Raw genomic sequence first — 57358 nt, forward strand, 5'->3', positions numbered from 1 at the left:
GGATCGACCGGCGGGTGCTGTCGGGAGACCCAGTCCGGCGTCGCATCAAAGGAACGTTTGATGCGACAAGGGTTTATGGCTGGTGCAGTTCACTTTGGGCGTCCGTGCCGCTAGCTCCTGAATCTAGGACGTGCTTTCACCATGGGCTACGAGGCCCGGAGATGGCGCGTGTGTCTACCGGGGCAGCGCTTCGCAGAGGCATGCGCGATTGCCGCTGTTCATGGACGGACCCGGAGAGAATGCAGGCGGGGTTCGGACGCTACACGTTGCCAGGGGTGGAGGGATCGTGCTCGAGGGCTGCGGCGATGGCGGCCGGTGAGGGAAGCGCCGACTGCTCTTCGGCCGGCAGCGCCTCGTAGGTGTAGGACGCCACGGCCAGGGGCTGGGCCGAGCCGTCCAGGGCGTAGCGCACGGTGCGTTCGTTCCTGGAGCCGCAGACGAGGATCCCAACGGTGGCGGCCTGTCTGGGTAGCCGGAGCATGTCGTCGACGGCCGCGACGTAGAAGTTCAGCTGGCCTAGGTGCTCGGGCTTGAATTTGCCGGCTTTCAGTTCGACCACGACGTAGCGGTCCGAGGGGACGTGGTAGAGCAGCAGGTCGATGAAGAAGTCATCGCCGTCGACGTCGAGGGGGTATTGCCGGCCGACGAAGGCGAAGCCGGGTCCGAACTCGGCCAGGGTTTGGGACATGCGCAGCGTCATGGCCTCCTCGATGGCGTGCTCCTGTGCCTCTTCGGTCAGCCCGAGGAAGTCCAGGACCAGCGGGTCCTTGGCGATAGCCCGGGCCAGATCGGTGCCCTCACCGGGCAGTCTGGCCTCGAGGTTGTTCGGGGCAGCGCCGCTGCGGGTGTGAAGGCCGGTAAGGATTTGGTGTTCGAGCACGGACACCGACCAGCCATGTTGGACGGCCCTGGAGGCATACCAGACCCTCAGCCGGTGGTCGCCGAGCTTGTTCAGCAGGGCGACGTTGTGGCTCCAGCTCAATTGTCCAGACGGTGTCTGGACAATTGGCTCCGGGCCACTCCAGGCCTGGGCGAAGGCCCGCATGTTGTACAGATTGGTCCGGGAGAAACCCTTCATGTGCGGGAACTCGTTCCGCAGGTCCCGTGCCAGCCGGTCCAGGACCTTGCTGCCCCACGGCTCGCTACTTTGACGCTCGGCGATGGTGCGCCCGATGTTCCAGTAGAGCTCGATCATGGCGGTGTTCACTGCGCGCTGCGCCTGGTGCTGGGCGTTACCCACGAGATCCTTTAGAACCGTGAGGGTGGCGGCGTAATCGCCGGGGAGGTCCGGCTCCAATGAGGTCATGCCTCCACCCTAGGGGTGGGCCAGCGGACTCAATTGTCCAGACGCCGTCTGGACAATTGAGTCGCCTGGACCGCTTGGAGTCTGTCGCGGGTGTGACAACGCCAGATGTCGTATGCCCCGTTATCGGCGTCTCAAGTTTTGGGGGTTGCGGGCCCTGGACCTCGGAGGACGTCGGTAGGTCGTCTTCGACTCTCAGATCCACAGGCCCCGCCTCTGATCAACTCTGATCAACTCTGGGCAGGCCGTGCCCCAGAGTGCCCGCGTCTTGGATAACTCCCGGGCCGCGCTCTACCGGTTCATCCTCGAGCCCCGGCCGACGCTGATCCCGAACCCTGCCCGAACCAGACTTCTGTGGTGTGACTCGTCGGATAGCCTCGGGGTCAAACACAGTCTGACGAGTAGGGATCCGATGGCACGCATGAGTTTCAAGGTCGCCCCGGGGGTGCGCATCAGCGCGTCCAGCCGGGGAATCCGGACGAGTGTGGGTAACTCGAAGGCCCGAGTGTCGTTCGGGGGTGATGGTACCTATGCATCGGTCGGGGGCGGGGGAGTGCGCGTGAGCCAGCGACTCTCTGGTCCGAGCGCAACCGGGCGATCGAATCCTGGCCGTTCCTCCAGTGCTCGCCCCAGTCTGGCCCAGCTCGAGCGAGCCCAGCGGGCTGCGGAGAAGGAGGCTGCCATTGCCGAGCTGCAGGACCTGGAGAACTCTCTCGTCAGCCTCCACCATGAGGCTTTCGCACCGGCGGCTCCCTATGAAGTGCCCCCGCCCGCTCCAGCGGACGTCGAGGTGCTGCGCGCCCAGATTGAACAACACGAGCTATCCCAGGTCGGTCGGTTCAAACTCTCGGAGCGCAAGGCCGCCAAGGCCAGGGCACGCGAGTTGGCCGAAGCCGAGGCTTCTCGGATCGATAGGCAGAACGCTGAGAAGTATCGGGACCTGTGCGCAGGAAGCACCGAGCTCTGGAAGCTGTTGAATGAGCACGACACCGGCTTGGTCATGGAGACTCTGGAGAGCGCCTTCGCGGACAACGCCTCGGACGCCACCGCCGTGGACGTGGGCACCGAAGACGGTGTGCGGTACGCGACCGTGCTGATTGTGTTCGGTGCCGTGGATTTGATCCCTGAGCGGATGCCCTCACTGACGGCCGCGGGCAAGCCCACCACCAAGAAGCGCACCAAGTCGGAGCGCAATGCCCTTTACGTTGCTGCTCTGGGGTCCACGGTGTTGGCCACCGTGAAGGAGGGACGCGCGGTCGCCCCGTCGGTGGATGAGTTCCGCGTGGTGGTCCTGCGGAAGGATTTGAACGCTGCCACCCCGGCCGAGTTCGTGGCCCCGATCTATGCGGCACGATTCTCCCGTCAGATGATGCAGGGGCTGAACTGGCGAACGGTGAATCCGACCGAAGCCTTGCTCTCTGCCACCGACGCCCAGTTTCAGCGCAAGGGCGCTGCCGGTGATGTCGTTCCGTTGAACCTGTCTGGCAATGAGGACTTGGCACAACTCGTTGAGACCTTCAAGCCGGCCATTCTCGGTTGAACCGTGTCCAGCACCCCCTGGCCTGAAAGGGTTGTACGGGCTGCCTCTATCGGCCACGGGGGCGGAGCTGGCCGCAGTCCACGTGAACACTGACCCGGTTCAATCGTCCAGGCGTATTACGGCTAACTCCAGAGGTCTACGGACGGATAAAAGACCCGCCCCCACCGCCTCGGGATGAGGCCGTGGGGGCGGGGTTCGTGTACGCGGATGGTGGCTATTCGCAGCCGATGCCGTCGCCGTCGCGGTCGAGGTGGCTGCCGTAACCGGGATCGCCGACCCGGACTGGGGCAGCCCCGGCGGCGCGGGCGGCGGAGCAGTTCTTGTAGTACGCGGCGGGAGCCTTGGTTGGCGGAGGCGTGTACGTGGGCTGGGGTTTCGGGGTGTAGGTCGGCGTGGGTTTCGGAGTGTAGGTGGGCTTGGGCGTGGCCTTCGGTGCTGGCGTGTAGGTCGGCTGGGCTGGTGCCTTCGGTGCAGGCGTGGTCTTGGCCGGGGTCGGGGTCTGAGTGGGCTTCTCGGCCTCGCGGGCCTGACCGCTGCTGACGTTCAGGTTCTTTCCGGCGGCGGGCACCTTCTGCGTGTCGCAGGTGGCCAGCACCTTGGCCATGGCGTCGTGCTCGGGCTGGGTGATCCACAGTTCGTACTTGGCCTTCACCGCGATCTGACGGGCGACGTAGTCACAGCGGTAGGGACGGTTCGGGGGCAGCCAGGTCGCGGCGTCCGCGTCGCCCTTCTTGGCGTTGGTGGGCCCGTCGACGGCCAGCAGGTTCAGCGGGTCGTTGGCGAAGGCCACCCGCTGTGCTGCGGTGATCTGCTGGGCGCCCTTCTGCCAGGCATCGGACAGGGCCACCACGTGGTCGATCTGCACGTCATCGGAGGTGTCCTGGCCGCGCTGGAAGTCGATGGTGGTGGCCGTGTAGGGGTCCTCGAGGGTGCCGGTGAGCACGACGCAGTTGTCGGTTCCGGGCTTGTGGGACTCGACGTCGAGGTCCCGGTTGAGGATGTCATTGCGGGTGTCGCAGCCGTTGCGGTCAACGTCTGCCCAAGGCTGACCGAACAGGTCGCGGTCATACCCGGTCTTTGGGGCGCGCCCCTTAATAGGCAGGTCCGCCAGCACGGCGACGGCGGTCTGCGTGTCGCTGTCGTCCGGGACGGCACCGTTGGCCGGCGCCTCCGCGGCGGAGGCGGTCGGCGTGGGTGAGGTGGATTCGGACGGGGTGGCAGTAACAGTGACCGTTTGGGGCGCGGGTTGACTGGAAGAGGCGGAGTCAGGTCCGCAACCGGTAGTGACAAGGACGGCCAGGACCGCGGCAGCGGCGCCCAACCGCTTAAGCCGGGTGGCGTGGTGGGATGCAAGTGAGGTGCTCATGATGGCGCTGAGGATATCGGTTGCCATGATCAAAAAGACGAATGTTCGTGAACGATATGACATTGTGACGGCAAATGGCATTCATAAACCCCAGGTCAAGTGCCACTCTTGATCCGCATGACGGTCACGCGCGGTCCGCATCGGTGCCCCAGGTCGAACTTTTCTCATCACTCATGGCGCAGCTACAGGGCGACACTCTGACCGTTCAGGCACAGAAGCGCAGCTACGGCTGTAGATGGGGTAGTGAATCAGCTCGGCGGTCACTTTTGGTAGGTACCGACTTAGTCGTGTTGATGCTCCTCGGCGGCGAGGTGCTGGCCAGGATCTCTTCCTTGCGCAGGTCGTCGATCTACCGATCCAGGTCCTGTTTCATGGTCGGGATGCGCACGTACCTAATCTCCATGGGCACCCTGTATCAAAAGTCGGTTTTGTACGAGTCAGCTGAGACGTCGTTTTGGGCTTAGTTCTGGAACGCGAATGCATGGCGTGTCGTCGTCTTCGGTCCATCCCTGAGGGAGTGTCCCAGTTCCAAGGAATTGGGACGGCATGACAAGTACTCCCGGTGGCGTGCTGACAGGCTGAGAGGGCGCTCAGCAGTGGGGTGTCCGGCCGCGATGGCAGGATGAGCCCCAGGAGGCAGCGATGGACTTTCCCGAGACCGACACCGATGGGGCGCCCCGCATCACCGCGGAGCAGGTGATCCGTGGGGATGTCTGCCGTTACCTGGAGGTCTGCGACGACGGCACGGTGCACACCAGCAAGGACCTCACCGCGCACCGCAAGGACCAAGGTGACTGGTGGGACCGGCACCTGAACCCGATCACCGACCAGGTCAGTGGCCGGGTGGCCACCTACCTGGTGCGCCCACGCCGGCAGGAGCCGCCGACCGCCCCGCTGGTGTTCGCCCTGGACGTGGCCGGCACCCGCTACACCGGGCACGGCAGGGGCTGGCTGCTGGCCGAGCTCGAACCTGGACGGTACTCGGCCGTGGGGGAGCCTCCGGTCCGGGGCCGTGCCGAGTACCCGGCGTCGGAGATCTTCGCCTGGGACGAGGCCGAAGCCGTCACCAAGCGCGACCAGCATTAGTCCGTCTCGCATCGCTCCTCGTCGACGGTGTGTCCCGCCACCAATCAGAGCTGCCCTGACGAAAGTGTCGAAGGGCCGGTTTGAGGCCCGCCCTGACAGAACACTGTCGTGGTCATCCACAGTGTTCAAAATGGCACACCTCATCTGCATTGACACTCTTCTGATGCCCTTTCGCGCTCCAGGCCTCTCCAGGGGACCGCGAGTCGAGGGCGAGGAGAATCCGTGACAGCCGGGATGGATTGGCTGGAGGTGGGTGCCGGCCGCCCCGGTCCCTGCGCAGTGTCATCAAACCGTGAGTTGTCCGTAGGAGTTGCTCAAAGTTGGACCCGGAGGCTGGAGACACACCGCGGTCCCGTGTTGTAACGAATCCAGGAGAAGCCCCATGACCCCCACCACGCGCCCGCCTCGAATCGGAGCGGGACCCACGAAGGAACTGCACCTTGAGTCGATTCTCGAGCTGGGAGTCGTGGTTCGACGTCTCTATGGTTTCTTCGGGTATCTCCGCGCAGACGTTGAGTCTGTCGCTAAAGGCCGTATGCCGCTCGACGTTGTTGAGGGTCAGCCGGACGTGTTGCTTGTGAGTTCGGGGTCCGGCCGGTTCGGTTTCGGCGCTTGGGCTGTAGAGGTGTACCTCATCACCTGCAATGGAGGGACCTCGATCACGCTCCGGGCCATCGGCGATGACGCAACAGTCCGCGCTCTCAACGGACGGCGCTCCACGCTGTCCCTGGCTAGTGGCGTCAAGAAGATGGAAATTCTTGCTCGATTGCTTCGGGCCATGGACGAGGAGGCTCAAATGATCAGATCGGATCGTCCATAAAGACCCCTCCCCGTCTTACCGGGGTTCAATACATCGACATAGCCACAGACGCCGGAGTGGCCGGCTGGCCGAGGCAGCGTAGAACCCGGTGCCGGAGTGCCAAACCGCCAGTGTCCAAGCGGGTGACCACGTAGAGATCGTTCTCTACGGCCCACCATGTTGGTGAACCCCTCTGGGGGATGGGTATACCGGGTCGGACACTGTGCAGATGTCGATATCCCTAGTCAGGCGTTCGCGGTGGGCCGGGGGTGGCTTGGGCAGCCGGTCGGAGTAGACCCAGGCCTCACCGAGACGGGGCTGCCGGTCGGTGCGCGTACTTCCGCGGCTGCCGGCCGCTGCGGACTGTCATCAAAGCGTGAGGTGTCCGTAGGAGTTCCGCCACGTCGGGTCTCGAGACTGGAAACACACCGCGGGCCCGTGGTGCACAGGACCAAGGAGAACCCCATGGCACCGACCCTTCGCGCGCACGGACCCTTGATGAACAGTGCTCGGGACACTGCAGAACGGGGCGACCCCGTTCTCGTGGCAGCGGCCGGCACCGGTGCCTACCCGCCCGGTCTGGGGGCCGTGCTGCTATTCCGCAGGCACCGCGCCACTGACCAGGGAGTGCGTACCGTGTCGCACCGCACGCTCACGACAACGCAGGGTCGTGTGCGGGCCGTGCTGGCTTGGGTCTGCCTGATGGTCCTGCTCACCGGGTGTTCCCTCGACGTCGACACGCTCCGGGAGAACATCGAGACCCACTGGTCGGGGGTCGAGAAGACCACCCCGACCCAGCCCACCCCTGTGTCGTCCACGCCGGCCACGTCTGGCCCGACCCCGTCCACCCTTGTGTCGTCCACGCCGGCCACGTCTGGCCCGGCTGTCGTGGAGCTTCCTGCCGCCTCGGGATCCGCGAAGGACTGATCGAGCGGGTGGTCCTGCCCGCGGGGCGGGGGTTCGTGCCGCTTTCGATAGCTGTCTGCTCGGGCGTGAGGCGATCAGGGTAGGGCATCCGGGATGAGGCACCTTCGCGCCGTTCCCTGCCGGGTCCTCGGGGATCGAGTCCTGACTGCCCGACCACGACCAGTCGGATCTGCCGGGGCGCAGCGCACCGGGCCTGCTGGTTGGGCGCTCCGGTCGGAGCCGTGGGATGCGGCCGGGCAACAACCGCCCGTGCACCCCGGGCCCATGTCGCCGCCGCGGCCCGCCGGGGTGATGCCCTCGCCGTGAACTCCTGCGGCCGGTCGTGGGGCAGGGGACGATTCGGTGCGGTTCCTGATCCCGGCCTTAGGAGGCACGTCGTGGTTGCCGTGGCCCGCGCAGGAGCATTTCCAGCGGCCCGGCGCTGAACCGCCGGGTCCAGAGCCAGGCGAAGAGGATTGACCCGATGCACAGCACCACGGTGGTGAAGATCCCGGTGGCCAGGGAGCCCGGGCCGGGGCGGACAAACGCGGCCAGGGCGAGCAGGTGTCCGACGTAGATGGTCAGTGACAGCCGCCCCGTGGCGGCCAGTACGGGAAGGCTGCCAGATGCCAGGCGACCGGCCAGCAGGCACAGCCCGAGCACGAACAGTGCGGCACCGGAGCTGGCGATGAGCCACAGGGGCATGTGGGAGTGGGCGGTCGCGGAGACGAGGCGGTCCCAGCCGACGGTCCGCTCCGGGGTGCCGAAGACCAGGATGAGGACTTGTGAGAGTAGGTGCCCGCCGGCGGCGCACACCGCACCCCACAGCACCAACCGGCGCTGGAGTACCGCACTTCGCAGGTCGAGCCGTCCGAGCAGCATCCCGGCCAGGAAGGGCGCCGCCCAGACCACCGCGGGATAGGCCCCCGTGAACAGGATGCCGCTGAGGATCTCTCCGGGCGGGTCCAGCAGCGTCGGTTCCGTGCGCCGGGACACGGGAGCCCACGTGGTTCGGGCGGCCACCCAGGCCAGGGGGCCCACGAGTACGAACGTCCCGGTCAGTGCGCCCAGCACCCAGGTTGGCGCCCTGAGTAGGGGCAGACAGGCGATGAACAGCAGCCCGTAGAGGGGCAGGATCACGCTGGCCTCATGGTCCGGGATCTGCAGCGCCAGGCCGCCCAGGAGCAGTAACACCGCCCGCCACAGGACCATCCGCCACGGTACGGGCGTTCCACCGGTCCCGCGGACGGAGCGGGTCATCAGGGAGATCCCCACCCCGGCCAGGAGCATGAACAGCAGGGAAGCTCGCCCCAGGGGCAGGTCGTACAGTGCCCCGAGGAACCCCTCGGCGCCCCGGGGGCCGACGTTCACCGCGATCATCCCGATGATCGCCACTGCCCGCGCCACGTCCAGGCCCACGACACGGCCGTGGGGCCCAGAGCCACCACCGCCGATTCGACCGGGGGCCGGCAGGTCACCGCCCGGGGAGGCGGAGGACGAAGGTGCGGTTCCCACGACGCTCATTCCGACCCTGTGGGAGCCTCGGCGCCGGGGGCATCCGCGATGGAGACGTCGGCCTCTCTGCGGGGGTCCTTCGCGCCGGTGATCTGCCCGGTGTCGTAGTCGATCGCCAGGGCCTGCACGGACCCGAAGATCGCTTGTTCCCGTTCGGTGCGCTGCAGCTCCCAGTCCCGTGCCCGGATCAGCTCGGCCAGTTCGGTCGAGGGTTCCTGTTCCACCGCCAGCACCCCGTCCTGTAGGTGGAACCGGGGTGCGTCCACCGCCTCCTGGAGCGATGCGCCCTGTAACCCCCAGGCCACCAGCACGCCGGTGAGGATGTTGGGGATCTGATGCCCGCCGGGACTGCCCAGGGCCAACACCGGCCGGCCCTGGCCATCGAGCACCATGGTCGGGGCGGACCAGCTGACGGACTTACGTCCCGGTCCGGGTTGGTTGGCGTCCGAGGCCTCGGTGTCGAACCGGGAGAGCTGGTTGTTCAGGAAGAACCCACCTACGTATGCCGACGCGCTGCCGCCCCAGAAGCTGGTCAGGGTGTTGGTCATGGACACCGTGAACCCGTCCGCGTCCACCACGCTCAGGTGCGTGGTGTTCCCCGCCGTCACGGGCCCGGCGGTGGCCCGCACGCCGGCCGCCGACACGGCCGCATCTTCCGTTCCGGCGGTTCCGTCCAGAGGGTCGATGCTGGCCCCGCCGGCCAGGAGGGACACCTTCTCGGCGATCTGCGCGTTCGCGACCGGGTCGGTGAGGCGGTCGAGCGGGACCTCCACGACGTCGGGGTCGCCAAAGAAGTGCGTCACCGAGCCCTCGGCGGCGATCCACGCCGCGGAGAGCCGGTCCACGTACCCGGCGGTCCCGGGGGTGTGGTCCTGAATGTCCAGGGCCTGGGTGAGTTGCAGTTGCTGGATCAGGGCCGCGCCCGGCAGTGGCGGTGCGGCCGAGAGCACCTGGTAGTCCCCGAAGGGCCCACTGACCGGGGCCATCTGCTCGGGTGCATAGGCGGCCAGCGAGACCGCGTCCAGGCCCTCCACCGTGGTCAGGTCCTGGGCCAGGGTCCCGGTGTAGAACGCCTCGGGCCCGCCCTGGGCCAGCGTGGTCATGGTCCGGGCCAGGTCCTGCTGGATTAGCGTCTGGCCAGCGGCCAGCGGTTCCCCGGAGGCGTCATGGAAGTGCCCCAGCCCCTCCAGGGATGCCGGACCGAAGTCGGCGCGCATCCGCTGGTCTAAGAACTCCGAGACCGGGAACCCCGTCTCCGCCAGTTCGATGGCCGGGTCGAGCACCTCGGCCCAGTCCAGAGCGCCGTGCGCGGCGTGGATCTCGGCCAGTCCGGCCACGAAGCCGGGGATGCCGGTGCCGGAGGCTGGGATCCGGCCGTCCTGGGCCACGACCTCGCGGTAGTCGTAGGCGATCGGAGTCTGTCCGGGCCCGGCCAGGATCGCCGAGCCTCCGCCGCCGATACCGGAGGCATAGGGCTCGACGACGGCGACGGCGAAGGCCGTGGCCACGGCCGCATCAGCAGCATTGCCTCCTGCGGCCAGAATCTGCATCCCGGCCTCGACGGCCGCCGGGTGCGCGGCAGCCACGGCGTATTGCCCGAGCTCCACGGCCGGGCCCGGTTCGATGCTCGGCCGCACGGCAGGCGTCTTGAGGGATTCGTGACCGGTCGATGGCGGCGCCGCGGTAGAGGTCGGCGCCGCGCTTGGTGTCGGCGCGGGGGCACTACAGGAGGTCAGTAGCAGTGCTGCGGCCAAACCGGGAATGGCCCAGCGGGCGAAGCGTGTCATGAATTCCTTCTCGCTAGCTCATCCGAAGTATCCGTTCGTTCCCGGCCCGCGTGGCTTCGTACGTCCCCGCCGCGGTCCCGCCCAGACCCGGCCGGTCTGCGACAAACCGAGTCGACGGGGGTGGGAATGGTCCCCGGGCGTGCCGGCGCGACCACGGTCCAGACCCCCAGCGGGGCCCCGGTCAGGGTCGCGGGTGCTGAGCCCGGGGGCCACCCCCGGCGGGGCAGCCGATTCACTCCAGGGCACCGGTGTCCTGGGCCAGGGTGGTGGCGGCATGGGTGATCGCCTCGGTCATCAGGGCCAAGGCCTCGCGGTCGATGTTGTCCAGGTCGTCACCGGGCTGGTGGTAGTTCGGATCGCGTGGTGCCTCGGCCCGGCCGCCGAAGTCGGTGGCCTCGGCCTCGGTCTTGGTTTCCTTGCTGCCGGTGAACAATCCGCCCACCGGCACCCCGGCCTCCACGAATGCCACCTGATCGGAGGCGAAGTTCCATGAGGTCGGCACCCAGGGCTGGCCCTGTGCGGAGAAGTAGTCGGTGAACACCTCCATGACCTGCTCCGAGCCGTCCGGCACCGGGGGCCCGGAACCGTACTCCCACTCCTCATCGGGCTCACGGGCGTCGTAGACCCCGACGACATGGTTGGGTGAGGCGACCATGTCGACGTTCAGGTACGCGGCGATGGAGCCGAGTTCACCGTCCTCTGTCAGTTCCTCGACGTAATGAGTGGATCCGGGATAGCCGCGGATCTCCTCGGCGCCCCACCAGGCGAAGCGCACCTTGTTGGTCACGCTGTCCTGCTGGGCCAGCCGTTGGGCGGTCTCGAGCAGGGCCGCGGTACCGGAGGCGTTGTCATTGATCGCCGGGCTGCCGGGGACCCCGTCCAGGTGCGCGCCGAGCATGATGACGTTGTCCTCGTCACCGCCGGTGGTCTCGGCGATGATGCTGAAGGACTCGTACTCCTGGTCCCAGGTCTCCACGGTGAAGTACTGCCGGGTCGTCTCGTACCCGGCGCGGGCCAGTTCCCGTTCCACGTACTGGGCCGCGGCCTCGTACCCGGGGCTGCCGGCGGCCCGGTCCCCGTGCTCGTCGGCGAGCACCTGGAACTGTTCCAGGTGCTCATAGGCGGTGGGGATGTGTGACTGCCAGGCCACGGCCGCGGCGGCACCGGCGGCGAGAGTGAGCCGGCCCAGGGCCTTCAGGTCACCCAGTGCTTTCCAGGGCCCGTTCAGCGTCATTTAGTCCTTCTCATCGATGCGGTTGATTTGAGGATAGAGGTGCAGACCCCACCGGGCCTGCGCCTCCGCGGAGAGCTGTCCCTGTCCTAACGGGCAACCGGATCCGTTCCGGAGCCCCGCGTGATGTCTCGGGAGACACTGTCGGGTGTCGTGTTGTCTGTCCCGCCGGGGTAGGTCCCGGGGGCCCCGTCGGTCACCATGGTCCGGGTGCCCTTCACGGCGCGGCCCACGACTGTCTCGAGGGGGCCCTTGTCGTGGTGGCGGGTCCAGAACCAGGCGGCGACGGCGGCGACGCCCAGGTGCAGGGCAAACCACAGTTCCGGGTCGTCGTAGTGGACCTCGGGGGCCAGGGCGATCAGGTGGGCGGTGTACAGGGTCAGGGTCATGGCGCCCATGGCCGCCAACGGGGCCAGCCACCGCCCGGCCCGGGCCCCCAGCAACAGGAACACGCCCAGCACCAGCAGGCCGATGCCCAGGCTGGAGGCGATGGCCAGCGGGGCGTTGGTGTGTCCGGTGGCGATGGTCAGCCACCACCCGGAGGTGTCCGGCAGCTCGCCGGTGCTGTAGGTCAGGGCCTCGTCCAGTTCCTCCGGGGACAGGCCGTCGCTGGCTAGCAGTGCCTGGTAGCCGCCGGCGACGCGCAGCAACACGGTCGAGAGCAGTTGGGCGCTCAGGGCCAGGAGCGCACCGGTGCCGGCGATGATCGCCTGGGTGCGGGTACTCCGTAGGTCCAGTCGGCCTAGGCCCAGCCCGACCAGGAGGTAGGTCATGTAGGGCAGGGCCGGGTACACCCCGGTGAGCAGCAGTTCGGCGGCGGTGCCGGCCGGTTCGGTGAAGAGGGTCACCAGGGTGTGGTTGGAGGCCGAAGTGGACGGCAGCACCGGTTCTAGTTTCTGCATCAGCACCGGCGCGACGATCCCGAAGACGGCCGCGGTGCCGAACAGTACCCTGGGCGACAGGTGCAGGAAGGGGATGGTCAGCAGGAAGAACACCGCGTAGTAGACCAGGATGCTGTAGGCCGGCGGGTCCTCGGGCGAGATGGCCGCCACGACCAGGCCGATGAATCCGATTAGCGCGGCGCGCACGGCCAGTCCGGCCCGGTCCCCGCGCATCCGTCGGCCCTGGTGCGGGGTGGACCCGCCGGTGGACAGGGCCAGCCCGACCCCGGCCAGCAACGCGAACAGCGCCGCCGAGTTGCCGTTGACGATGGAGAACACCAGGGTCGGTGCGTGGGTCACCTCATTGGTCTCGGGAAGGATGTGGACGGCCATCAGCCCGATCAGGGCCAGCCCGCGGGCCGCGTCGATGCCGACCAGTCGCTTCCGCTGTTTGTTCTTCGTTGTCGTTGCCGCGGGGGGATCCACGGCGGTCCCTGGCGGGACCTGTTCCGAGTTCATCGCTCGTCCTTGTCTGATTGTCCATGTTCTGGTGCCCAGCGGCGCCGCGTCCTGCGGTGCCGCCTCCCCCGGCTCGGCGGTGCACACCCGCGGGCCAAGGTATTTCCAGCTTTGGGGCTGGACATGGAGGAACCTGTGCGGGAGTCTCACGGTTTGATGACATTCCCTGGCGGTCGGTGGCTTCAGGACCCGGCGCGCAGAGGAGTCCTTCGGCCCCTGCTGGACCACCCCAGTCGCACCTGGACGGCGGGCCTGGGCTGAGGGCCGTGGTGGCGAGCGGCGCCGACCGGGTGCACCGGGGCCGCGGTGGCTGGCCGGAAGATCTGAGGGCGGTCGACGGCCGGCAGTGTGCCGGTCAGTCACAATGACTGCAGGAAGACCGTGGTGTTCAGGCGGGGTGTTCGCCGGTGCCGCGGCGGCGCCGGGTGTGAAGGAGTGCTGATGTCAGTTGGTCGAGCTGGTCGGGTCCTGGTGGTCGAGGATGAGCCCACGTTGGTGCGGATGATCGAGAGGTACCTGGACAAGGCCGGGCTGGAGGTGGCGGTGTGTCAGGACGGGGTCGAGGCGGTGCAGGCGGTGCGGGACTTCGCCCCGGATGTGCTGGTGCTGGATCTGGGCCTGCCGGGACTGGACGGTCTGGAGGTATGTCGGCAGGTGCGCGCGTTCTCGACCTGCCACGTGCTGATGCTCACCGCACGCGATGATGAGATGGACAAGGTCGTGGGCCTGTCGGTGGGGGCCGATGACTATATGACCAAGCCGTTCAGCGCCCGGGAACTGGTGGCCCGCGTGCAGGCTCGGTTGCGCCGCCTGCATCACCTGGACCCGGCCCCCGCACCGCCCGCGTCCTCGGACACCGCCGTGGTGCAGGTCGGGGCCCTGGTGGTGGACCGTCCCGGGCGTCGGGTCTGCGTGGATGGGGAGCCGGTGGAGGTGACGCGGATCGAGTTCGACCTGCTGCTGGCCCTGTTGGAGCATCCCGGGCAGGTCCTTTCTCGCCGGCAACTGGTGCAGCTGATCTGGAACACCCAGTGGGTCGGGGAAGAGCACGTCGTGGACGTGCACGTGGCCCGGTTGCGCAAGAAGCTTCGGGACCGGGCCGGCGCGCCCCGGTTCATCCACACGGTCCGGGGGATCGGCTACCGAATGGGAGAGTATCGATGAGCATCACCGTCCCGAGACCGGTGGGGTCCTGGCAGCCGTTGACGATGCGGCTGATGCTGGCTCAGACCTTAGTGCTGGTCGTGGGACTGGCGTTGGTGCTGTGGGCGGTCGTGGGGCTGGGCCCGAAGTTGTTCCACGACTTGCTGGTGGCCAACCATCACGCCCACGAGGCCGAGATGGTCGGCCAGAGGCACATGCAGGAAGCCTTCCGGGTGGCCGGCCTGAGCGGGTTGGTTCTCGGCGGGCTGCCGGCCCTGGGCATCGCCGTGGTGCTCAGCCTCTACCTGTACCGCACGATCGGCCGGTCCCTGACCGGGTTTTCCACCGCGGCCCATCAAGTGGCCGCAGGGGACTACCGGGTGCACCTGGTGCCGCCGCGGTTGGGCCCGGAGTTCGATGCCCTGGCCTCCTCGTTCAACGACATGGCCGCCCGGCTGGAGGCGGTGGACACCACCCGACGACAGATGCTCGCCGACCTGGCCCACGAGATGCGCACCCCGTTGTCCAGCATCAAGGTCCACATCGAGGGCGTCGAGGACGGAGTGGTGGACTTCGATCAGGAGACCACCACCGTGCTGTACTCCCAGATCAGCCGGCTCGAGCGCCTGGCCGAGGACATCCGCCAGCTGACCCAGGCCGAGGAAGGACTGACTCGCCTGCACCTGGCAGCCCAGCACCCGGCCACGGTCATCGCTGAGGCCCTCGCCGCCATCCAGCAGGAGGCCACCGCCCGGGACATCACCCTGGTCACGACCACCTCCGGCCCCGCTCCCGGGCCGGTGTCCATGGACCGCGGGCGGATCGGCCAGGTGCTGGCCAACCTGCTAGCCAATGCCCTGCGCCACACCCCGGCCGGGGGCACGATCACGGTGCACACCCACTACACCCCCCAGGCGGTGACGATCGCCGTGACCGACACCGGGGAAGGCATCACCGCCGAGAACCTGCCCCACGTCTTCAACCGGTTCTACCGGGCCCGCACCGGCCGGGAGGCTGGCCCCGGTTCCGGGTTGGGCCTGGCGATCAGCCGAGCCCTGGCCCAGGCCCACGGCGGCACCCTGCGCGCCCGCAGCCCCGGCCCGGGCCACGGGGCGACCTTCGAACTGCACCTGCCGCGCACCTGAGCGCCCCGAGCCCAGCGGTCCGGTTCTACCCGACCGGCAACTGCCGCTCAGGACGTGGGCTGCTGGCCGGCGCTGGTCCGCCGCGGCGCCCGCGGACCAGTGACCGTGGCGCGGTAGCTGTGCGGGTCCGCCCCGGTGGCGTCGCCGCTCAGGTGCTCGGCATGGGACAACGCTTCGGCCAGCAACCGGTGCACATGCGCATCGGTAGCCGAGTAGTACGCGAAGGTCCCCTCGCGCCGGTTCTCCACCAGCCCGGCCAGGCGCAACTTGGACAGGTGCTGGCTCACCACCGTCGGGGCCGCCCCCACGAGTTCGGCCAGCACGTTCACACTGCATTCGCCCTGGAACAACGCCCACAGGATCTTTACCCGCGTCGGATCGGCCAGCATCCGGAAGGTCTCGGCCGCGATGCGGGCATGCTGATCATCCGGAGAGGCGTGTATGGGCGCTTCATGCACGCCCCCAGCCTATCGGGCATGCTGATGCCTACGCAGTTGCGCAGTCGCGCCACCAACCCTCCGGGGTGAGGCCGGCACCAGAGAGTTAAAGCCCCTCAGCGCTGTGGGGTTGCCACGTCCACGGCGTGCCGGCCCACCCCGCATCACCCACGGCGCCGGACCTCGAAAGGTTGTGTCAGGACAGGCTCACCGGCCCGATCGGGCGTACCGGGTCGGACCCGGACGGCCTCGCGGCGCTCAGCGGGCGCGGCGGGCCTCCAGGCCCGCGAGGCTTCCGATGCGGGGCCACAGGATGAACGCTGCGACCGTGGCTACCGCCGCGATGCCGGCCAACACGGCCGCCGCGGCCGCCAACCCGGAGGCGCCCAACCAGCCGGCCAGCGGGTAGGTGATCAGCCAGCAGGCATGGGACAGGGAGAACTGGGCAGCGAAGGCCGCCGGATGATCGTGGGCGGCGACCTGGTCGCGGATGATGCCCCCCACCGGGGTTTCCACTGAGGCCCACCCCCAGCCGATGAGCACCCAGAGGGCGTCGACCCCCACGGCCCCGGTCAGTCCCGGGGAGACCAGAGCCAGGGGGATGAGCGCCGTGGCGGCCGTCAGGAGCACCGCACCGGTCAGCATGACCCGGCGGTGGGGGGCGCGCCGCAGAATCCAGGGAAGCAGGGAGGCCGCGGCCATCGACCCCGCGCCATTGAAGGCCAGGAACAGAGCCACCATGTCATCGCCGAACCCAAAGCCCGACTTCACGATCACCACGGTCTGCACCAGGACGAAAGCCCCGGCGCAGGCCACCACGAGATTCAGCGCGAGAATGGGGCGCAGCGCCGGGATGCGGACGAAGAGCGTGGCACCGCGCCGGACGCGCACCAGGAACGGGGCCTCGTCCTCGCCGGGTCCGGTGATCCCGGTCAGTTTCGGCACCGCGACCGAGAGCACCAGCAACGCCGAGCCGGTGAAGCCCACCGCGGTCCACAGGAACAGTGCCTCGCTGGGCATCACCAACAGCAGCAACCCGGCCAGGACGGGGGACAGGACCGCCTCGAGGTCGTAGGCCAAGCGGGACAGGGATAGCCCGGCGGTGTAGTCATCTCGGTCCACCAACACCTGCGGGATGACCGACTGGAAGGTCGGGGTGAACGTCGCCGAGGCCGACTGCAACACGAACACCAGCAGGTACACCTGCCACACCTCCGTGATGAACGGCAGGGCCACCACGGCCGCGATGCGCACAACGTCGGCCGTGACCATCACCGCCTTGCGCGGCAACCCCTGAGTGAGGGCCGAGGCGAAGGGCGCCACCAGGACGTACGCCACCATCTTCACGGCGAAGATCGTGCCCAGGAGCTGGCCGGCACTACCACCGGCCAGGTCGTAAGCGAGCAGCCCCAGGGCGACGGTGAGCAGGCCGGTCCCGGCCAGGGACGCGACCTGGGCCAGGTACAGGCGAAGGTACGCGGGGTGGGACAGGGCGCGGAGCATGGGGCGGTCCGTTCAGGTCAGCGGGCTGGTGGTGGTGTCTTGGAGGCGGCCACGTCGACACACGGTGACTTTCACGACTAACTGCAGGGTTGCGTATCTGCAGTTACATGCAGATAGTAGCGCGAACCGAGGGATTTCCGCGTGACCGCATACCGGAGGGGAGTCTCCGGGATGGTCTACCTGGTGCGGGATGGGCGATGAGCGTCGAATGCTTCTCGGTCCTGCACCCGACCCTGACCGTGGTGGCTGGGGTCGACCGCATGACGTGGATGATCCGCCTGGTCGTCGCTGTCGGAAAACACCGCGCCGGCAGGCCGTCCCCCTCTCCGGAAGAAAAGAAGGGGGAGCGATCATCACAGCCGCTCCCGTGCATGTCGACCCGTAGGCGAGCGAGTCAGCGTACTGACCATGTCGTCCTGGTGGCCCGCGACCGGCACCGACATGATCGCGCACCGGGGTGATCTTCACGAGATCTTCAAGGTCCGGCCCCTTCAGTCCGTCCCGGGCGGCATCCTACGGTGGATGGTGTGGCGGGCCGGTGGCGGACGGTGCGTCGTTGCGGTTGAACCGACGAAGGAGGACGTCATGACTCATCACGTGAGCACCATGCTGGAGACCTACCCGAAGGAGGTCGGGAACATCGACCGGCAGAAGCTGGCCGAGTGCATCCAGGCCTGTTTCGAATGCGCCCAGACCTGTACCGCCTGCGCGGATGCCTGCCTGGCCGAGGACATGGTCGCCGAGCTGCGGCAGTGCATCCGGCTCAATCTGGACTGCGCGGACATCTGTGCAGCCACCGGGGCGGTGCTGTCCCGGCAGACCGGCACCAACGTCGAGACCACCCGGGCCCTGCTCGAGGCCTGCCGGGCCGCCTGCAAGGCATGCGGGGACGAATGCGAGAGCCACGCCGGGATGCACGAGCACTGCAAGGTGTGTGCCCAGGCATGCCGGCGGTGCGAACAGGCCTGCGCCGAGCTGCTCGCCGCCCTGGGCTGAACCCGGGCATCACAGGGAGGGGGACCCGTCCAGCGGACGGGTCCCCCTCCCTGTGATGCTGTGGCCACCCCGCTCAGGAAGCAGGCAGCTCCTGGAGCATCTGCTCCATCTGAGTGATCTCGAATTCCTGGTCCTTGATGACCTGTTCGGCCAGGGCCACGGCCTGGGGGTTCTGGCCGTTGTCGACCTCGTCCTGGGCCATGTCCACGGCCCCCTTGTGGTGCTCGATCATCCCGTCCAGGAACAGCCGGGCGGCCTCGTCACCGGTGGCAGCCTCGAGCCGGTCCAAGTCTTCCTGGCTCATCATCCCGCTCATCCCGGACCCGGAGCCGTGGTCCATGCCGTTCATATTTCCCATGTCTCCCATGCCCATGGGTTCCTGACCCCAGGCGCTGAGCATGGCGTTCATGCGGTCGATCTCCGGCCCCTGGGCGGCCTTGATCTGCTCGGCCAGTTGACGAATCTGCGCGTCCTGGTCCTGCTGGGCCAGCATGATCTCGCTCATTTCAATCGCCTGCTGGTGGTGCGGGATCATCATCCGGGCGAACATGATGTCCGCATCGTTGTGCTCGGCAGAGATTTCCTCCGCTGAATCGGTCGCGGTACCGGTCGCCGTGGCGGACGCGGTCGGGGAATCGGTGACCGTGGCCTCCGACGTGGTGGCCGGCGCCGAGCTGGTGGCAGTGGTCTCGGAACCGGCGTTCTCGTCTTCGGTGCCGGTGGCGCAGCCGGCCAGGGCCAGGGCGGAGGCCAGGGCCAGGGCGGCCAGAGTGGTGGTCTTCTTCATGGTGTGTCCCTTTCTTCGTGGGGTTGGGGTCGGGAAACTCAGGGTCAGGAGGCGGGGGCTGCCGCGGGCTGCCCGGCCGGGCGCCGGTCCCCCGTGGAAGCCGGGGCCAGGCGGGCCGGAGCCAGGTCGATCCGGCGCAGCAGCTGGGCGTTGAGGGCCACGACGATGGTCGAGGCCGACATGAGGATCGCGCCGACCGCGGGGGAGAGGACGAACCCGATCGGGGCCAACACGCCGGCGGCCAGCGGCACGGAGATCACGTTGTAGCCGGCGGCCCACACCAGGTTCTGGATCATCTTGGCGTAGCTGGCGTGGGAGAGTTCGATCATCGACAGCACCGCGCGGGGGTCGTTGCCGGCCAGCACGACGCCGGCCGATTCCATGGCCACGTCGGTGCCGGCGCCGATGGCGATGCCGACCTCGGCGCGGGCCAGGGCCGGGGCGTCGTTCACGCCGTCCCCGACCATGGCCACGGACAGGCCCCGAGACTGCAGCTGACTGACCTTGGTGTCCTTGTCCTGGGGCAGGACCTCGGCGAAGACCTCGTCGATGCCCAGATCCCGCGCCACGGCCTCGGCGACCTGGCGGGCATCGCCGGTGATCATCGCGACCTTGACCTCCCGGGCGTGCAAGGCGGCCACGGCGGCCCGGGACTCGGGGCGGACCCGGTCCTCCACGGCGATCGCGCCGATGACGGTACGGTCCCGGACCACGTGCAGCACCCCGGCCCCCCGATCCGCCCAGGACCGGATGTCACCGGCCAAGGCCTCGGGGGTGTCCAGGACAAGCTCGCGCAACATGTTCGGCCCGCCGACCAAGACCTCGGCCCCGGCCACGGTGGCCTTGACCCCGCGGCCGGTGGCCGCGGTGAACCCGGTCCCGCGCAGACCCAGCCCGACCGCTTCGGGGTTACCGGTGGCGGCGGAGACGATGGCCCGGGCCACCGGGTGCTCGCTGTCGGCTTCGGCCGCGGCCGCATAGGCCAGCAGCTCGGCCTCGGTGGTGCCGGGCACCGTGGCGGTGCCGGTGACGGCGTGGGCGCCCTCGGTCAGGGTGCCGGTCTTGTCGAACAGGACCACGTCGATGGTGCGCATCCGCTCCAGGGCCATCCGGTCCTTGATCAGCAGACCAGCCTTGGCGGCCCGCTCGGTGGAAATCGCGATCACCAGCGGGATGGCCAGGCCCAGGGCGTGCGGGCAGGCGATGACCAGCACGGTGACGGTCCGGGTGACCGCGTCGGTGGGTTGGCCGATAACGGTCCACACGATCGCGGTGATGATCGCCGCACCCAGGGCGAACCAGAACAGCAGCGCCGCGGCCCGGTCCGCCAGGGCCTGGGCCCGGGAGGAGGACTCCTGGGCGTCAGCGACCATCCGCTGGATCCCGGCCAGGGCGGTGTCGGCGCCGATGGCCTCGATGCGGACCCGCACGGTGTTGTCGGTGGCCACGGTCCCGGCCACCACCCGGTCCCCGACGGTGCGGGCCACGGCCCGGGATTCGCCGGTGATCATCGACTCGTCAAACTCGGCCGTGCCCTGAATCAGGGTCCCATCGGCGGGCATGCGTCCCCCGGAGCGGACCAACACGGTGTCCCCGACCGCCAGCTCACCGATCGGCACCGTGACGGTGGTGCCCTCGGCGGTGAGCTTCTCGGCCTCCTCCGGCAGCAGCTCCGCCAGGGCGTCCAGGGCCGAGGACGCCGCTCCCAAGGCGCGCATCTCCATCCAGTGCCCCAGCAACATGATGACCACCAGCAGGGCCAGCTCCCACCAGAAGTCCAGCATCAGCTCCCCGACGCCCAGCGAGGTGACCCAGGAGGCGACGAACGCCACCGTGATGGCCATTGCGATCAGCAGCATCATCCCCGGCTGACGGGCCCGCAACTCGGTGAGCCCGCCCTTGAGGAACGGGGCGCCGCCGTAGAGGTAGATCACGGTGCCCAGCACCGGGGCGATCCACGCCGAGCCCGGGAACTGCGGGACGTGATAGCCCAGCAGCTGTCCGACCATGTGGCTGAAGAACACCACCGGGATCGAGAGCACCAGCGAGACCCAGAACCGGTTGCGGAACATCGCGGTGGAATGCCCGGCGTGCTTGCCGTGGTCATGGACCTGGTGATCCTCATCCAGGGCCGAGTGGGCATGACCCTGCGGCATCGCCTGCCCGTGGGTGTCGGCGTCCGCCGGGCGGTGGGCGTGGCCGGCGTGATTGGTGTGGGGGTCCGGGTCTGGACGCTCGGCGTTCTGGCCGGTGGGGTGATCGGGGTGGTGCGGGGTGCTCATGGTGTTCCTTCTACTCGGCGCCTGCTCACGACGAGGCGCCGACGTCGAGGGGATGGGTCAGTTGATGAGGACGCGGTAGCCGGCCGATTCGATAGCGGCCTGCACTGCGCCCGCGGAGGCGGGCCCGGTCACGGTGACGAGGGAGACCCCTCCGGTGACCAGGTCGACCCGGACGTCGTCTGCTCCGTCCAGGGCGCTCACCGCTTCGGCGACGGAACCCACGCAGTGCCCGCAGGTCATGCCCTCCACCTGGTAGATCGCGGCACCGGCTGTCGTCCCAACTGGATCGGGACTCTGGCGCCCGGAGAGGGCCGTGGCCTCGGCCGGTCCGGCCGGGGCCGGGGCGCAGCACGAGCAACCGGTCGTGGCCATCGGCAGCGGGGTGCGGGGGGAGTCGGTCATGACGGTCTCCTTCAGATCGTGGGGCGGTGCCGGAGGGCACCTCCACCCTCGGTATATACCCCCGGGGGGTATCATTCAAGGGGTGGGGGGCAGGGTTTCGCGGACGATGAACGGGCGCTTTGGTCACTGGGCAGATCGATGGTGAACGTTGCCCCGGTCCCCGGGCCGGCCGAGGTGGCGGTCAGCGTGCCGCCGTGGGCCTGGACCAGGGCCCGGGAGATGGCCAGACCGACCCCGGAGCCGCCGTGGTCCCGGTCGCGGGCGGTGTCCCCGCGGTAGAAGCGTTCGAAGATGTGCGGCAGGTGCTCGGGGGAGATGCCCTCCCCGGTATCGATGACCCGGAGCCTGATCCCGGACGGGCCCTGCCGGGCCTCGAGGCTGACCTGCCCGCCGGGCGGGGTGTGGCGCAGGGCGTTGGTCAGCAGGTTGCCCAGCACCTGGCCCATGCGCTGTCGGTCCACGTCCACGGCCAGGCCCGGATCGGCGTCCAGGCTCAGGACCACGCCCTTGGCGGTGTAGGCCTCGCGGTGGGCCTCGGCGGCGGCGTGCAGCAGCCCGGCCACCGGTTCGGTGGTGCGGTCCAGCTCGATCCGTCCCTCCTCGGCGCGGGAAACGTCGTTGATGTCCTCCACCAGCCGGGTCAGTCGGGCCAACTGATCACCCATCAGCTCCCCGGTGGGCTCGTCCCAGCGGGAGACCCCGTCTTGCAGGGCCTCGTGGTAGACGCTCAGCACCGAGACCGGGGTGCGTAGCTCGTGGGCCAGGTCCGAGAGCATCCGCCGGCGGGTGTCCTCGGTGCGCTGAAGCCGGGCGGCCATGGTGTTGAACGAACCGGCCAGGTCTTCCACTTCGGTGCCGGCGCCCATGGCCGGGACCCGGGTGTCGTACCGCCCGCCGGCCATGGCCTGGGCGGCGGCGCTCAGCCGGTCCAGAGGGTGGCGGATGCGTCGGGAGCACCAGGCGCTCACCAGTAGGGCACACACCAGGGCGGTGCTCAGGGCCACCGCCAGGACGATGAGGTTGGCCTCGCGGTAGGCCTGCTCGGCGTGAGTCAGCTCCGCTGAGCCCTCGCTGCGTCCGGCCATCACCAGGTGCTCGTGGAAGATCGGCGGGCCGGCGACCATCACCACGACCACTGCGGCCAGCAGGCTGACCGCCACCACCAGCAATTGTGCCAGTAAGAACCGGGCTGCCAGCCCCTGGTAGCGCCGCCGGCGGCTCACTGCTCCGCCATCCGGTAGCCGACCCCGCGCACGGTGTCGATATAGCGAGTCGGATCCGGATCGAGCTTGCGGCGCAGGTTGCCGATGTGCACGTCCACGAGTCGCTCATCGCCGACCCAGGCCGGGTCCCAGACAATATCGATCAACTGACGCCGGGAGAACGCCTGGTGTGGGCGCCCGGACAAGGCGGCCAGCAGGTCGAACTCCGTGCGCGTCAACCGCACCGCCTGCCCGTCCAGGCGGGCCTCGTGTGCGGCCCGGTCGATGACTAGGTCCCCGTAGGCCCGTTCGGGTTCGGCGGCCGCCACCGTGGTGCGCGGCCGACGCATGACCGCCCCCACCCGGGCGATCAGCTCGCGGACGCTAAAGGGTTTGGTGATGTAGTCATCGGCCCCCGCCTCGAGTCCAGCGAGCTTGTGGTGCTCATCGCCGCGGGCGGTGAGCATCAGCACGTAGCACTCGGAGAAGGCTCGCACCCGGCGGCACACCTCGATCCCGTCCAGCCCGGGCAAACCCAGGTCCAGGACCATCACGTCGGGCTCGTGAGTGCGGGCGGCCTGGACCGCATCGGGGCCGGTGTGGGTGAGGGCCACGGCATAGCCGGCCCGCTCCAGGTAGGTGGCCACCATGCGCGCCAACGGCTTCTCGTCATCGACCACCAACACCCGGCTGGCCGCCGGGCCAGTGCCAGAGTTCATGGCTCCAGTCTCACCCGCTCCCGCGCCCCGGCGGCCCAGACTGGCGCCGGGGCGGGGAATCTTCATCAAATCTTCAAGGCAAACCGCACCGGACCGGTGCGCCGCCGGCCGACAATGGTAGGTGGCCCGGCCTCCTGGCCCGGGGCGGAGAGGCTCCATGGCCCCCTGACCCGCAGAACTCTGCTCACCGGCGGCCTCGGGCTGCTCGGCTCCACCGCCCTGATCGGCTGCACTCCCCAGCCCCCAACCTCGACGGCGCCCAGCGCCGCCGGCACGGCGGGCACCGCCGCGGACGCCATCGAACCGAAGGCCCAGCAGCTGCTGAACACCCACGGCCTCCAGGCCACCACCGCCGAGAACGCCGTCACCGCCTTGGACCAGCTTCCCCAACCGCGTCCGCTGGCCCTGACCGGCTCCGTCGGCTACGACCAGGTGGTCTTCGCCGACGACACTGACCAAGTCACCGTCCCCCTCACCGGCGGACAGTTCTACCTCTCCGCGGCGCCCTACCGGACCCAGACACACGAGTGCTACTACCACAACCTTGGCGGCTGCCAGGGCGAGCTCACCGACACCCCCATCCACCTCACCGTGACCACCGAGACCGGCCAGATCCTCCTGAAGAGGACACCACCACCTACGCCAACGGATTCACCGGGGCCTGGATCCCCCGGGACCTCACCGGCACCGTCACCATCATCGCCGCCGACACCACCACCAGCACGGCCTTCAACTCCGGCCCCGATGGGCCCACCTGCCTCACCACCCTGCACCTGATCTGAACCACCTCACATCAGCGTCGGCCAGCACCCAAAGAACACCGCCGAGAGACTCCGAAAGCCACCGCGAACGTACAGACATTCGACAGTCACTAGATCCCCCGAGCGGTCCGGTGGGCACGCCCGTCCTGACTCGTCTGAGGCTTCGCACCTTGGAGGCCTGGGTGCCGAGTAGTTGCAACCGGAAGCAGTGGGGACAATCCACAGGCCCCAGGCAATGCGACTGAGCTGAAACCAACGGTGACTGACAGGGGATTGACAGTCTCCGGCGTCGAACCCGCCGTTGAATCCCGCAGCGCTTGGACCGATCCTGTCAACGCTCCCAGCCAACTAGTAAGGGCCCGTCGGCGGCATGAACGACTTCCGTGGCCTCGTCCAGTACCTGGTAGAACGAGTCCAGGGGGTCCATGAAGTGCCCCATGACCTGATGAAAGTCCTCGGCGTCCTGGTTCAGGACCACTGTGGTCTCACCGGGCGCGGCGGCCGCTGCGCCGGCGGGGATCCGCGCCGCCCCGTCGACATCGAACCCGATGCGGAACCCGATGGCGGGGTGCAGCTGAGAGCCGGTCCCGGTGTCCGCCAGGGTGGCCACGTTCGCCAAGTCAATGCTAAAGACCGGTCCCGCCGGACGGGCCGCGACACGGTTTCCGCCATCGCCGGTTCGCGGCAGGCGCCCCCGTCCGCCGGGCACAACACCAGCCTCACGGGCGGGTCACGAGAACCTCTCACGAGGGCTGGTCCGGGCCCGGAAGGCCGGCCGCGCTGAGATGCCTGTACCTCGTTACCCGGTCCTTGCTCCGGCCGGCGGGGGTGGGCACGCTGGGTGATGAGATGAAAGCCAGCGCTGAACGCCTTCGCTTTTCACCTTCGCCGGATGGTTCGAAAGAGCCCCTCACTGATGAAGGCCGCCGGACTCCAAACACCCTTTATCGGACAGCTCCCGGAATTTCGCTGTGTTGGCAGGGAAGAGTCGAGTTCATCAGGGCCCGGGCGCGGTAGGTGTTTCAGGCGTGGCGCACGGAGGCGGCCTCCTGGTCCCGCAGGGCGGTGGTCTCGAGTTGGATGGTGGCGTGGTCGAAGGAGACGGGGAAGTGCTCCTTGACGCAGGCGAGGACCTGTTCCAGGATCTGCGGGGCGTGTCCGGACTCGAAACACCGGTCGTCGACGACGACGTGGGCGGAAATGACCGGCAGACCGGTGCCGATCATCGAGGCGTGCAGGTCGTGCACGTCCTGCACGTGCTCCAGTGCCAGGAGGTGTTCGCGGACCTCGTCCAGGTCCACGCCCTTGGGGGTGAACTCCATCAGCACCCGCACCGTCTCGCGCAGCAGCGAGAATGCGCGCGGCACGATCAGGGCGGCGATGAACAGGGCGGCAATGGTGTCCGCCTGCTGGAAGCCGGTGGTGTTAATGACGATGGCCGCGACGATCACGCCCACAGACCCCAGGGCGTCGTTGAGGACCTCCAGAAAGGCCGCGCGCATGTTGAAGTTCGCCCCCCGGTTGGAGGCCAGCACCGCGATGGCCGCGACGTTGGCGATCAGCCCGATGACCCCGAAGACCAGCAACTCGGTGCCGGGCACCTGCGCGGGTTCGAACAACCGGCGGATCCCTTCGACGGCGGCGTAGGTACCGACCACCAGCAACAGCGCCGCCTGCCCCAGGGCGGCGATGACCTCGATCCGGGCAAAGCCCCAGGTGCGGGCGCTGCTGGGCGGGCGCAACATCATGGTTGCGGCGATGAGCGCCACGAGCAATCCCGAAGCGTCGCTCACGGCGTGGGCGGTGTCGGTCAGCAGGGCCAGGCTGCCGGTGACCACGCTGCCGACCGCCTGGGCCAGCACGATGACCGCGGTGAGGCCGAAGGCGATCAGCAGCCGGGTGCGCATCCCTCGATCGGTTTGCTGCGGCACCTGACCGTGACTGTGGCTGTGCTGGTGTCCGGCGCCCATCAACCCTCCTCGGTGATCAGTGCGTCATGGTCATGGTGGTCCCGCAGGGACAGCGACACCCCGGAGGTCCCCAGCAGCGCGTCCGCGGTCTGCATCAGATCGGTCAGCCGGGTCGGGTCGGCCAGACTGAACCACGAGGAACGGCCCTCGGCGCGCACCGTGATCAGCCCGCAGTCCCGCAGGCACGCTAGGTGCTTGCTGACCGTGGACTGTGCTAGATGCATGTGGTCCACCAGGTCCCGGACCCGGTGCTCACCGGTGGCCAGGTGTTCCAGCAGCACCAGCCGGGTCGGTTCGGCCAGCGCATGGAACAGTGCCGCGTAGGCGCCGCGGTCCTCGAACCCCGAGGGCTCGTCCCGGATCGGGTATATCGTCATGGAGCGATGATAGCAACCTCTGACGATTTGGAAAGGGCGAGGGCGAGACGGTCGACGCCCCCCGTTATGACCGAAGCCGGGGGGCTCGAGGGCCGGGGCGCTCAGGTTGGTGAGCGTGAGCTTCAGCACCAGCACCGCGGCGGGCGGAGGCGGGCCCGCCACTGCTCGCTGCGTCAAACTCCACGGTTCCGTCGGGCCGGGGCCCCTAGGGTTCGACATTCTCGCAGGTCAGCGCTGCACTCGACCGCGGTGATGGTCGGTGCCTGCGGGCCAGCAAGATCAGGTGTTGATGCACGGAACAGTCCACGGTGGTGACTGGGCATGGCTGGTGCCGGGGTGTGCGACCAGCGGTCTTCCGGAGCGGGCGGTCGGGAGACAATGGAGTCATGTACGCGCCGATCGACCTCCAGACTCCTCTCGTCACCCAATGGGTCGGCACGCTCGTGGCCATCGTGGGGCTGGCGGTACTCACCCACGGGTTGTGGCGCCGCAAGCGTTACCGGGCCCACTTGGACGACGAGGATGCTCGCTTCGCCGGGCCGGACCGGACGAAGGATGCCGTCCGCGAGGTGTTCGCGGGGGCAGGGGCCCTCGTCATCGGCCTGGGCGCTCTCGCCTATGCCATCTACGGAGACATCACCTCGCAGAACAACATCCAGGAGAACGTCGCCAAGAAATACGGGGTTGAAGCGGTGGAGGACAAGGGGTGGCGCGGCAATGCGCTGCGCGCCGACGTCACCATGCCAGATGGCACCGTCCACCGGGACGTTCAGATCATCTTCGAGGATTCCGGCGAACCACAGATCAGCCGCGACCTGAGCGGCCCCGCCACCGACGGCACCGAGTAGACCGCATCCTGGCGTCCGCGGTGGCTCCCGGGCGACCGGTGGCCAGGCCGCGGCCGCAGCATGATCCCGCCTCCACGTCAGCCTGCAGCCCACCGCGGCTGCCACCGGCGGACATATCCCATTTCCGGTCGCGTCGAAGGCCGGTCGTCCTACGCCATCGCCAGCGCTCTCACCGGGGCGGTGCCCTGGGCGGGACGTGCAGGGACAGTAGGTGCGGTCCTCGGTGGCGGCCGGTCCGGCGGTCAGGCCTCCGCGGTCTTCCAGCGGCGGGCGGACACGAACGAATAAGCGCCCAACACCACGTAGAGCAAGAGCAGGGCGAAGGTGATCGCGCTGGTGAGCACGGCCGTGGGACGCTCCGCGGTGCCGGCGATCAGTGCACCCAGCTGCAGGACGTTCATCGAGGTGCCCAGGAGGCCCAGCACGGCCACGGCCAGGGCAACGTGGATGCCGATCTTCTGGCTTTTCAGCCCGATGAGGCCCGCGACCAGGATCACCGCCCCCAGGAAGGCCGGGATCAGCGCCGTCCAACTGGCGAACGCCGTGGCGATATAGGCGATGGCACCGACGGCGATAAGCAGGGCGCCGAATCCAATGGTGATACGAGGCATATCGCTCCTTAGGCAGATGGGGACCCGCACGTGTTCTAATGCGCTGGAGTAGAACTCTCTTCTACGCAGTGTAGTAGAGATGGCGTCCCGGCCTGTGGCCGCTAGACCTGCCGAGGTCTGCCATTCCCACCGCAGGCCCCCTCGGCATCGAGCAGGTCCGAGACGCTCCTGGCGCGTCGGGACGGCACGTTGCCGGCGGTCGGACAGGTCTCGGTGCAGTCCAGCGAGTACGGCACGTGGCCAACCCGTCGGGCATCTCTTGGACCAGGCCCGCATCCGCACAATCCGTGCAGGCCGGGGGCGTCGGGAGCGGCCCTGGATGCACTCGGCCGGTTTCGCCCGGTTGATGTTGCCCAGCTGCTTCGGGTAGGTGCCCAGCATGATGCTTACAGGATGGGTCGCGATGTGCTCCTTCGTCGATCCGCTGGATAGATGCACACGCCCGCCCGGCCATCGACCGTAGACCACCCCTGCGGCGCGGACGAAGGGGTGAACCTTGAAGGTTTCGTGAAGATCGCCACCCGCCACGACCACCGGTCGCGGTGGCTCCGGTGATGAAAACCCGGCCATCCCTGTGTTTCCGGGCCGCGGCCGGGCCGGGGAGGCGGCGCGGCGCCCGGTGTCACCGAATTGCGGATAGGTAACGGCCGTGTATCGTTGCGTAACGTTCTGGTCACGGCGACCGCTGTCAAGGGATGGCCCCCGTGGGGGTGGCACCTCCCTGAAGCCTCGTACCGAGTCGAGGGCGTCGTATCTGTCACCGTCTGCTGAGGGAATCCATGTCCTACCCCACCCGCCGTGCTCGCCTCGAGGCCGAGAAGCAGGCCCGCCGTTCTCACCGCCGCCGCTCCCTCACGATGGGCGTGGTCGGCCTGACCACCGTCGTGGGAACCACGATGGCGGGCATGGGCCCGGCTACCGCCAATGAGGGCGCCTACTCCGCGCCCAGTGGCCCCACCGCCAACACCTGGAGTTGGGAGGCCGACTCCACTCAGTCTGCTAGCGGGTCCTCCCGTGCGTCTGTCGCCAGCACCCCGTTCCCCGCGACCAGCACCGGATCGGTTGCTGAGATCCAGCGGGCCTCCTACACCACCGCCTCCACCACCGCTTCCAGCGGCACCGGTTGGGGTTCGGCCGTGCAGTGGGCTACCGCCAAGGCCGCCGACCCGGGCGTGCGCTATGTCTGGGGCGGCAACGGCCCGACCGGGTACGACTGCTCCGGCTTCACCCAGAACGCCTTCGCCCAGGCCGGCAAGAAGTTGCCGCGCAACTCCAAGGCCCAGTACGTGGCCGCCCGCCAGTACGTCTCCGTGAACAATCTGCGGGTCGGGGACCTGGTGTTCTGGTCCAACAACGGCTCGGCCTCGGGCATCTACCACGTGGCCATGTACATCGGCAACGGCAAGATCGCCCATGCCCGCAACCCGCAGATGGGTGTGGCCGTCACCGACGTGGACTACAGCCCCTGGAACATGATGGGCACCGCCGCCCGCTACTAAGGGTGCCACCCGCAGCCGCTCCACAAGCGGCTCCCGCCCTGGCGCTAGTCTGCGAGGCCCCCTGGACCAGGGCCCACGCTCGTGCTCAGCAGGTCGCGCATGGCGTGTCATCGCGAGTGCGCGGCCGGGCTGTCCATGACCGAGCTCTCCGGTACCCGTCCGTGCCCTGACGGAGAGTGGGGTGAGCGAGGTTGCTGCGGCTGTACACCTGGACCAGGGCCCGAATCAACGGCGCCAATAACGACCGCACCCAGAGCTGGAGGTTGACCTGCCTCCGCCTGGCCGCTCCCGGACATCGCAGCCTAGGATCCTTCTCTGAAGCAGAGGAGGATCCCTAGGTGCGAAGGATGATGAGCAGGGCGGCAGCTCCACCGGTGCCCTCGAACGTCATCGAGGTCGGGGGCGGGGATTCGATGGCGTGGCCGACGTTTTTCCAGGACAGGGAGTCCTGGGAGGGGCCGAGCGCGAACCAGGCGGCGATGGCTACCGCGATCACCACGGCAGCCCCGGTGATCTACCTGCCTCAGCGGGCCGTGAACGACGGCTGATCGCTTTGGGCCTGCCCATATCGGTTCGCTAGGCTGTCACCCGGCGCGTGGCCCGCCGGCATCTGGGGTGGGGAATCCATATCGCTCCATGATTTCCGCTGACGCCGACCGCCGTCCCCTCCGATAACCGGGCCCTTCCGGCCCCGAACCCACCGCCTCCCGTGCTTCCTTCCGGGGCCCGAGGCGTGAAAGCGGCTGAATGCCCGTGAACACTACTTCCCCCCGGCCGCTCGGGACAGGGCCAGCTCACCGAAGCCCGGAGACCCCGCGGGAGGAGCCGGTCACGGTGCTGAGGACGCCGAGGAGTTCCCTGCTCGCACGAGGGACCGGGCTCGTGGATTCAGTACTGCCCGTCGGCCCGTTCCCGGCCTCCTCGTGGCCGGGGAACAATCCCACGTTGACCTCACATCCCGAATCCGGATCCGAGGAGCCGCCGCCTGCCCGCCCCCGTGCACACCGGGCCCGGACCGGCGCAGGACCTGGTTGGCCTGCCCTGGGCCCGTGGTTGGCTCGCCCTCTGCCTGCGGTCCCGCGGACTGCTGAAGAACGTACTGTCCCTTGACTGAGACCCTCACGGACCGGCCGGCCAAGCGCGGGCGCCTCGACTACCGCTTCCTGATCTCGCCCCAGTGGCTCGGTGGGCTGGTCTTCTGCGCCCTCGTCGCCCTCGCCTGCGCCCTGCTGGGCCAGTGGCAGATGGACCGTCGCATGGAGACCGTCGCCGAGATCAACAAGGTGCTCTCTAACTACGACGAGCCGGTCGTGCCGCTGGCCGGCAACGCCGGGCTGTTCACGGACGTGCGACCGGAGCAGGAGTGGACCCCGGTCGAGATGCGCGGGGAGTACCTCGAGGCGGACACCCGGATCGTGCGCAACCGGCCGCTGGCCGGCAAGCCCGGTTACGAGGTGCTCGTGCCCTTCCACGCGGACACCGGGGACGTGATCGTGGTCAACCGCGGTTGGTTGCCCATCGGAGACACCACCCCCGGCCGTCCCGATGTCGTCCCGGCGCCGCCCGCGGGCGAAGTTTCGGTGGTGGTGCGGGTCAAGCCCGGCGAGCCCGACCTGGGCCGGGACGCCCCGGAGGGCCAGCTCGCCTCGATCGACCTGGCCGCGTTCGCCGACAGCGTCGGCTACCCGGTAGCGGACACCGCGTACGGCCAGCTGGCGGAGGAGTTCCCCGCCCCGGCCGTGGCGCTGCAGCAGCCGCCGAAGCCACCGCTGGACGAGGGCCCGCACCTGTCCTATTCGCTGCAGTGGTTCACGTTCGGGCTGATGAGCTTCATCGTGTGGGGTTACCTGGCCCGGCAGCGCGCGGTCAACGACCGCGACGACCGGGAACTGGGGCTGACCGAGGACGACGGCTACCTCTCGGCCCACCGGGCCCCGCGTGCCCGCCCCGTGAAGCGCCGCGGCGGGCGGCCCACGGACGAGGAGGTCGAGGACGCGATGCTCGACGCGGTCGATTCGCGGCACTAGGGATCCGGCGGCACATCGACTGGTAGCGGCACCACATCCTGGCCATGCTCGCCCACACGACGCGGTCCGCCAGCCGGTCGAGAATGGGGCGCACGCCGCGGCGATGGCCGCGGCGATGAAGGCCCGGTGGTCGAACGGCACCGCACCTTCACCAGGCCATGGTGCGGCATGGCCGGTCGATGTGGCGCTGGTGATCAGCTGCCGCGCCGCCGTTACCGGCTGCGCCGTTCGCACGTGGTGACGCGCATGGGGCAGACCCGTCCTGGTCCTAGATCGTCACCATCACCATGTCGTCGTCCACGGTGGCGGTGAACTCGGTCAGCGGTTTCTGGGCCGGGCCGCCGTAGGGCACTCCCGTTGCCACGTCGAAGTGCGACCCGTGGCAGGGGCAGGCGAAGGTTGGTCGGCCCCGGTTCTGGCCCGGGGCCACCGTGCACCCCTGGTGGGTGCACACGGCGGAGAAGGCACGCACCGTGTCCTGGGATTCGCGGTGCAGCAGCAGGGTGCGGCCGTCGATGGCCACGGACGCCTGGCCACCGAGCGGAAGGTCCCCGGCGGCCAAGACCGGGGTGGGGGAGCCGCCGGGGTGCTGGGAGGGTGCGCTGGCCTCGGCCTGGAGGTCCTCCGTGCAGCCCGTCAGTCCCACCGTGGTGGCCACTCCCACCGCACCGATGACCGCGCCGCGCCCCAGGAAGGCTCTGCGGGAGGTGCCGCACCCACCACAGGCCGTCTCACCGTCGCGGTGATCCGCGGCGGTGGGAATGCTGGCGGTGGGGGTGTGGGCGGTGGGATCGATCGCGGCAGTCATCCGTTCATTATCCGCCGTTCGTCTGGGGTCCATGGATGTCCGTGTCTACGGATGCCCGTGACATGGTTCAGGCGCGTGGGCTTCAGGCCGTGGCCGCGCCGCCTCCGCCCGGGTCAATGCTGGTGCTCGTGGACGTAGTCTCGGCTCAGACCGTGTCGGCGCGCTGGGAGGTGGGGGACATGCCGAGGATGTCCACCCTGGAGGCCGCGTTCTGTCGCAGCACGCCGTGGGGTCTTCTGGCCCGGCGGCTGGTTCTCTGGGCGACTCAGGGTGCGCCTCTGGCCGGGGGCGTGCTCGAGGTCGGTGCAGGCAGCGGAGCGATGGCCGAAGCGATCCTTGCGGCCTGCCCCCGGCTGCGGCTCACGATGACCGATATCGACCCGGCGATGGTCCGGGCCGGGCAACGGCGCCTCGCCCGGTTGCCCGTTGAGGTAGGCCAGGCCGATGCCACCGCCCTGCCCTTCGCCGAGGAGTCCTTCGACATGGTGCTGAGCTTTCTCATGCTCCACCACGTGGTCCACTGGGAACAGGCGGTAGTTGAGGCGGCCCGGGTTCTACGGCCGGGCGGGGTCTTCGTGGGCTACGACCTTGTCGCCTCGCGCACCACCGCCTGGCTGCATGTGGCCGACCGCTCGGCGCACCGGTTCATCGAACCGGCAGCGTTCGAACCGGTCCTGCATCACGCCGGCCTCGACCCGATCCGCCTCCAGGTTTCCTTCGGCGGTCGGGTCTTGCGCTTCATCGCCCACAAACCCGACACCGTCCAGACCGATCCGGGCAGTGACAAGGGAGAACACTGAGCAGGGCGGGGGTGGACCGAGGGGCCCTGACGCCACCAGCGCCGGCGGTGCCACATCCATGTCGCCCGGCCTGTCACCCGGGCCTCGATGCGAGTGTCGTGGTGAGGATTCTCCCCCAGTCTTCTACGGGCTGTAGAATTCCGGGGACGTCCTGCCCCGATGGAGAGGTACCGGAAGTACGCCATGTCCTGCGCCCAGCATTCCCGTGAGCCCGAGCCCCCGACTCCTGGCCTCCCCGGCCGGTCGGGTCGGCCGGGACGACGCAGGGTGTTGGCCGGCCTGGCCGGGGTGCTGTCCGTGCCGTTGTTGGCGGCGTGCGGGGCGGAGGATCCGCTGGCCGCGCAGGCTGGCAATGCCGATGGCAAGAACTACATCGCCGGTGACGGGTCCGTCTTGGAGGTCGCCCCGGACCAGCGCGGTGCACCGGTGCAGTTCAGCTCGACCCTGTTCTCCGGCAAGCCGATCGGCACCGAGGACTTGGCCGGGGATCCGGCGGTGCTGAACTTTTGGTACGCCGCCTGCGCCCCGTGCCGGGTGGAGGCCCCGGATCTGCAGGCCCTGCACCAGCGGTTCGAACCCGAGGGCGTCCAGTTCCTGGGCATCAACGTCCGGGACACGATCGCCACCGCGCAGGCCTTCGAACGCAATTTCGGCATCACCTACCCCTCGGTGGAGGACCGGGGCGGGGAGGTGCTGCTGGCGATGACCGACTACGTGCCGCCGCAGGCCGTGCCCACCACGATCGTGTTGGACCGTCAGGGCCGGGTCTCGGCCCGGATTTTGGGGATCGCCGAGCCCTCCACGCTGCGCACCCTGATCACCACCGTGCTGGACGAGCAGGCCTGAGCGTCCCATGCCCGTCTGGACCATGGCCCTGACCACCACCCGGACTGCGGGGGACGGCCCCCGCGCTGGGACCGACCCTGCCGGTTCGAGGCTGCGGGCGTCTGCCTGTTCCCCGGTGGCCGCCACGGCCTGGGACCCCCGGGCGGCGCAGGTGCCGGCGCGGTGCCCCCGTGAGGAGAAGCAATCCAGTGAGGACAGGCGGCCGCGGTGAGCCAGCAGGACAACGTGCGGGTGACCCGAGACGAGGCCGCCCAGGCGAGTACCCCGGCCCGACCGGGGTCTACCGCCCCGGACGGCGGTTCCGGGCGCCAGGACGTGGAGTTGCCCGCCCTGGGCTTGGTCGGCACGCTGCGGTTCGCCTGGACCCAGCTGACGAGTATGCGCACCGCGCTGATGCTGTTGCTGATGCTGGCGGTGGCCGCGGTGCCCGGGTCGCTGTTCCCGCAGCGCCCGGCCGGCCCGGAGATCGTCAACCAGTACCTGGAGGACAACCCGGTGCTGGGGGAGTGGCTGGACCGGTTCCAGCTGTTCGACGTGTACTCCTCGGTCTGGTTCTCGGCGATCTACCTGCTGCTGTTCGTCTCGCTCATCGGTTGCGTGTTCCCGCGCGCCGTCAAGCACGCCAAGGTGCTGCGCTCGGCCCCGCCGCGCACCCCGCGCCGGCTGTCCCGGTTGCCGGAGTATGGCCGGGTCGTGCTCGAGCCCACCGGCCCCGCCCCGGCCCAGGCGGTGGAGCAGGCCGCGCAGGTGCTGCGCAAGCGCGGCTACCGGATCGAGGTCCGCCAGGAGCCCGACGGCGGCGCCTCCGTGGGCGCCGAGCGCGGCTACGTGCGGGAGATCGGCAACATCGCCTTCCACTTGTCCCTGATCGGGGTGCTGGCCTTCATGGCTGTGGGCGGCTTGTTGAGCTACTCCGGGCAGAAAATCCTCGTGGAGGGGGAAGAGGGGTTCGCCAACACCCTCGTCTCCTACGATGCCTTCACTCCCGGCGGTGCCTTCTCCGAGGACAGCCTGGTGCCGTTCTCGATGTCCCTGAAGAGCTTCGAGAAGGTCTTCGACCGGGAGTCGGAGACGCACTACGGCCAGCCGCTGGACTTCACCGCGGTCATGGAGGTCCAGGATGGCACCACTGGCGAGCCGGAGGAGCGGATCCTGAAGGTCAACCACCCGCTGGCGTTCGGCGACACCCGGGTCTACCTGGTGGGCAACGGCTACGCCCCGGAGGTCACCGTGCGGGACGGCAATGGGGACATCGCCTTCCAGGGGCCGGTGGTCGGCCAGGTCCAGGACGAGGTGTACACCTCGCTGCTGACCATCAAGGTCCCCGACGCCCAACCCGATCAGCTCGGCTTCGTCGGGTTCTTCCTGCCCACCGCCTACACCGGTGAGGACGGGGTGGCGATCTCGATCGACCCGGACCTGTACAAGCCCGAGCTGAACCTGAACGCCTACTACGGCGACCTCGGCCTGGACGAGGGGAAACCGCAGAACGTGTACGTGCTGGACACCGAGAACCTCACCGAGCTGAACTCCCGCAACCTCGACTCCGGGGGCATCACCTTGTCGGTGGGGGAGTCCTATGAGCTGCCCCAGGGCAAGGGCTCCATCAGCTTCGACGGGGTCAAGCCCTATGTCGGCCTGGACATCCTCTACGACCCGGGCAAGTGGGGCGTGGGTGTGTTTGCCGTGCTGGCCCTGATAGCCCTGGCCGTGAGCCTGTTCGTGCGCCGCCGCCGGGTCTGGGTCCGGGGCACCACCGGCCCCGACGGGTCCACCATGGTCGAATACGGGCTGCTGGCCCGCGGCGAAGACTTCGGGTTGCGCCAGGAGAACCTGGCCCTGCGCCGGAAGTTCGAACAGCTCTGGCCGGTTACCGCGCCACAGGAGCCCGGGCCGTCCTCGTCCTCCACCACCTCCTCCGGCACGACCTCCGACACATCGTTCACCACTGCCTCAGCCCCTGCCGGGAGCCCCGGCGCCACCCCGGACGGCCCCGCCGGGCCCGTCCAGAACCGACCGGAGTAACCCATGCCGTCCATCAACCTGCAGCTGGCCAGCTACAGCGACCTGTTCATGCTGATCGCCGCGCTGATCTACGCCGTCGCCTTCATCCTGTTCGCCCTGGATTTGGCCACCTCCTCCAAGACCATCCGCGCACTGGAGACCGAACTGGCCCGAGAACGAGAACGACAACAGGACACCGCCGACACCGCCGACGCCGCCGAATCTGTGGCGCGGCGGGAGCATTTGGTGGGCGCCGGCGTGGGGGGTTCGGCCCGGACTACGGGCCCACGGGCGGTACCCGGCGCCCACACGAACGGCACCGGTGCGGGTGGGGGTGAGCTGGTGGATGAGGACATGGACTACCTGGGCACCACCGCCCGCCCGGTGGCCAACGTCGCGGTGGCCCTGATGGTCATCGCCGCCGCCCTGCACGCCTTCGCCGTCATCGCCCGCGCCGTGGCCGCGTCCCGGGTGCCCTGGGGCAACATGTACGAGTTCTGCACCACCGGGGCGATGCTGGTCGCCGTGGTCTACCTGCTGTTCCTGATCCGCAAGGATCTCCGCTTCCTGGGCACCTTCGTGACCGGGCTCGTGGTGATCATGATGGCCGCGGCCACGATCGGCTTCCCCACGCCCATCGCGCACCTGCAGCCGGCCCTGCAGTCCCCGTGGATCGTCATCCACGTCTCGATCGCCGTGCTGGCCTCGGCGCTGTTCACCCTGACCTTCTCGATGAGCGTGCTGCAGCTGCTCCAGCACCGCCGCGAGGCCCGGATCCGCACCGGGGGCCCGGCGCGGCCGGCGTTCCTGCAGCTGGTGCCCTCGGCGCTGAGCCTGGAGAACTGGTCCTACCGGATCAACGCCGTGGGCTTCGTGATGTGGACCTTCACCCTGATCGCCGGGGCCATCTGGGCCGAGGCCTCCTGGGGCCGGTACTGGGGTTGGGACACCAAGGAGGTCTGGACCTTCGTCATTTGGGTGATCTACGCCGGTTACCTGCACGCCCGCGCCACCCGCGGCTGGACCGGGGAACGCGCCGCCTGGCTCTCGATCATCGGCTACGCCTGCATCGTCTTCAACTTCACCATCGTCAACACCTACTTCCCCGGACTGCACTCCTACGCCGGCCTGCCCTCCTAAGAACAAAGAAGGGGCACCGGTCACATCGAACCGGGCCGGGGTCTCAGCGCCAGCTCGCCCCGAGAGGTCCGGAGGGCTCGCGGGGCGGTCGATCCCTTCGCGCCCGGGGTGGACGCCTCACCGCCATCGACCACGGTAAGGTCATCACGTGCTGTATAGTCAGCGCATGCTGACTATTGCTTCGCGCGTGGACGTGATGAACCGGTTGGGTCGGGCGATGGCCGATCCCACGCGATCGCGCATCCTGCTGTCCCTGTTGGAGGCGCCCGGGTATCCGGCCCGGCTCGCCCGCGAGCTGGGGTTGACGCGCACGAATGTGTCGAACCATCTGGCCTGTCTGCGCGGGTGCGGGTTAGTCGCGGCGGAGCCGGAGGGCCGGCAGACCCGGTATGAGATCGTCGATCCGCACCTGGCGGCGGCGCTGACCGCGTTGGTGGAGGTGACCCTCGCGGTCGATGAGACCGTGCCGTGCCTGGATCCGGCCTGCACCGTTGCCGGGTGCTGCTCCGGACGGGAGGGCGCGTTGTGAGTTCGGCGTGTGGCTGCGAAGAACCCTCCCCGACGCCAGCAGTGAGCAACGAGGCGAACGAGGTGCAGGCCCCGTGGTGGCGTGATCGGGGCATCCTGATCCCGGTGCTCTCCGGGGTCGCGTTCCTGACCGGCCTGATCCTGGAGTGGTCCTCCGCCCCGACGGCCGCGCTGGTCGTGTTCTGGATCGGGTTGGTGCTGGGCGCGTCCACGTTCGTGCCCGGGGCGATGCGCAACCTGTTCACGAAGGGCAGGGTCGGCATCGGATTGCTGATGACGATCAGTGCGGTCGGGGCGGTGATCCTGGGCTATGTCGAGGAGGCCGCGGCGCTGGCGTTTTTGTACTCGATCGCCGAGGCCCTGGAGGACAAGGCGATGGACCGGGCCCGCGGTGGGTTGCGCGCCCTGCTGAAGCTGGTGCCGGAGACCGCCACGGTGCTGCGCGACGGCGCACCGGCGGTGATCCCGGCCAGAGAGCTCACGGTCGGTCAGGTGTTGCTGGTGCGGCCCGGGGAGAGGGTCGCCACGGATGGCATCGTGCGGACCGGGCGCAGCAGCCTGGACACCTCGGCGATCACCGGGGAGTCGATCCCGGTGGAGGTCGGCCCGGGGGAGGCGGTGTCGGCCGGGGCGATCAACACCGCCGGGGCCCTGCAGATCCAGACCACCGCCGGTGGGACGGACAACTCGCTGACCACGATCGTGGAGCTGGTCGAACAGGCCCAGGCGCAGAAGGGAGACCGGGCCCGGTTGGCGGACCGGATCGCCCGGCCGCTGGTGCCCGGGGTGATGATCCTGGCCGTGCTGGTCGGGGTGATCGGATCGCTGGTCGGTGACCCGGAGTTGTGGATCACCCGGGCCCTGGTGGTGCTGGTGGCCGCCTCGCCGTGTGCCCTGGCCATCGCGGTGCCGGTGACCGTGGTCTCCGCGATCGGCGCGGGCAGCAAGTTCGGGGTGATCATCAAGTCCGGTGCCGCCTTCGAACGCCTCGGCGGCATCCGGCACCTGGCCGTGGACAAGACCGGAACCCTGACCCGCAACGCCCCGACCGTGACCACCGTGATCACCAGCGACGGGAACACCGAGGACCAGGTGTTGGCCTGGGCGGCCGCACTCGAGCAGCACAGCACCCACCCCCTGGCGGCCGCCATCACCGCCGCTGCCCCCACTGCCACTGCGGCCCAGGCCGTGTCCGAGCAGGCCGGTCACGGCCTCACCGGCACAGTCGCCGGGCGTCCGATCACGGTCGGCAGCCCCCGATGGATCGACCCCGGCCCGCTCGGGCCCCGAGTAGAAGCTCTGGAGGCGGACGGCCAGACCTGTGTGCTGGTGACCCGGGACGGCACAGTGGTGGGCGCGATCGGGGTCCGCGATGAACTGCGCCCCGAGGTCCCCGAGGTCGTGCGCACCCTGGACGCTCACGGGATGCACATCACCATGCTCACCGGGGACAACGCCCGGACCGCGCACGCCCTGGGGCGCCTGGCCGGCATCGAGGATGTGCGCGCCGAATTGCGCCCCGAGGACAAGGCCCGCCTCGTCACCGAGCTGGCCCGCACCCGGCCCACGGCCATGATCGGTGACGGCATCAACGACGCCCCGGCCCTGGCCGGGGCAACCGTGGGGATCGCGATGGGCGCCACCGGCTCCGATGCCGCGATCGAGTCCGCGGACGTCGCCTTCACCGGCCACGACCTCCGGCTGATCCCGCAGGCCCTGGCCCACGCCCGCCGCGGCCGGGCGATCATCAACCAGAACATCGTCCTGTCGCTGCTGATCATCATCATCCTGCTGCCGCTGGCCATCACCGGCGTGCTGGGACTGGCGGCCGTCGTGCTGGTCCACGAGGTGGCCGAAGTGATCGTCATCGCCAACGGCCTGCGCGCCGCCCGCACCCCCCGCAGGCCCACCGCCCAGCCCGCTGGCCGCGCCGCCGCGCCCACCGGCCAACAGGTGCCGGCGGCCTAACCGGGGCGGCACCTGCCGGATGGCGGGCCCGGGTGTCGCTCTCGGGGCAAGCGACACCCGGGCCCGCACCACCGCGGCACGGACCCCCGCTAGGGTGGCAGCGGCATCAGGGTGAGGTCTCGGTCAGGTTCAGGTTGCCACGTCGGATGGGGCGGGGCGCGAGGTCCCGGTTCGTGGGCGCCCGGTGGGCGCATCCGGCCGGGACAGAATCAATGCGGTGAGCAGGAAGGCCATCGGAGCGAACCCGGCCGTCAGCACCGAGATGCCGGCCAATTGCTGGTCCAGGGTGACCGGTGGCCCCCAGGTGCGCGCCATGCCGACGAACCAGTCCGGTTCTAGCACCGGCAGGACACCGGCGGCCAGCACCACGGCCCAAATCAGCAGTGCGGCGGTCAGGACCGCCGCGGTGCGAATCCGGGCGGCTCGCGACGCCGGACGCCCGTCGGAGGGCCCCAGCACCGCGGTCATGAAGCAGAACCCCACCCCGAGGAAGTACAGGTTCGCCACCTGGTGCACGAGCCAGTAGTCCAGCACCAGGCGAAAGAGTGGTGTGTAGTAGAGCAGCCCGAGCGAGACGGCCAGTACCGCGGCGCTGAGGGCCGGGGCCGACAACGCGGGGCGGGCCGCGTCCAACCATTCCCGGGGGCCCCGGCTGCCGTCGGTGCGTCGAGGCACGGTCGCAGCGACCAGCTGCAGGGGCGCGCCGAGCGTCAGCAGCAGCGGAACGAGCACGGCCAAGGCGAGCAGCATCAGGGTGTGGGCGCTGTAGAGCACCATGCCGTAGATCGTCGGCGCCGAGCAGGTGACGTAGAGCAGCAGACCTAACCCGGTCAGCCAACTGGCGGTCCGCGGCCAGGCCCAGGTGTGGGCCTGACGCACTCCGAGGAGGTAGACGGCGGCGGCGGCGACGGTGGCCGCAACCCAGAGCCAGTCCCACCGCCATTCGGTGAGCCACTTCTCCCAGGTCAGTTCGGGGGGCAACAGGTAGCCGGTGAGGATCTGGGCCGGGGTGGCCGCCGGTTTGATCTCCTGCGGGACCGGGGGGGCGGTGCGCCCCAGGGCGGCGGTGACCCCGATGATGCCGGCCATGATGCCCAGCTCGGCCACCACCAGCCGCCAGGCGGTCCGGTCGGCCGGGACGGTGCCGAGCCGGGCGATGGCCCACCGGCGGTGGCCCAGGCCGATGGCCCCGAGCAGCACTGTCGCGGCCGCCTTGAGCAGGACCAACTGCCCGTACGGGCTGACCAGTCCCTCCCATGAGCCCAGACGCAAGACGGAGTTCACCACCCCGGAGGCCAGCACCAGGAAGAACGCCACCCCAGCCAGGGCCGAGAAGCGTTCCAGGACGGTCCTGGCCAACCGGTCACCGCCGGGGGCATCGGTTCCGACCCGGGAGGGGTTAAGCGTGGGGGCGATCACCGTCAGGGCGGCGACTCCGCCCACCCAGACCAGCACCCCGAGCCAGTGCACGACCAGGGCCCCGACGCCGGCATAATGATCGTCGCTGCCGGCGGCGTGGCCGACCAGGGAGATCGGGATGGCCGCCGCCGCGGCCAGCAGGGCCGTGGCGCCCAGCCCGGCCGGGGACCGGACGAGGAAGGTCAGGGTGGACACGACGAAGGCGATCACCACGACGGTGGCCCACGCCTGGCCCACGACCAGGTCGGTGACGAAGTACACCAGCTCCCGGGCAAAAGCCTCGCTGCTCGACACCGGTTGGCCGGACAGATCGGCATAGGTGAACACCAGGACGAGCACCGCTGACAGCGCCCAGAGTACGGACACGGCCGAGGCGGCGGTCATGACCCGGGTGGACGCCGGATGGGAGTCGCGGGCGCCCTGCCGGCCCCCGAGGACCGGGGTGTCGGCGCGCCGGGGCGGCAGGACGGTGGCCGCAAACAGCAGGCAGCCCACCACCACGGCCAGCGCCAGGTGGTGCACGGTCACCGCGATCGGCAGCACCCACCGGGCCAGGGCCCCCGGGTCCAGGGCCTCTCGTTCGGCGAGGGCCCCGGTGTACGCAGCGCTGGCCACGACGGTGGCCGCGGCCAGGATGAACGCGGCCACCAGCCAGGGCGTCGACCGTCCCGGCCGGTCAGAGGCAGCGGCGCTGTTCGGGACGTCCGGTGCTGGCGGTGGGCCCATCGGGGCCGGCACCGGTGGGCCGGCGGTGCTCACCGGGTGCTCACTCGGTGCCCGTGGCACCCGCGCGGCGGCGCGCCAGCAGGGTCGCGACGACGATCACCAGCGCCAGCGCCAGGATGGCCGCCAGGACGATCACGAAGCCGACCGGGAACCCCGAAGCGGGCTCCTCGGCGCCCGGCTGCTCGGCGCCGGTCTCGGCGGTGGGCTCGGCCTGCGAGGGCTCCGAGGCGGTGGGCACCGGCTGGGCCGGCGCGGTGACCGGGGCGCCGGACGGTGACGCTGGGGCTTCCGTCCCGGTCACGGTGAAGTCGAAGCTGCCCTCGATCGGATGGGAATCCGAGGACACCACCCGCCATGTCACCGTGTACTCTCCGGCCGGGGCGTCGGGCCGCAGTGGTTGGGCGGCGCTGTTCCCGTCGATTTGCACCTCCCCGGTGGTCCAGTCCGCGCCCTGGGCGTCCTCGACCAGGATCACCGCGCCCAGGGCGAGCGGGGTGTTGCTGAAGGAGACCTCGATGGCCTCCGGCGCCGTCTCCAGGGCCTGCCCGTCGGAGGGATTCGTGCCGGTCACGACATCATGGGCCGCGGCCGGAGAGAGTGGCCCCAACAGGGCCAGCACCAGGGCGGCCAGCACGGCCAGGATGGGCACGGTGGGCCGGGCAGCGTATGGACGCAACAACTTCTACCTCCTGTAGAAAACGCCCCCAGCCTACCAACGGTGCCCGCCTGCGCCGTCAGGTGTGACCTGTGGTGCATCGGGGTAGTAGTGCTGCCCCTAGGGGAGGGCCGGAGGCGGTGGTCACCGGGAGGTGCCGGAGGGCGTTTCGGTGGCGAGTTGTTCAAGGTAGGCGTTGTACGCATCCAGCTCCGGGGTGCCATGCAGGTCGGCCTCGGCGTCGGCCCGGCGGGCCTGGCGGGTATCGGCGCGGAACCATTGGTGCGCGATAAACACCAGGATCAGCACGGTCGGCAACTCACCATAAGCCCAGGCCAGCCCGCCGGCGACCTTCTGGTCGACCATCGGGTCCAGGTCCCAGCTGGCCGGCGGAGTGGCGAAGAACTCCACGATCGGGGTGGTGGCCATCATCAGGACCACCCCGAAGAAGGCATGCAACGGCATCTCGATGGCCACGTCCAGCAGGCGCCCACCATAACCCTGCTTGGCCGGCAACGGATCACTGGAGAGCAGCGGGACGGTGAACAGGACCCCCGCGGCCAGGAACAACAGCTCCAGCCCCGTGTGGCCGTACCAGGTGGGCAATAACCGGTCGTCCAGGCCACTGAGATAGATCCCGTAGTACGTGATCAAAAACAGCGGGATGGTGAAACCCGGGTGCAGGACGATCCGGCCCCATCGGGACCGCAAACCGGCATGGGCCCATCGCAGCACCGCCGTGCCCGGCCCGCGGTGGGGGGTGGCCCGCAACAACAAGGTGCCCGGACTGCCCAACACCAGCAGCGGGGGAATGGCCATCATCAAGGTCAGTTGCTGGAAGATAAACACCGAGAACATCTTCAGCCCATAACCCTCGATGCCAGCGCCCATCGTCACCGCGATCGCGGCGCACCCAACCACGAAACACAGGGTTCTCCACACTGGCCACCGCCGCCGCGCGCTCCACAACCGCACCGCGCCGGCCAGGTACAGCACGCCCAGCACCACGGCGATGGCAGGGATCAGCGGGATCGGCTGCAGCGTGGGCGCCAGGAAGTTCTCCATGCTGGGAGGCTCCGTGGGGATCCACACCGGCCCGTCCATACTGCGCTCACCCATCGGTACAGAGAGCCTCCACTGTCATCGTCCCAGTCTCCCACGCCCCGCGGGCGGAGGCCGTTCCCGGCTCATCGGCGTGAAGGGCGGCTCGCCCCAGGGCCCTGCAGAAGGCAGTTTGTTGACAACGCTGGGCTCAGGGGTCCTCACGGGCAGGGTACCGCGCGTGAACCCGGACAAAACGGGGCCCCGGGGATCAGCCCGGCCGCGAGAAAAGGATCAAACCGCGTACCGGCCCCGGGGCCCCTAGTCAGCATCTCTTCTGCCTTGAGGAGATGCCACCAGCATAGGACCGCATTGTGGGTCCCACCCGCACAGCGGCTGAAAGTTCCCTGGCAACCGACCACCGGCCCAGGGCCTCATGGACTGTGCCGGAGTCCGGGTGCCCCTGTCGGGACACGCTCGACGGATCCCCCGTCCCCGGGGCGCCCCTGGCGGTTGGCCGGACAGCGAGAAACCCGGGCATGACATCCCTGGGCGTGCGTATCACCGGCCCTATCGATCCGCCACTGACTGCCGGGCCGGAGACCTGCCGGTGGTCCTCGGGGCGAGGGGCATCCTGTTCTCTCGCCTGCAAGGCGACCGCGGACGGCGCAGCTGCCACCCCGGCCGCAGTGGACATGAAGCGGCTCACCGGCCGTGGGCTGACCCCGGCCCAGTGGCCGCAGGGTTACAACACCATGGAGGGCTGCGTGGCGCTCTGCGCGGGCCTGGTGGCCGAGAAATGTCCGTTGAGGTCAGCCAGCCTCGAAGAGTTCAGTGAAGACTGTAAGGTTCAGTATATGCTGACTCTTTCCTCTCTTGTGGAGGTGATGAACCGGTTGGGGCGGGCGATGGCCGACCCAACCCGGTCCCGAATCCTGTTGACCCTGCTGCAGGGCCCGGCCTATCCGGCCGAGCTGGCCCGGGACCTGGAACTGACCCGGTCGAATGTGTCGAACCATCTGGCGTGCCTGCGGGACTGCGGGATCGCGGTCGCCGTGTCCGAGGGCCGCCAGACCCGGTATGAGATTGCCGATGCGCACCTAGCGCGGGCGCTGACCGCGCTGGTCGATATCACCCTGGCCGTGGATGAGAGCACCCCGTGCCTGGACCCTGTGTGCTCGGTGCCCGGCTGCTGCCGCCCGGGGGTGGGTGCGTGATCCTGTCCTCGATCCTGCAGGCGGTCGGTCTGTTTTTGGTCACGAACATCGATGACATCATCGTGCTCTCGTTATTCTTCGGCCGCGGCGCGGGCCAGCGCGGGACCACCGCCCGGATCCTGGTCGGCCAGTACCTCGGGTTTGTCGGGATCCTGGGTGCGGCCGTGCTCGTCTCGCTGGGCGCGGAGGCGTTCCTGCCCCCGGAGGTCATCCCGTACTTCGGGCTCATCCCGCTGGGCCTGGGATTGTGGGCGGCCTGGCAGACCTGGCGCGGGGACGACGACGATGATGACGAGGCCAAGATTGAGGGCAAGAACGTCGCCGCCTGGACCGTGGCCGGGGTGACCTTCGCCAACGGCGGGGACAATATCGGCGTCTACGTCCCGGTCTTCCTCAGCGTGGGCCCGGGCGCCGTGGTCGCGTACTGCGTGGTGTTCCTGGTGCTGGTGGGAGTGCTGGTGGGCCTGGCCAAGTTCGTCGCCACCCGCCGACCCATCGCCGAGGTGTTGGAACGCTGGGAGCACATCCTGTTCCCCATCGTGCTGATTGGCCTGGGCGTCTTCATCCTCATCAGCGGCGGGGCCTTCGGCCTCTGACCGCGCCGGCCCTCGGCCACGCACTGCCCGCTCGTCCATGCCCCACCGGCCCGGTTGCCACACGGCGACCGGGCCGGTGGGGTGCGGGCGTGGTCTAGACGGGGGTGGTGAAGGTGCCGGCCAGGTTCTGCAGTTGGTCCATCCACATCATCCCCGGCATCCACAGCCCGGAGACCCTCAGGACCCCGACGAACACCAGCAGGGAGCCGCCGAGGATGTTGAACACCCGGATGTTGCGGCGGATGTAGCTCAGCGCGGCGGTGACCCTCCTGATCCCCGGCCGCGGCCAACTGGACAGAGGAGGACCCCGCCAGTACCGGTCATGCCCCGAGCTCAGCGCGCTGCAGAGACGCTTCGCTCCGCGTCGTTCTTGTCCTCAAGGTGAGGCAGGGCTCTACCGATCGCGGAGTACTCCTGGCGCCGTGCCCGCCAGGGCGTCCACCACAGCGGGGTGGGCACCCCGGCCAGTACCGGGGACAGCGGGGTGGCGTTGATGGCCATCCCCACCGCCCAACTGATCAGCACGGTGAGGACGAGCTTGGCGCCGTCGTGCAGAATACCGACGTTCACGAGGGTTTCCAGAGCCCACCCGTGGAAGAGGACCACCACGGTGCCGGTGCGCACCACGGCGCTGACCGGCCGGGACAACCCTCGCACGATCCGGTCCACCACGGTGCTGAAGATCAGCACGAGGCCGGCGGCGGTCAGGGCGCCCACTACCGGGGTGAGCAGGAAGGTGCCGAAGCCGGCGAACTTGATGTTCAGCGGTTCCACCCCGAGCCGGACGGCCAGCAGCCCGACGCCGACGCAACCGGCCCCGATCAGGGCCCGGTTGCCCTGGATCCGGGGCAGGACACCGCAGCGGAACCATTCGCCGGCCAGCACGAAGAACAGGCACGGCAAAGCCAGCCCAAGCCCCAGCGGGGTGCGGCCCAGCAGGGAGTCCGGGAGCAGAGCCAGGACGAGTCCGACCACCGAGACCGCCCAGGCCACCCACGCTGGGAACCGTTCCAACCAGCGGCGCAGCACAGTAACGAAGAACAGCACGGAAATAAACCAGAACGCCCACCACGGCGGGGCCTGGTCCGAGCCGCCATACCAACCGGTGGCCATCAGTGGCCAGAACCCGTCGGGGGCGTCTCGGGTCCACGCCCAGGCGGCCACGCTCATGATCACGGCCCAGACCAGGTACGGCACCGCAAGGTTCTTCCAGCGGGCCCGGAGCTCGAGCTCGAAGGGGCGTCCTCGGGTCCAGAAGTAGCCGGTGAGGAAGAAGAACAGCGGCATCCGCCAGATCTCCAGGTACTCCCCGCCGGGAAGCCGCGGCCCGTAGGCGTGGCCGGCGACCACGGCGACGATCGAGACGATACGCAGCACGTCCACGCCGGTGTTCCGGCGTGGACGGGGTTGCGGCGGTGCCGCGGGGGTCAGTGCGTAAGAGATATGGGCCTTTCGGTGTCAATGTCCCGCGGGGCAGGTCTCCGGATCCATGCCGGTGGGGTCGTTCGGTCCTAGACGGGGGTGGTGAAGGTGCCGGCCAGGTTTTGCAGCTGGTACATCCACAGCATCCACAGCCCGGAGACCATCAGGACACCGACGAGCACGAGTAGACAGCCCCCGATGATGTTGAACACCCGGATATTGCGGCGGATATAGGCCAGCGTGGTGGTGACCCAGTTGATGCCGGCCGCGGCCAGCAGGAACGGGATGCCCAGCCCCAGGCAGTACACGAAGCCCAGCAGCGCCCCGCGCCAGGGGTCCCCGGTGGTGGTGCTCAACGCCAGCACCGCGCTCAGGGTCGGGCCCATGCAGGGGGTCCAGCCCAGGCCGAACACCACCCCGAGCAGCGGGGCCCCGGCCAACCCGGTCCGCGGAGCCACGGTCGGCTTCACGGTGCGCTGAAGAAGGGAGAACTTGCCGACCATGACCAGGCCCATGACGATCACCAGCACGCCCAGGACGCGGATCATCGGGTCCTGCCAGCGCACCAGCCAGTGCCCGATGGTACCGAAGGCGGCCCCGTAGAGGGTGAAGACCGCGGCGAAACCCAGGATGAACAGCCCGACCCCGGTCAGCACCCGGCGGCGGTTGTCCGGGTGGGTGGGGTTGGACAGCCCGGAGACGTAGCCCAAATAACCCGGCACCAGCGGCAGGATGCACGGGGACAAAAACGAGACGATCCCGGCGATCATCGCCAGCGGGGCGGCGATGAGCAGCGCCCCGGAGTTGACCATCTCGGCGAAGTAGTTCCCGATGCTCACACCGGCCCCCGTCCGTTGGTGCGGCCCATCGGGTCGGCACAGACGCCATGGGGGCGTCGGCGGAGAACGGCCCCGGACCTCGTCATCGAAGGGGGCAGGGTGGAAGGACGGGGCACGACGGACAATCTCCAAAGATAGGGGGAGTGGGGTTCACCGGTGGGACCGGCGGCCCACCGCAGGCGCGTCACTGCTGCGGGCGCAGTGCAGCAGCACAGCTGGGTTGGTGGTGGTCACCGGGTGGTGGCGTGGTCCTGACGGTGCTGTCGGGCAGCAATGCCGTAGCTCGGGCACAGGGTCACCGCGCTGCCGGTGGCGGCCAGGAGGGCGTCGGCGGCGGCGAGCAGGTTCATCAGCTCCGGACGGGCCAGGGAGTAGTACACGCTGCGCCCCTGGGTGCGGCCCTGCACGAGCCCGCAGTCACGCAGGCACGCCACATGACCCGAGACGGTGGACTGGGCCAGGCCCAGGTCCCCGGCGAGATCCCCGACGCGGACCTCCCCCAGGGTCATCCGTTGCATGATGGCCAGGCGCCTAGGGTCCCCCAGGGAATGGAATAGGGCCGCAGCCGGATCCAGGTTGGGCCCGACACGGTCAGAGATCATCGCCATCTACCGATCATAGCAATGCGGTCAGCCGCCCCCGTGTCCCCGTTCAAACGGTGACCGGTCAGACGGACCGCGGCGCGGCAGGGTTGGTAACGGGTTGGCGCAGGGGCAGGGGTCGGGGCGGACCAGCACACTCTCAGCGAGGTCGTAACGCAGGATCGGCTGCACAAGGTTGGCCAGATTGTTCACCAACACGGTGTGAGCGCTGCCCGTCGGATACGGGCGCGTGGTCGGCAGCTACCGGCTCCAGGAACACCCGGTCGCCGTTGATACGCAGCCAGCCCTCGGTGCAGTTGTAGCTCAGGAAGGGGCAGTCAGTGGCGGCGTAGCTGTGGCGCACCGTGGCTGCGCAGGCCGGGCGGTACGGGCGTATCCGTCCTCGGCTGCGAGCATCACCAACCCCGGGTGGATGTGTCCAGCCGGCCCGCTTCCTGTTCGAATCTCAGTAGCTCCCCGGTGGTGGCGTAAGGGGCCAGCACGGCCGGGCCGAAGGCGTTGAGCTGTTCCACCAGCTGTGGTCAGGGGTCGTGCACCGAGAAGGTGCCGATGCGGGCGGTGGCCGACCCCGGTGCAGCCCCGCGGGCACTGCCCCGGACGCGTGGTGCCCGCCGGTGGCGGCCACCACGGCCAGATGCCCGCTCCGGGTCAGGATGCGCAGCAGGTCGGCCGGAGCGAGCCAGTCGTGGATCATCCGCCCGGCCATCGCAGCGGTCACGGCCAGGGACCGGCCGTCGAGCAGGTACAGCCCCCAAGCCCCGGTGGTGTCCGAGCTGGCGGCCACGAAGCCCGGACGTCGGCCAGGATGAGAACCGGATCGGTCACCCACTTGAAGTTGGTCATCAACTCGGCCTGGGTGGGACTCGGCAGCACCTGCGGGTCGGTGATGCGGGCCGGGAACCGCTGGTAGCGGCGGCGGTAACACAGGGGGCAGGTCCGGGCGTGCGCCACCATCACCGCCAGGCGGTCTCGTCGCCGGCGGACCAGGGCCTGGGGGCCGCCCTTGCGGGCGGCACGCGCATCGAGCAGCAATCGCAGGGCCCGTTTTTGTATGTCACCTCCACAGGCCGTCGGGGCGGGTGCCTCAGGGCGCCATGGGTGGTGGATGGCGGGAGTGCCGGCCCGGGGATCACCCATTGCGCTAATATCGCGCCATGACGATCACAAGCAACGCGGGCGCGATGCTGCCCCGGCGCGGTCCGGGCCCGTCCATAGCGGCCGGGAAGTCAACCGCATGAGCACTGCCCCGGCCCGCCCGGTCGGGACCCCGGCCCGCGGTCTGCGGCGGGCCAGGATCTCCCTGCTCCTGACGGCCCTTGTGCTGGCCGCAGTGGACCTGGTGGTCAAGGCCGCCGCGGTCGCCGGGCTCTCGGGCGGGAAGACGGTGGAGTTGGGGCCGGTCAATCTGCGTCTGTACTACAACTCCGGGGTGGCGTTCAGCCTGGGCGCCGCTTTGCCCTCCTGGGTCATCATCACCGGTACCGGGCTGATCACCGCCGGGCTGATCTGGTATCTGTGGTCCTCGGTTCCCACCCTCACCGCGCTCTCCCGCGCCGGAGGCGCCGTGGTGCTCGGCGGGGCCCTGGGCAACTTCCTCGACCGGCTCGACGGGGCGGGGGTGGTGGACTATCTGCACACCAGCTGGTTCCCCACCTTCAATCTCGCCGACGTCTTCGTTACCACCGGGATCATCGCCCTGCTGCTGGGGACGATGTGGAACCCGACCCCCAAACCCACCTCGGAGTTGTAGCAGCCCCCGGCCATGTCTGCTTCGAAGCCCAGTCGCCCGTGGGGCGCCACCGGCGATGGTACAAATTCTTCTGTACCATTTTGGGTATGAGCACCACGGTCCTCACGCATGTCTCGGCGTTGTCCCGGCTGGGCCATGCCCTGGCGGATGACACCCGGACCCGGATCCTGTTGATCCTGCGTGCCGGCTCGGCCCGGCCTTCCCAGCTGGCTCAGGAGCTGGGGGTCTCCAAGCAGGTGATGTCCAACCAGCTGGCCTGCCTGCGCGGCTGCGGGCTGGTGGCCACGACCGCCCAGGGCCGCCACGTCTGGTACACCCTGGCCGACTCCCGACTGGGCCAGGCCCTGGGGGAGTTGCTGGAGCTGACCGTGGCCATCGACCCGGACTGCTGCTCCGCCGGAGGGTGCACCTGCGCATGAGCACCCCGCCTCTGGCCCCCACGCCCTTCACGGTCGAGCGCCGCACTGCCTGCGCCTGCGGGGCGCACTGAGGATGTTTCCAGCATCCCCGGTCAGACTGACGAGATTAGGGGAGGGCCCATCGAGGGAAAGAGACGCTGGTGTGAGCGGACACGAACATACCCCTGCCCGGCCGGGGCCGGACCGGCGGGGCTGGCTGGCCGTGGTCTTCGACATCACCTCCAGGTCCTGGACCTGGAAGTGGTCCGCACCGGGCTGGGCCAGCTGTCATACGTGCTGGAAGTGCACAACCTGCACGCCTCGCGCATCGACTCCGACACTCCCGTGCTCTCGGCCCACCACCACTGACCCCCACCCGCGACCCGCCTGATCCCGACCCTGACCTGCACTGCCCGCGATTCCTGCCACCACCAGATTGGACCTCCTTGTGAGCACACCGACCCGCAATCCCACCCCCTCTAACTCGTCAACCCCGGGCACGACGTCCCGCAAGGCCAAGACCATCGTCTGGGTCGTGCTGGTCGCCGTGGTGGTCGCCGGGCTCATCGTCGGGGCGGTGGCCGTCAGCGGCGCCCGTGATGCCGCCCCGCAGGGGGCCGGGCAGACCGCTTCCGCCGGGCCCGGGCAGACCGCGGCCTCGGAGGCCGCTCCGGTGGTGCGCCCGGACAGCCGGGTGCTGTCCAAGGCCCCGAACGAGCAGGCCGTGCTGGTGGAGTTCCTGGACTTCGAGTGCGAGGGCTGCGGGGCGGCCTATCCGGTCGTGGAGGAACTGCGGGCCGAGTACGCCGACACGGTGACCTTCGTGAACCGCTATTTCCCGCTGCCCGGCCATCGCAACGCAATGCCCGCGGCCGTGGCCGTGGAGGCCGCCGCCCAGCAGGGACAGTATGAGGCGATGTACCAGCGGATGTTCGAGACCCAGGCCGACTGGGGCGAGGCCACCGAGGACAAGAGCGCGGTGTTCCGCGGCTACGCCGAGGAGTTGGGTCTGGACATGGCCGCCTACGACAAGGCGGTGGCCGACCCGGCCACCCGCGCCCGGGTCGAGGTGGACGTGGCCGACGGGACCGCGCTGGGCGTGAGGGGCACCCCGACCTTCTTCCTGGATGGTGAGATGCTCACCCTCACCTCCCTGGAGCAGTTCCGCGCCGAGATCGACGCCGCCGCCACGACGGACTGACCGGCCCCATGAGCACCCCTGTGACCAACACCGACTCACCCGTGAAGGCTGAGCCCCTCACCGACCTCCCCACAGAGCGCTCAGCCGATTCTGATCCGGGCGCACCGGCGGGGGTGCCGGCTGTTGCCCGGCACCGCCCGTTCGGTCTCATCCTGCTGGTCACCGGGGTGGTCGGCTGGGTGGCCTCGGCGATCCTGGTGCTGGAGCGCCTGGAGTTGTACGAGGATGCCAGGCACATCACCAGCTGTGACATCAATCCGTGGGTGTCCTGCGGACGGGTGATGGGCACCTGGCAGTCCGAGCTGTTTGGCTTCCCCAACCCACTGCTGGGCGTCGTGGCCTTCGCCGTGGTGATCTCGACCGCGATGGTCGTCCTCTCCGGGGCCCGACCTGGGCGCTGGTACTGGGCCGGCCTGCAGACCGGGGTCAGCCTCGGGGCGGTGTTCCTTCTCTGGCTGTGGTCCCAGGCGTTGTTCGTGATTCACATCCTGTGCCTGTACTGCATGATCGTCTGGGCGGCGATGATCCCGCTGTTCATCCTGCTCACCGCGCGCAACCTCGTCCACGGCGTGATCCCCGCCCCCGCCGCGGTGGTGCGGTTCGCGGCCGGCTGGGCCGGGACTCTGGTGGCTGTCACCTATGTGGTCGTGGCCGGCTCGGTGGTCTGGGCCTTCTTCCCCGCCCTCACCGGCATCGGCTACTGAGGCCCCGGCCTCACACCCACACCCTCAGCACGACCGCAGCGACCCGGAGGAGCCGACCAAACAGAGGCGGCCGGGCCCACGGGGACGACGAATTTCCGGGGCGCTGGCCCCGTGGCCGACGCCCAGTTCGTCCCGGTGCTGCGCGATAATACTGCTCACGTGCTCACCGTTTGTCCTCCCGCCCCCGACCCGCCGACGGCGTACCCGGGGATTGCGGGGCGGCAACGTGGGGACCTCAGGGGCCCGGATGTTCCGGGATGGTCAGCGGCGCCCCGCGATATCATGGAGTGATATGAGTTCCAGATCCCAGGCACCGGCAGATCCTGCGCCCGATAACAGCCTGGCGAACCGGTACGGACGCCCCCAAAGCTCGAGGCCGTCGTTCCCCGCCCGCTGGGGCAAGTGGATCGCCGCCGGGGCCATCGCCGCGGCCGTGGCCCTCGCGGTGTGGATCACCGCAGCCACCAACGCCCAGACCCTGGACTGGAAAGACGTGGGGTACAACATCAAGTCCCCCACCCAGGCGTCGGTGACGTTCCAACTCACCAAGGACTACGAAGACACGGTCGAGTGTGCCATCCAGGTGCTCTCTGAAAACTATGCCGTGGTCGGTTGGCGCACGGTCACCATCGACCCCGAGAAACCCCCCGCGGACAACACCCCGTCGGACAAGACGAAGTACTACGACGTCAACCTGCGCACCGATGCGCTCGGCGTCACCGGCGGCGTGAACTCCTGCTGGATCCCCGACCCTGCGTGACGTCCACGAGGCGGCCGGAACCCCCGCTGGGAAAGCGAGGCGGTCCTGCGCCAATCATCTTCGGAGCTTGAATCCAGGCACCACCGTCAACAGGAGCTCTGACTCAGCCACATCGATGGAGCCCCCGGCCACTTTCCGAGGAACTGCCCGGGCAGGCGCCGAGTCGGCTTGATCCGTGGGCGACAGGGCGGACGAACACGTCGACACTGTCAACGACGGTCGAATAGTGAGCAGGAGGCCTCCGGCTTTGGCCCCTCCGTGCGAGTTATCGGCCATTATCTGAGGTGCGCCGGCCCTCCTCGCCGTGGGGTGCCCGATGTTGGTTTTTCCCAAGCTCGTTCGTCCACACTCCCTCCCAGGGAGGGCACGATATGGGCAAGTGAGGAATGAGCATGGCGGTATCCCGACGACAAGTCATCCTGCTCGGCGGAGTCGGCATCATGGGCGCCGGGGCGGCCGGGGCCGCCGCGGTCCCGTGGGGGAGCGTGGAAGCGAAGTCCGCCAGCAAGCTCGACGACAGGCAGATGCCCCGGCCCTATGCGGCCGAGTTCACCCAACCTCCGGTCCTCAAGCCCACCTCGGTGGGGACCGATCCGGACGACGGGGCCCGCATCGAGCATTACACGGTGACCCAACGCGCCGCCACCGCCCGGATCCTGCCGCGCCTGGGCACCCCGATCCTGGGTTACGACGGCATCTTCCCCGGCCCGACCATCGAGGTCGAGCGCGGGACCAGGACCACGCTGACGGTGCGCAACCAGCTGCCGGCGACCCACCCCGCGCACGGACACGTCCTGGCGACCTCCACCCACCTGCACGGCTCCGCCTCGCTGCCCCAGTACGACGGCTACGCCAACGACGTGACCATGACCGGCTTCAAGAAGACCTACCACTACCCGAACTACCAGCCGGCGCGCACCCTCTGGTACCACGACCACAGCGCCCACTTCACCGCCCTGAACGTCTACTCGGGGCTCGCCGGCCAGTACCTGATCCACGACCCGCAGGAACGCGACCTGCTGCCGCAGGGCGAATTCGACGTGGGCCTGACGATCTCCGACGCCATGTTCGCCCGCGACGGGGCCCTGAGCTACGACGACAGGTCGCGTTCGGGCCTGTGGGGGGATGTCATCCTGGTCAACGGCGTGCCCTGGCCGCGCATGAAGGTCAAGCGGCGCATCTACCGGTTCAGGATGCTCAACGCCTCCATCTCCCGGTCCTTGCGGCCCTACCTGCGGTCGGGGGAGCCCCTGACCATCGTCGCCACCGACGGCGGGCTCATGCCCGAGGCCGTTACCGTCGACAACTGGCGTCACGCCGGGGCCGAGCGCTACGAGGTCCTGATCGACTTCTCGAAGTACAAGGCCGGCACCCGGGTGGAGCTGCGGAACCGCTCCAACGAGAACAACCGCGATTACGACCACACCGACAAGATCATGGCCTTCGACGTGGTGGACGACCCGTTCGACACCTCCGACCCCACCTGGAACACCCTGCCCACGGTGCTGGTCCCGGACAACGACGTGATGGGTTTGACCAGCTCGATGGCCGTGAAGAAGCGGACCATGCGGGTCAAGCGCAATGACAAGACGAACCTGTGGACGCTGGACGACCAGTCCTGGGGGCAGATCATCGCCAGCGGATTCCAGGACGTCTTCGCCCAGGTGGGCCTCAACACCGTGGAGGAATGGGAGTTCGAGAACAAGTCGGGCGGATGGTTCCACCCCATGCACATCCACCTGATCGACTTCAAGGTCATCAGCCGCAACGGCCGCGCGCCCTTCCCCTACGAGGTCGGGCCCAAGGACACGGTCTACGTGGGGGAGGGGGAAAAGGTCAAGGTGCTGATGCGCTTCGGCCCACACCAGGGCCGGTACATGATCCACTGCCATAACCTCCCCCATGAGGACCATGACATGATGACGCAGTTCCGGGTCGGACTGAAAGCCAACGAAGACGACCCATGGGATCCGATCCAGGCGGCCCGGCCCGAATTCGACGACGACTGATGACCGCCCAGCGGTCGACGGGACCGAATCCCGCTCGTCCCGCCCGGCTGGCGGGCGGAGCGCTGGTGGCATTTCTGCTGGTGCTCGGCGCCCTGCGGTGGTGGGTCATCGAACCCGTGCACATCACCTCCGACAGCATGGTCCCCGCGGTGCACCCCGGCGCCTACACCCTGGTGCTCAAGACACCCGCCGCCGTCGGCGGGCTACAGCCCAACGACCTGGTGGTCTTCGAGTCCCCCGATGACGGGGCGATGACGCTCAAGCGCGTCATAGCCCTGGCGGGACAGGACATGGCCATCAAAGATGCGGTGGTGTACGTCGACGGGGTCGAGCGGCCCGAACCGGCGATCGACGCCTCCGCCATCGACGGCACCTACTTCGGACCACAGCGGGTTCCCCCGGGCAGCGTCTTCGTGCTGGGTGACAACCGAGAGGCCTCGGTGGATTCCCGCCACTATGGCCCGGTTCCCGCGGACCGGGTCCGCGGCAGGGTCCTGTTCCTCTGGGACGGGCCCGGGTGATTTCCACGGGTGCCCCTCACCGACCAAAACGCTACGCGAAGCGACCTCACGGTCACCGACCGGCGCCCAAGCTTCAGTGATCCCGTGCTCTCCCGCCCCGGTCTGGCGATCTCCCGCGGGGGTGCCATCAGAGGTAGAACGCTGGAGAACCGCCGGCTCGCCACGCCGGTGGTGCACTACCGAACCCGGTAACCCCTCCGCTCAACTCGTGTGGTGGTCCGAGCCCATGCCCAGGCGCGCGGACCCCGGCCCCTGGAGGACGAGTTGGATGCTCTTGTTGGGGATCTCGAAGACCATCGTCACCGGCAGGGTCTCACCCCGGGCGATGCGATGTCGTTCGTGGCTGGCCCACAACGGCCCAGCCGTGAACCCCACGATTTCCTGCACGCTGTAGTCGGTCGCTACAAAGTCGATGCCACCGGGCTCGACGGCCGTCAGCTCCAGCAACAGTCGGACGCGGTGACCTCCAGTGGCGACCGGCTTCGCCAGGTTCGGAGCCGGTGTGGGGGGGAACCCAGGTGGCCGACTCCAGGGGAATGATGCCCTGGATCAACGCCATCCCGCCGGCCACGGTGGCAACGGCGCCCAACGGCGTCGCGGGGGTCGGCGGCGGGTTCAGCAGGCGGTGGACGCCGAGTCCCCCACCCATCACTCCGAGGGCGGCCACGGGAATCACGGCCAGGACGGTGCGGCGGCCAGGCCCGCGCCGTGGTCTCGTCTCGGTGTGGGTGTCCTTGAGGATCTGGGAGGTGGCCATGCCGCATTCTCGCGAGACGACCCTAGAAAAATCTTGATGGAAAGCCCGGCCATCCTGCCACGGGTACTCAACGCGCCAGAACCACCTGCACATGCCTCCGGGCATGGCCGACGTGACATCCCTCCGGTGGCATCCCATGCCGTTTAGGTCGGCCAGGGATACCGACATCGAGAAGGGTGTCCAGGTGGAAGGCCGCTGGACACACCTGTCCACCTCACACGATGTCATCACGCCCTCTGGGGGGACGGGTATACCTGCTGTGTGAGACTTCGTGGTGGCTGGTCTGCACCCCCACGGCATCCTGATCGCCCCAAGAAGAGGAGCCCCGGTCCGGGGCCTGTACACGATCGGCCGGTCATGGCAACGCACCCGCGGCTCGGCCCTGCTGGGATTCGTCTCCGCCGACGTCGCCCACTGGCCCCTGCATCACCCGGGCCCTGGCCAAGTCCTCCCTAGGCCCGTGGAGTTCTCCCCGACTGCCGCGGCTCGTCCCTCCCGCCAAAGAATAATGTTCGTGTATCTTAACTTTCCATGGCGGACGGTAGCGTACGGAACGGGTTCACTCAGGCGGTGGGGAGACCGTCGGGGGAGGAGTGGGTGCGCCGCCAGCCGCTGCCCTGGTTGCTGGGCCCGGCCTTCGTGGCCGCGGTAGCCTACGTGGACCCGGGCAATGTCGCGGCGAACCTGACGGCCGGGGCCCAGTACGGGTACCTGCTGGTGTGGGTGCTGGTGGCCGCCAACGCCATGGCGGTGCTGGTGCAGTATCTCTCGGCCAAGGTCGGGTTGGTGACCGGGTCCTCCCTGCCGGAACTGCTCGGTGACCGCTTGCCACGAGTGCGGCGGCTGGCGTATTGGGTGCAGGCCGAGTTGGTGGCCGCGGCCACGGACCTGGCGGAGGTGATCGGCGGGGCGATCGCCCTGCACATCCTCTTCGGCATCCCGCTGCTGGCCGGCGGGGTGATCATCGGGGTGGTCTCGATGCTGTTGTTGGCGCTGCAGTCCCAC

The 57358-nt window shown here is 69.0% G+C and carries 51 protein-coding genes and 2 pseudogenes (1 of these 53 cut by a window edge); 26 read left to right on the top strand and 27 right to left on the bottom strand.

What is annotated here, in order from left to right; all coding sequences use genetic code 11:
• Window positions 1-259: 259 nt before the first annotated feature.
• The gene (locus tag Q0283_RS03415; RefSeq protein WP_298042944.1) at window positions 260-1306 is read right to left on the bottom strand and encodes a YhcG family protein; all 1047 of its coding nucleotides are present in this window, start codon (window positions 1304-1306) and stop codon (window positions 260-262) included.
• Between the two features lie 418 nt (window positions 1307-1724).
• On the opposite strand from Q0283_RS03415, the pseudogene Q0283_RS17605 reads away from it, so the two are divergent.
• Window positions 1725-1844 (top strand): annotated as a pseudogene (locus tag Q0283_RS17605) (DUF4236 domain-containing protein); the annotation flags it as partial.
• Window positions 1845-1862: 18 nt separating this feature from the next.
• The gene (locus tag Q0283_RS03420; RefSeq protein ID WP_298042947.1) at window positions 1863-2843 is read left to right on the top strand and encodes a hypothetical protein; all 981 of its coding nucleotides are present in this window, start codon (window positions 1863-1865) and stop codon (window positions 2841-2843) included.
• A 214-nt stretch (window positions 2844-3057) separates the two neighbouring features.
• On the opposite strand, the gene Q0283_RS03425 is transcribed toward Q0283_RS03420, so the two are convergent.
• Window positions 3058-4209, bottom strand: a complete 1152-nt coding sequence (locus Q0283_RS03425; RefSeq protein WP_298042950.1) for a DUF1524 domain-containing protein — start codon at window positions 4207-4209, stop codon at window positions 3058-3060.
• A 642-nt stretch (window positions 4210-4851) separates the two neighbouring features.
• Here Q0283_RS03425 and Q0283_RS03430 point away from each other — a divergent pair.
• Entirely contained in the window at window positions 4852-5295 is a 444-nt protein-coding gene (locus tag Q0283_RS03430; RefSeq protein ID WP_298042952.1) for a hypothetical protein, read from the top strand.
• Between the two features lie 2089 nt (window positions 5296-7384).
• On the opposite strand, the gene Q0283_RS03435 is transcribed toward Q0283_RS03430, so the two are convergent.
• The 4 genes from Q0283_RS03435 to Q0283_RS03450 all read right to left on the bottom strand — a co-directional run bounded on the left by Q0283_RS03435 (window position 7385) and on the right by Q0283_RS03450 (window position 12933).
• The gene (locus Q0283_RS03435) at window positions 7385-8515 is read right to left on the bottom strand and encodes a DUF418 domain-containing protein (RefSeq protein WP_298042955.1); all 1131 of its coding nucleotides are present in this window, start codon (window positions 8513-8515) and stop codon (window positions 7385-7387) included.
• Between the two features lie 5 nt (window positions 8516-8520).
• On the bottom strand, window positions 8521-10152 hold the full coding sequence (locus tag Q0283_RS03440) for a gamma-glutamyltransferase (protein ID WP_298042959.1): 1632 nt from the start codon (window positions 10150-10152) through the stop codon (window positions 8521-8523).
• A 382-nt stretch (window positions 10153-10534) separates the two neighbouring features.
• Window positions 10535-11536 (bottom strand): M20/M25/M40 family metallo-hydrolase, encoded by a 1002-nt coding sequence (locus tag Q0283_RS03445; protein WP_298042962.1) that lies wholly within the window; start codon window positions 11534-11536, stop codon window positions 10535-10537.
• An 86-nt stretch (window positions 11537-11622) separates the two neighbouring features.
• Entirely contained in the window at window positions 11623-12933 is a 1311-nt protein-coding gene (locus Q0283_RS03450; protein ID WP_298042965.1) for a heparan-alpha-glucosaminide N-acetyltransferase domain-containing protein, read from the bottom strand.
• 441 nt (window positions 12934-13374) lie between these two features.
• Here Q0283_RS03450 and Q0283_RS03455 point away from each other — a divergent pair, with 441 nt between their 5' ends.
• Together Q0283_RS03455 and Q0283_RS03460 are read left to right on the top strand one after the other, a co-directional pair.
• Complete coding sequence (locus Q0283_RS03455; RefSeq protein ID WP_298042968.1) at window positions 13375-14097, top strand: response regulator transcription factor; 723 nt, start codon at window positions 13375-13377, stop codon at window positions 14095-14097.
• A complete protein-coding gene (locus Q0283_RS03460; protein WP_298042971.1) occupies window positions 14094-15221 on the top strand; it encodes a cell wall metabolism sensor histidine kinase WalK in 1128 nt (375 codons plus the stop codon). Before Q0283_RS03455 ends, Q0283_RS03460 begins: the two co-directional genes overlap by 4 nt.
• Before the next feature lie 47 nt (window positions 15222-15268).
• Here Q0283_RS03460 and Q0283_RS03465 read toward each other — a convergent pair whose 3' ends face one another.
• Together Q0283_RS03465 and Q0283_RS03470 are read right to left on the bottom strand one after the other, a co-directional pair.
• Window positions 15269-15679 (bottom strand): metalloregulator ArsR/SmtB family transcription factor, encoded by a 411-nt coding sequence (locus tag Q0283_RS03465; protein WP_298042974.1) that lies wholly within the window; start codon window positions 15677-15679, stop codon window positions 15269-15271.
• Between the two features lie 237 nt (window positions 15680-15916).
• Window positions 15917-17161, bottom strand: a complete 1245-nt coding sequence (locus tag Q0283_RS03470) for an MFS transporter (protein WP_298042976.1) — start codon at window positions 17159-17161, stop codon at window positions 15917-15919.
• 585 nt (window positions 17162-17746) lie between these two features.
• Here Q0283_RS03470 and Q0283_RS03475 point away from each other — a divergent pair.
• On the top strand, window positions 17747-18157 hold the full coding sequence (locus Q0283_RS03475) for a four-helix bundle copper-binding protein (RefSeq protein WP_298042979.1): 411 nt from the start codon (window positions 17747-17749) through the stop codon (window positions 18155-18157).
• Between the two features lie 73 nt (window positions 18158-18230).
• On the opposite strand, the gene Q0283_RS03480 is transcribed toward Q0283_RS03475, so the two are convergent.
• From Q0283_RS03480 to Q0283_RS03500, 5 genes are all read right to left on the bottom strand, one after another.
• Window positions 18231-18944: a DUF305 domain-containing protein gene (locus Q0283_RS03480; protein WP_298042981.1), complete on the bottom strand. Its 714-nt coding sequence runs from the start codon at window positions 18942-18944 to the stop codon at window positions 18231-18233.
• Between the two features lie 44 nt (window positions 18945-18988).
• A complete protein-coding gene (locus Q0283_RS03485; RefSeq protein WP_298042984.1) occupies window positions 18989-21226 on the bottom strand; it encodes a heavy metal translocating P-type ATPase in 2238 nt (745 codons plus the stop codon).
• A gap of 57 nt (window positions 21227-21283) precedes the next feature.
• Window positions 21284-21628 carry a heavy-metal-associated domain-containing protein gene (locus Q0283_RS03490; protein ID WP_298042987.1) on the bottom strand — a complete coding sequence of 115 codons (345 nt, stop codon included), beginning with the start codon at window positions 21626-21628 and terminating at the stop codon, window positions 21284-21286.
• A 71-nt stretch (window positions 21629-21699) separates the two neighbouring features.
• The gene (locus tag Q0283_RS03495; RefSeq protein WP_298042990.1) at window positions 21700-22851 is read right to left on the bottom strand and encodes a HAMP domain-containing sensor histidine kinase; all 1152 of its coding nucleotides are present in this window, start codon (window positions 22849-22851) and stop codon (window positions 21700-21702) included.
• Window positions 22848-23549, bottom strand: a complete 702-nt coding sequence (locus Q0283_RS03500; protein ID WP_298042993.1) for a response regulator transcription factor — start codon at window positions 23547-23549, stop codon at window positions 22848-22850. The genes Q0283_RS03495 and Q0283_RS03500 overlap by 4 nt, the downstream gene beginning before the upstream one ends.
• Before the next feature lie 114 nt (window positions 23550-23663).
• Here Q0283_RS03500 and Q0283_RS03505 point away from each other — a divergent pair.
• Window positions 23664-24331 (top strand): annotated as a pseudogene (locus tag Q0283_RS03505) (CueP family metal-binding protein).
• 310 nt (window positions 24332-24641) lie between these two features.
• Here Q0283_RS03505 and Q0283_RS03510 read toward each other — a convergent pair.
• From Q0283_RS03510 to Q0283_RS03520, 3 genes are all read right to left on the bottom strand, one after another.
• Window positions 24642-24920: a hypothetical protein gene (locus tag Q0283_RS03510; RefSeq protein WP_298042999.1), complete on the bottom strand. Its 279-nt coding sequence runs from the start codon at window positions 24918-24920 to the stop codon at window positions 24642-24644.
• A 412-nt stretch (window positions 24921-25332) separates the two neighbouring features.
• Complete coding sequence (locus Q0283_RS03515; protein ID WP_298043002.1) at window positions 25333-26217, bottom strand: cation diffusion facilitator family transporter; 885 nt, start codon at window positions 26215-26217, stop codon at window positions 25333-25335.
• A 62-nt stretch (window positions 26218-26279) separates the two neighbouring features.
• Window positions 26280-26657 (bottom strand): helix-turn-helix transcriptional regulator, encoded by a 378-nt coding sequence (locus Q0283_RS03520; protein WP_298043005.1) that lies wholly within the window; start codon window positions 26655-26657, stop codon window positions 26280-26282.
• Window positions 26658-27043: 386 nt separating this feature from the next.
• On the opposite strand from Q0283_RS03520, the gene Q0283_RS03525 reads away from it, so the two are divergent.
• Window positions 27044-27505 (top strand): hypothetical protein, encoded by a 462-nt coding sequence (locus Q0283_RS03525; protein ID WP_298043007.1) that lies wholly within the window; start codon window positions 27044-27046, stop codon window positions 27503-27505.
• A gap of 242 nt (window positions 27506-27747) precedes the next feature.
• On the opposite strand, the gene Q0283_RS03530 is transcribed toward Q0283_RS03525, so the two are convergent.
• Complete coding sequence (locus Q0283_RS03530; protein WP_298043010.1) at window positions 27748-28116, bottom strand: hypothetical protein; 369 nt, start codon at window positions 28114-28116, stop codon at window positions 27748-27750.
• A gap of 779 nt (window positions 28117-28895) precedes the next feature.
• Here Q0283_RS03530 and Q0283_RS03535 point away from each other — a divergent pair.
• Window positions 28896-29615: a C40 family peptidase gene (locus Q0283_RS03535; protein ID WP_298043013.1), complete on the top strand. Its 720-nt coding sequence runs from the start codon at window positions 28896-28898 to the stop codon at window positions 29613-29615.
• Between the two features lie 334 nt (window positions 29616-29949).
• On the opposite strand, the gene Q0283_RS03540 is transcribed toward Q0283_RS03535, so the two are convergent.
• On the bottom strand, window positions 29950-30114 hold the full coding sequence (locus Q0283_RS03540; protein ID WP_298043015.1) for a hypothetical protein: 165 nt from the start codon (window positions 30112-30114) through the stop codon (window positions 29950-29952).
• A 607-nt stretch (window positions 30115-30721) separates the two neighbouring features.
• Here Q0283_RS03540 and Q0283_RS03545 point away from each other — a divergent pair.
• A complete protein-coding gene (locus Q0283_RS03545) occupies window positions 30722-31642 on the top strand; it encodes an SURF1 family protein (protein WP_298043018.1) in 921 nt (306 codons plus the stop codon).
• A gap of 268 nt (window positions 31643-31910) precedes the next feature.
• Here the strand turns inward: Q0283_RS03545 and Q0283_RS03550 are convergent, their stop codons facing one another.
• Window positions 31911-32450: a ubiquinol-cytochrome c reductase iron-sulfur subunit gene (locus Q0283_RS03550; RefSeq protein WP_298043021.1), complete on the bottom strand. Its 540-nt coding sequence runs from the start codon at window positions 32448-32450 to the stop codon at window positions 31911-31913.
• A gap of 188 nt (window positions 32451-32638) precedes the next feature.
• Here Q0283_RS03550 and Q0283_RS03555 point away from each other — a divergent pair, with 188 nt between their 5' ends.
• The 6 genes from Q0283_RS03555 to Q0283_RS03580 all read left to right on the top strand — a co-directional run bounded on the left by Q0283_RS03555 (window position 32639) and on the right by Q0283_RS03580 (window position 39736).
• Window positions 32639-33250: a class I SAM-dependent methyltransferase gene (locus Q0283_RS03555; RefSeq protein WP_298043024.1), complete on the top strand. Its 612-nt coding sequence runs from the start codon at window positions 32639-32641 to the stop codon at window positions 33248-33250.
• Window positions 33251-33517: 267 nt separating this feature from the next.
• Window positions 33518-34096, top strand: a complete 579-nt coding sequence (locus Q0283_RS03560) for a TlpA disulfide reductase family protein (RefSeq protein WP_298043027.1) — start codon at window positions 33518-33520, stop codon at window positions 34094-34096.
• Between the two features lie 315 nt (window positions 34097-34411).
• Window positions 34412-36121: a cytochrome c biogenesis protein ResB gene (locus Q0283_RS03565; RefSeq protein WP_298043080.1), complete on the top strand. Its 1710-nt coding sequence runs from the start codon at window positions 34412-34414 to the stop codon at window positions 36119-36121.
• Between the two features lie 3 nt (window positions 36122-36124).
• Complete coding sequence (ccsB, locus tag Q0283_RS03570; protein WP_298043031.1) at window positions 36125-37240, top strand: c-type cytochrome biogenesis protein CcsB; 1116 nt, start codon at window positions 36125-36127, stop codon at window positions 37238-37240.
• A gap of 166 nt (window positions 37241-37406) precedes the next feature.
• On the top strand, window positions 37407-37769 hold the full coding sequence (locus tag Q0283_RS03575; RefSeq protein ID WP_298043082.1) for a helix-turn-helix transcriptional regulator: 363 nt from the start codon (window positions 37407-37409) through the stop codon (window positions 37767-37769).
• Entirely contained in the window at window positions 37766-39736 is a 1971-nt protein-coding gene (locus tag Q0283_RS03580) for a cation-translocating P-type ATPase (RefSeq protein ID WP_298043034.1), read from the top strand. Before Q0283_RS03575 ends, Q0283_RS03580 begins: the two co-directional genes overlap by 4 nt.
• Window positions 39737-39865: 129 nt before the next feature.
• On the opposite strand, the gene Q0283_RS03585 is transcribed toward Q0283_RS03580, so the two are convergent.
• From Q0283_RS03585 to Q0283_RS03595, 3 genes are all read right to left on the bottom strand, one after another.
• Window positions 39866-41803 carry a cytochrome c oxidase assembly protein gene (locus Q0283_RS03585; protein WP_298043036.1) on the bottom strand — a complete coding sequence of 646 codons (1938 nt, stop codon included), beginning with the start codon at window positions 41801-41803 and terminating at the stop codon, window positions 39866-39868.
• A 118-nt stretch (window positions 41804-41921) separates the two neighbouring features.
• Window positions 41922-42530 (bottom strand): copper resistance CopC family protein, encoded by a 609-nt coding sequence (locus tag Q0283_RS03590; protein WP_298043038.1) that lies wholly within the window; start codon window positions 42528-42530, stop codon window positions 41922-41924.
• A gap of 150 nt (window positions 42531-42680) precedes the next feature.
• Window positions 42681-43655 (bottom strand): cytochrome c oxidase assembly protein, encoded by a 975-nt coding sequence (locus Q0283_RS03595; protein ID WP_298043041.1) that lies wholly within the window; start codon window positions 43653-43655, stop codon window positions 42681-42683.
• A gap of 779 nt (window positions 43656-44434) precedes the next feature.
• Here Q0283_RS03595 and Q0283_RS03600 point away from each other — a divergent pair.
• Window positions 44435-44794 carry a helix-turn-helix transcriptional regulator gene (locus Q0283_RS03600; protein ID WP_298043084.1) on the top strand — a complete coding sequence of 120 codons (360 nt, stop codon included), beginning with the start codon at window positions 44435-44437 and terminating at the stop codon, window positions 44792-44794.
• Entirely contained in the window at window positions 44791-45390 is a 600-nt protein-coding gene (locus tag Q0283_RS03605) for a cadmium resistance transporter (RefSeq protein ID WP_298043086.1), read from the top strand. The genes Q0283_RS03600 and Q0283_RS03605 overlap by 4 nt, the downstream gene beginning before the upstream one ends.
• A gap of 94 nt (window positions 45391-45484) precedes the next feature.
• Here Q0283_RS03605 and Q0283_RS03610 read toward each other — a convergent pair whose 3' ends face one another.
• The 4 genes from Q0283_RS03610 to Q0283_RS03625 form a co-directional block, all read right to left on the bottom strand.
• Window positions 45485-45616, bottom strand: a complete 132-nt coding sequence (locus tag Q0283_RS03610) for a hypothetical protein (protein WP_324590036.1) — start codon at window positions 45614-45616, stop codon at window positions 45485-45487.
• A gap of 107 nt (window positions 45617-45723) precedes the next feature.
• Window positions 45724-46773, bottom strand: coding sequence for an acyltransferase family protein (locus Q0283_RS03615; protein WP_298043044.1), 1050 nt, complete (start codon window positions 46771-46773; stop codon window positions 45724-45726).
• 128 nt (window positions 46774-46901) lie between these two features.
• Window positions 46902-47651: a cytochrome c biogenesis CcdA family protein gene (locus tag Q0283_RS03620; RefSeq protein WP_298043046.1), complete on the bottom strand. Its 750-nt coding sequence runs from the start codon at window positions 47649-47651 to the stop codon at window positions 46902-46904.
• 230 nt (window positions 47652-47881) lie between these two features.
• Window positions 47882-48259: a helix-turn-helix transcriptional regulator gene (locus Q0283_RS03625; RefSeq protein ID WP_298043049.1), complete on the bottom strand. Its 378-nt coding sequence runs from the start codon at window positions 48257-48259 to the stop codon at window positions 47882-47884.
• 1228 nt (window positions 48260-49487) lie between these two features.
• Between Q0283_RS03625 and lspA the strand changes: the two genes are divergently transcribed.
• The 7 genes from lspA (at window position 49488) to lepB (ending at window position 55596) form a co-directional block, all read left to right on the top strand.
• Window positions 49488-50003, top strand: a complete 516-nt coding sequence (gene lspA, locus Q0283_RS03630; RefSeq protein ID WP_298043052.1) for a signal peptidase II — start codon at window positions 49488-49490, stop codon at window positions 50001-50003.
• An 86-nt stretch (window positions 50004-50089) separates the two neighbouring features.
• Entirely contained in the window at window positions 50090-50422 is a 333-nt protein-coding gene (locus Q0283_RS03635) for a helix-turn-helix transcriptional regulator (protein WP_298043055.1), read from the top strand.
• A gap of 427 nt (window positions 50423-50849) precedes the next feature.
• A complete protein-coding gene (locus Q0283_RS03640; RefSeq protein ID WP_298043058.1) occupies window positions 50850-51602 on the top strand; it encodes a thioredoxin domain-containing protein in 753 nt (250 codons plus the stop codon).
• A gap of 8 nt (window positions 51603-51610) precedes the next feature.
• On the top strand, window positions 51611-52306 hold the full coding sequence (locus Q0283_RS03645; protein ID WP_298043059.1) for a vitamin K epoxide reductase family protein: 696 nt from the start codon (window positions 51611-51613) through the stop codon (window positions 52304-52306).
• A 292-nt stretch (window positions 52307-52598) separates the two neighbouring features.
• Window positions 52599-53066, top strand: coding sequence for a DUF4307 domain-containing protein (locus tag Q0283_RS03650; protein WP_298043061.1), 468 nt, complete (start codon window positions 52599-52601; stop codon window positions 53064-53066).
• A gap of 392 nt (window positions 53067-53458) precedes the next feature.
• Window positions 53459-55075, top strand: a complete 1617-nt coding sequence (locus Q0283_RS03655; protein WP_298043063.1) for a multicopper oxidase family protein — start codon at window positions 53459-53461, stop codon at window positions 55073-55075.
• 65 nt (window positions 55076-55140) lie between these two features.
• Entirely contained in the window at window positions 55141-55596 is a 456-nt protein-coding gene (lepB, locus tag Q0283_RS03660; protein ID WP_298043065.1) for a signal peptidase I, read from the top strand.
• Between the two features lie 201 nt (window positions 55597-55797).
• Here the strand turns inward: lepB and Q0283_RS03665 are convergent, their stop codons facing one another.
• Entirely contained in the window at window positions 55798-56043 is a 246-nt protein-coding gene (locus tag Q0283_RS03665) for a hypothetical protein (RefSeq protein ID WP_298043067.1), read from the bottom strand.
• An 880-nt stretch (window positions 56044-56923) separates the two neighbouring features.
• Between Q0283_RS03665 and Q0283_RS03670 the strand changes: the two genes are divergently transcribed.
• Window positions 56924-57358, top strand: the 5' end (the start) of a protein-coding gene (locus tag Q0283_RS03670; RefSeq protein ID WP_298043069.1) for an Nramp family divalent metal transporter. The gene runs 807 nt beyond the window's last position; only the first 435 of its 1242 coding nucleotides appear in the window; its start codon is at window positions 56924-56926; the stop codon falls past the right edge of the window.

The organism is uncultured Citricoccus sp. (genome assembly GCF_937871995.1).
Taxonomy (GTDB): Bacteria; Actinomycetota; Actinomycetes; order Actinomycetales; family Micrococcaceae; genus Citricoccus.

What these genes read in the sequence shown, in the direction of transcription:
- Q0283_RS03415 (WP_298042944.1), bottom strand. Translation starts at nt 1,306, where the DNA reads ATGACCTCATTGGAGCCGGACCTCCCCGGCGATTACGCCGCCACCCTC.
- Q0283_RS03425 (WP_298042950.1), bottom strand. Translation starts at nt 4,209, where the DNA reads ATGAGCACCTCACTTGCATCCCACCACGCCACCCGGCTTAAGCGGTTG.
- Q0283_RS03430 (WP_298042952.1), top strand. Translation starts at nt 4,852, where the DNA reads ATGGACTTTCCCGAGACCGACACCGATGGGGCGCCCCGCATCACCGCG.
- Q0283_RS03445 (WP_298042962.1), bottom strand. Translation starts at nt 11,536, where the DNA reads ATGACGCTGAACGGGCCCTGGAAAGCACTGGGTGACCTGAAGGCCCTG.
- Q0283_RS03450 (WP_298042965.1), bottom strand. Translation starts at nt 12,933, where the DNA reads ATGAACTCGGAACAGGTCCCGCCAGGGACCGCCGTGGATCCCCCCGCG.
- Q0283_RS03455 (WP_298042968.1), top strand. Translation starts at nt 13,375, where the DNA reads ATGTCAGTTGGTCGAGCTGGTCGGGTCCTGGTGGTCGAGGATGAGCCC.
- Q0283_RS03460 (WP_298042971.1), top strand. Translation starts at nt 14,094, where the DNA reads ATGAGCATCACCGTCCCGAGACCGGTGGGGTCCTGGCAGCCGTTGACG.
- Q0283_RS03470 (WP_298042976.1), bottom strand. Translation starts at nt 17,161, where the DNA reads ATGCTCCGCGCCCTGTCCCACCCCGCGTACCTTCGCCTGTACCTGGCC.
- Q0283_RS03475 (WP_298042979.1), top strand. Translation starts at nt 17,747, where the DNA reads ATGACTCATCACGTGAGCACCATGCTGGAGACCTACCCGAAGGAGGTC.
- Q0283_RS03480 (WP_298042981.1), bottom strand. Translation starts at nt 18,944, where the DNA reads ATGAAGAAGACCACCACTCTGGCCGCCCTGGCCCTGGCCTCCGCCCTG.
- Q0283_RS03485 (WP_298042984.1), bottom strand. Translation starts at nt 21,226, where the DNA reads ATGAGCACCCCGCACCACCCCGATCACCCCACCGGCCAGAACGCCGAG.
- Q0283_RS03490 (WP_298042987.1), bottom strand. Translation starts at nt 21,628, where the DNA reads ATGACCGACTCCCCCCGCACCCCGCTGCCGATGGCCACGACCGGTTGC.
- Q0283_RS03500 (WP_298042993.1), bottom strand. Translation starts at nt 23,549, where the DNA reads ATGAACTCTGGCACTGGCCCGGCGGCCAGCCGGGTGTTGGTGGTCGAT.
- Q0283_RS03515 (WP_298043002.1), bottom strand. Translation starts at nt 26,217, where the DNA reads ATGCGCACCCGGCTGCTGATCGCCTTCGGCCTCACCGCGGTCATCGTG.
- Q0283_RS03520 (WP_298043005.1), bottom strand. Translation starts at nt 26,657, where the DNA reads ATGACGATATACCCGATCCGGGACGAGCCCTCGGGGTTCGAGGACCGC.
- Q0283_RS03525 (WP_298043007.1), top strand. Translation starts at nt 27,044, where the DNA reads ATGTACGCGCCGATCGACCTCCAGACTCCTCTCGTCACCCAATGGGTC.
- Q0283_RS03530 (WP_298043010.1), bottom strand. Translation starts at nt 28,116, where the DNA reads ATGCCTCGTATCACCATTGGATTCGGCGCCCTGCTTATCGCCGTCGGT.
- Q0283_RS03535 (WP_298043013.1), top strand. Translation starts at nt 28,896, where the DNA reads ATGTCCTACCCCACCCGCCGTGCTCGCCTCGAGGCCGAGAAGCAGGCC.
- Q0283_RS03550 (WP_298043021.1), bottom strand. Translation starts at nt 32,450, where the DNA reads ATGACTGCCGCGATCGATCCCACCGCCCACACCCCCACCGCCAGCATT.
- Q0283_RS03555 (WP_298043024.1), top strand. Translation starts at nt 32,639, where the DNA reads ATGTCCACCCTGGAGGCCGCGTTCTGTCGCAGCACGCCGTGGGGTCTT.
- ccsB (WP_298043031.1), top strand. Translation starts at nt 36,125, where the DNA reads ATGCCGTCCATCAACCTGCAGCTGGCCAGCTACAGCGACCTGTTCATG.
- Q0283_RS03575 (WP_298043082.1), top strand. Translation starts at nt 37,407, where the DNA reads ATGCTGACTATTGCTTCGCGCGTGGACGTGATGAACCGGTTGGGTCGG.
- Q0283_RS03595 (WP_298043041.1), bottom strand. Translation starts at nt 43,655, where the DNA reads ATGGGTGAGCGCAGTATGGACGGGCCGGTGTGGATCCCCACGGAGCCT.
- Q0283_RS03600 (WP_298043084.1), top strand. Translation starts at nt 44,435, where the DNA reads ATGCTGACTCTTTCCTCTCTTGTGGAGGTGATGAACCGGTTGGGGCGG.
- Q0283_RS03625 (WP_298043049.1), bottom strand. Translation starts at nt 48,259, where the DNA reads ATGGCGATGATCTCTGACCGTGTCGGGCCCAACCTGGATCCGGCTGCG.
- lspA (WP_298043052.1), top strand. Translation starts at nt 49,488, where the DNA reads ATGAGCACTGCCCCGGCCCGCCCGGTCGGGACCCCGGCCCGCGGTCTG.
- Q0283_RS03635 (WP_298043055.1), top strand. Translation starts at nt 50,090, where the DNA reads ATGAGCACCACGGTCCTCACGCATGTCTCGGCGTTGTCCCGGCTGGGC.
- Q0283_RS03645 (WP_298043059.1), top strand. Translation starts at nt 51,611, where the DNA reads ATGAGCACCCCTGTGACCAACACCGACTCACCCGTGAAGGCTGAGCCC.
- Q0283_RS03650 (WP_298043061.1), top strand. Translation starts at nt 52,599, where the DNA reads ATGAGTTCCAGATCCCAGGCACCGGCAGATCCTGCGCCCGATAACAGC.
- Q0283_RS03655 (WP_298043063.1), top strand. Translation starts at nt 53,459, where the DNA reads ATGGCGGTATCCCGACGACAAGTCATCCTGCTCGGCGGAGTCGGCATC.